General features: G+C 73.4%; 50 protein-coding genes and 1 pseudogene (1 of these 51 cut by a window edge). 21 read left to right on the plus strand and 30 right to left on the minus strand.

The genetic code is table 11. From position 1 onward, the window contains the following. Positions 1–736, plus strand: a pseudogene (locus ACFWIS_RS27195) (MFS transporter); the annotation flags it as partial. Positions 737–755: 19 nt separating this feature from the next. On the opposite strand, the gene ACFWIS_RS27200 reads toward ACFWIS_RS27195, so the two are convergent. The 13 genes from ACFWIS_RS27200 to ACFWIS_RS27260 all read right to left on the minus strand — a co-directional run bounded on the left by ACFWIS_RS27200 (position 756) and on the right by ACFWIS_RS27260 (position 15,920). After that, on the minus strand, positions 756–1,895 hold the full coding sequence (locus ACFWIS_RS27200) for an iron-containing alcohol dehydrogenase (RefSeq protein ID WP_380462422.1): 1,140 nt from the start codon (positions 1,893–1,895) through the stop codon (positions 756–758). Further along, positions 1,879–3,054: a phosphoglycerate kinase gene (gene pgk, locus ACFWIS_RS27205; RefSeq protein ID WP_380462423.1), complete on the minus strand. Its 1,176-nt coding sequence runs from the start codon at positions 3,052–3,054 to the stop codon at positions 1,879–1,881. Before pgk ends, ACFWIS_RS27200 begins: the two co-directional genes overlap by 17 nt. Beyond that, positions 3,051–4,130 carry an N-acetyl-gamma-glutamyl-phosphate reductase gene (argC, locus tag ACFWIS_RS27210; RefSeq protein ID WP_380462424.1) on the minus strand — a complete coding sequence of 360 codons (1,080 nt, stop codon included), beginning with the start codon at positions 4,128–4,130 and terminating at the stop codon, positions 3,051–3,053. The genes pgk and argC overlap by 4 nt, the downstream gene beginning before the upstream one ends. After that, positions 4,127–5,191 carry a zinc-binding dehydrogenase gene (locus ACFWIS_RS27215; protein ID WP_380462425.1) on the minus strand — a complete coding sequence of 355 codons (1,065 nt, stop codon included), beginning with the start codon at positions 5,189–5,191 and terminating at the stop codon, positions 4,127–4,129. The genes argC and ACFWIS_RS27215 overlap by 4 nt, the downstream gene beginning before the upstream one ends. Next, entirely contained in the window at positions 5,188–7,683 is a 2,496-nt protein-coding gene (locus ACFWIS_RS27220) for an amino acid adenylation domain-containing protein (protein ID WP_380462426.1), read from the minus strand. The genes ACFWIS_RS27215 and ACFWIS_RS27220 overlap by 4 nt, the downstream gene beginning before the upstream one ends. Next, on the minus strand, positions 7,670–8,581 hold the full coding sequence (locus tag ACFWIS_RS27225) for a phytanoyl-CoA dioxygenase family protein (RefSeq protein ID WP_380462427.1): 912 nt from the start codon (positions 8,579–8,581) through the stop codon (positions 7,670–7,672). Before ACFWIS_RS27225 ends, ACFWIS_RS27220 begins: the two co-directional genes overlap by 14 nt. 37 nt (positions 8,582–8,618) lie before the next feature. Then, entirely contained in the window at positions 8,619–9,911 is a 1,293-nt protein-coding gene (locus ACFWIS_RS27230; RefSeq protein WP_380462428.1) for a condensation domain-containing protein, read from the minus strand. Continuing rightward, on the minus strand, positions 9,904–11,634 hold the full coding sequence (locus ACFWIS_RS27235) for a thiamine pyrophosphate-binding protein (protein WP_380462429.1): 1,731 nt from the start codon (positions 11,632–11,634) through the stop codon (positions 9,904–9,906). Before ACFWIS_RS27235 ends, ACFWIS_RS27230 begins: the two co-directional genes overlap by 8 nt. After that, a complete protein-coding gene (locus ACFWIS_RS27240; RefSeq protein ID WP_380462430.1) occupies positions 11,631–12,554 on the minus strand; it encodes a transketolase family protein in 924 nt (307 codons plus the stop codon). The genes ACFWIS_RS27235 and ACFWIS_RS27240 overlap by 4 nt, the downstream gene beginning before the upstream one ends. Then, positions 12,547–13,368, minus strand: a complete 822-nt coding sequence (locus ACFWIS_RS27245) for a transketolase (RefSeq protein ID WP_380462431.1) — start codon at positions 13,366–13,368, stop codon at positions 12,547–12,549. Before ACFWIS_RS27245 ends, ACFWIS_RS27240 begins: the two co-directional genes overlap by 8 nt. Before the next feature lie 60 nt (positions 13,369–13,428). Further along, positions 13,429–14,289 (minus strand): isocitrate lyase/phosphoenolpyruvate mutase family protein, encoded by an 861-nt coding sequence (locus ACFWIS_RS27250; protein ID WP_380462432.1) that lies wholly within the window; start codon positions 14,287–14,289, stop codon positions 13,429–13,431. Positions 14,290–14,355: 66 nt separating this feature from the next. Then, positions 14,356–15,600 (minus strand): MFS transporter, encoded by a 1,245-nt coding sequence (locus ACFWIS_RS27255; protein WP_380462433.1) that lies wholly within the window; start codon positions 15,598–15,600, stop codon positions 14,356–14,358. Positions 15,601–15,677: 77 nt separating this feature from the next. Next, complete coding sequence (locus ACFWIS_RS27260; protein WP_380462434.1) at positions 15,678–15,920, minus strand: phosphopantetheine-binding protein; 243 nt, start codon at positions 15,918–15,920, stop codon at positions 15,678–15,680. 528 nt (positions 15,921–16,448) lie between these two features. On the opposite strand from ACFWIS_RS27260, the gene ACFWIS_RS27265 reads away from it, so the two are divergent. The 4 genes from ACFWIS_RS27265 to ACFWIS_RS27280 all read left to right on the plus strand — a co-directional run bounded on the left by ACFWIS_RS27265 (position 16,449) and on the right by ACFWIS_RS27280 (position 20,647). Continuing rightward, positions 16,449–17,825 carry an ABC transporter family substrate-binding protein gene (locus tag ACFWIS_RS27265; RefSeq protein ID WP_380462435.1) on the plus strand — a complete coding sequence of 459 codons (1,377 nt, stop codon included), beginning with the start codon at positions 16,449–16,451 and terminating at the stop codon, positions 17,823–17,825. 118 nt (positions 17,826–17,943) lie between these two features. Continuing rightward, positions 17,944–18,309 (plus strand): DUF485 domain-containing protein, encoded by a 366-nt coding sequence (locus ACFWIS_RS27270; protein ID WP_380462436.1) that lies wholly within the window; start codon positions 17,944–17,946, stop codon positions 18,307–18,309. Beyond that, positions 18,306–20,057, plus strand: coding sequence for a cation acetate symporter (locus ACFWIS_RS27275; RefSeq protein WP_380462437.1), 1,752 nt, complete (start codon positions 18,306–18,308; stop codon positions 20,055–20,057). Before ACFWIS_RS27270 ends, ACFWIS_RS27275 begins: the two co-directional genes overlap by 4 nt. A 2-nt stretch (positions 20,058–20,059) precedes the next feature. Next, positions 20,060–20,647, plus strand: coding sequence for a cysteine dioxygenase (locus tag ACFWIS_RS27280; RefSeq protein ID WP_380462438.1), 588 nt, complete (start codon positions 20,060–20,062; stop codon positions 20,645–20,647). Positions 20,648–20,768: 121 nt separating this feature from the next. On the opposite strand, the gene ACFWIS_RS27285 is transcribed toward ACFWIS_RS27280, so the two are convergent. Then, complete coding sequence (locus ACFWIS_RS27285; protein WP_380460870.1) at positions 20,769–21,581, minus strand: class I SAM-dependent methyltransferase; 813 nt, start codon at positions 21,579–21,581, stop codon at positions 20,769–20,771. Between the two features lie 254 nt (positions 21,582–21,835). On the opposite strand from ACFWIS_RS27285, the gene ACFWIS_RS27290 reads away from it, so the two are divergent. Further along, on the plus strand, positions 21,836–22,342 hold the full coding sequence (locus ACFWIS_RS27290) for a DinB family protein (RefSeq protein ID WP_380460868.1): 507 nt from the start codon (positions 21,836–21,838) through the stop codon (positions 22,340–22,342). A 24-nt stretch (positions 22,343–22,366) separates the two neighbouring features. Here ACFWIS_RS27290 and ACFWIS_RS27295 read toward each other — a convergent pair whose 3' ends face one another. Next, the gene (locus tag ACFWIS_RS27295; protein ID WP_380460866.1) at positions 22,367–22,870 is read right to left on the minus strand and encodes a hypothetical protein; all 504 of its coding nucleotides are present in this window, start codon (positions 22,868–22,870) and stop codon (positions 22,367–22,369) included. Between the two features lie 209 nt (positions 22,871–23,079). Further along, on the minus strand, positions 23,080–24,804 hold the full coding sequence (locus ACFWIS_RS27300) for a CehA/McbA family metallohydrolase (RefSeq protein ID WP_380460864.1): 1,725 nt from the start codon (positions 24,802–24,804) through the stop codon (positions 23,080–23,082). 459 nt (positions 24,805–25,263) lie between these two features. On the opposite strand from ACFWIS_RS27300, the gene ACFWIS_RS27305 reads away from it, so the two are divergent. After that, positions 25,264–25,929, plus strand: a complete 666-nt coding sequence (locus ACFWIS_RS27305) for a polysaccharide deacetylase family protein (protein ID WP_380460862.1) — start codon at positions 25,264–25,266, stop codon at positions 25,927–25,929. Between the two features lie 116 nt (positions 25,930–26,045). Here the strand turns inward: ACFWIS_RS27305 and ACFWIS_RS27310 are convergent, their stop codons facing one another. The 3 genes from ACFWIS_RS27310 to ACFWIS_RS27320 form a co-directional block, all read right to left on the minus strand. Next, positions 26,046–26,429 carry a barstar family protein gene (locus tag ACFWIS_RS27310; RefSeq protein WP_380460860.1) on the minus strand — a complete coding sequence of 128 codons (384 nt, stop codon included), beginning with the start codon at positions 26,427–26,429 and terminating at the stop codon, positions 26,046–26,048. A 135-nt stretch (positions 26,430–26,564) separates the two neighbouring features. Next, a complete protein-coding gene (locus ACFWIS_RS27315) occupies positions 26,565–27,218 on the minus strand; it encodes a 4'-phosphopantetheinyl transferase (protein ID WP_380460858.1) in 654 nt (217 codons plus the stop codon). Positions 27,219–27,330: 112 nt separating this feature from the next. Next, positions 27,331–27,555 (minus strand): hypothetical protein, encoded by a 225-nt coding sequence (locus tag ACFWIS_RS27320; RefSeq protein ID WP_380460856.1) that lies wholly within the window; start codon positions 27,553–27,555, stop codon positions 27,331–27,333. Between the two features lie 283 nt (positions 27,556–27,838). Between ACFWIS_RS27320 and ACFWIS_RS27325 the strand changes: the two genes are divergently transcribed. From ACFWIS_RS27325 to ACFWIS_RS27335, 3 genes are all read left to right on the plus strand, one after another. Beyond that, on the plus strand, positions 27,839–28,324 hold the full coding sequence (locus ACFWIS_RS27325) for a cysteine/serine endopeptidase inhibitor (protein WP_380460854.1): 486 nt from the start codon (positions 27,839–27,841) through the stop codon (positions 28,322–28,324). A 214-nt stretch (positions 28,325–28,538) separates the two neighbouring features. Then, the gene (locus tag ACFWIS_RS27330; protein ID WP_380460852.1) at positions 28,539–30,092 is read left to right on the plus strand and encodes a hypothetical protein; all 1,554 of its coding nucleotides are present in this window, start codon (positions 28,539–28,541) and stop codon (positions 30,090–30,092) included. Positions 30,093–30,157: 65 nt separating this feature from the next. Continuing rightward, the gene (locus ACFWIS_RS27335) at positions 30,158–30,517 is read left to right on the plus strand and encodes a hypothetical protein (protein WP_380460850.1); all 360 of its coding nucleotides are present in this window, start codon (positions 30,158–30,160) and stop codon (positions 30,515–30,517) included. A gap of 91 nt (positions 30,518–30,608) precedes the next feature. Here ACFWIS_RS27335 and ACFWIS_RS27340 read toward each other — a convergent pair whose 3' ends face one another. After that, positions 30,609–30,995, minus strand: coding sequence for a hypothetical protein (locus tag ACFWIS_RS27340; RefSeq protein WP_380460848.1), 387 nt, complete (start codon positions 30,993–30,995; stop codon positions 30,609–30,611). On the opposite strand from ACFWIS_RS27340, the gene ACFWIS_RS27345 reads away from it, so the two are divergent. The 6 genes from ACFWIS_RS27345 (at position 30,994) to ACFWIS_RS27370 (ending at position 34,849) form a co-directional block, all read left to right on the plus strand. Next, on the plus strand, positions 30,994–31,317 hold the full coding sequence (locus ACFWIS_RS27345; RefSeq protein ID WP_380460846.1) for an ATP-binding protein: 324 nt from the start codon (positions 30,994–30,996) through the stop codon (positions 31,315–31,317). The genes ACFWIS_RS27340 and ACFWIS_RS27345 overlap by 2 nt on opposite strands. Before the next feature lie 21 nt (positions 31,318–31,338). After that, the gene (locus ACFWIS_RS27350) at positions 31,339–31,821 is read left to right on the plus strand and encodes a flavoprotein (protein WP_380460844.1); all 483 of its coding nucleotides are present in this window, start codon (positions 31,339–31,341) and stop codon (positions 31,819–31,821) included. 142 nt (positions 31,822–31,963) lie between these two features. Further along, positions 31,964–32,917, plus strand: a complete 954-nt coding sequence (locus ACFWIS_RS27355; RefSeq protein ID WP_380460872.1) for a DUF6528 family protein — start codon at positions 31,964–31,966, stop codon at positions 32,915–32,917. 266 nt (positions 32,918–33,183) lie between these two features. Further along, positions 33,184–33,495 (plus strand): hypothetical protein, encoded by a 312-nt coding sequence (locus tag ACFWIS_RS27360; RefSeq protein WP_380460842.1) that lies wholly within the window; start codon positions 33,184–33,186, stop codon positions 33,493–33,495. Next, on the plus strand, positions 33,492–34,097 hold the full coding sequence (locus ACFWIS_RS27365; protein ID WP_380460841.1) for an acyl-CoA thioesterase: 606 nt from the start codon (positions 33,492–33,494) through the stop codon (positions 34,095–34,097). Before ACFWIS_RS27360 ends, ACFWIS_RS27365 begins: the two co-directional genes overlap by 4 nt. A 356-nt stretch (positions 34,098–34,453) precedes the next feature. Beyond that, positions 34,454–34,849 (plus strand): DUF2267 domain-containing protein, encoded by a 396-nt coding sequence (locus ACFWIS_RS27370; RefSeq protein WP_380460839.1) that lies wholly within the window; start codon positions 34,454–34,456, stop codon positions 34,847–34,849. Positions 34,850–34,881: 32 nt separating this feature from the next. Here the strand turns inward: ACFWIS_RS27370 and manA are convergent, their stop codons facing one another. From manA to ACFWIS_RS27405, 7 genes are all read right to left on the minus strand, one after another. Then, complete coding sequence (gene manA / locus ACFWIS_RS27375) at positions 34,882–36,081, minus strand: mannose-6-phosphate isomerase, class I (RefSeq protein WP_380460837.1); 1,200 nt, start codon at positions 36,079–36,081, stop codon at positions 34,882–34,884. A 23-nt stretch (positions 36,082–36,104) separates the two neighbouring features. Next, on the minus strand, positions 36,105–37,031 hold the full coding sequence (locus ACFWIS_RS27380) for an ROK family protein (protein WP_380460835.1): 927 nt from the start codon (positions 37,029–37,031) through the stop codon (positions 36,105–36,107). A gap of 75 nt (positions 37,032–37,106) precedes the next feature. Further along, positions 37,107–40,214: an alpha-mannosidase gene (locus ACFWIS_RS27385; protein ID WP_380460833.1), complete on the minus strand. Its 3,108-nt coding sequence runs from the start codon at positions 40,212–40,214 to the stop codon at positions 37,107–37,109. Between the two features lie 60 nt (positions 40,215–40,274). Then, entirely contained in the window at positions 40,275–41,552 is a 1,278-nt protein-coding gene (locus tag ACFWIS_RS27390; RefSeq protein ID WP_380460831.1) for a glycosyl hydrolase, read from the minus strand. A 54-nt stretch (positions 41,553–41,606) separates the two neighbouring features. Next, positions 41,607–42,470, minus strand: a complete 864-nt coding sequence (locus tag ACFWIS_RS27395) for a carbohydrate ABC transporter permease (protein WP_380460829.1) — start codon at positions 42,468–42,470, stop codon at positions 41,607–41,609. Positions 42,471–42,474: 4 nt separating this feature from the next. Then, positions 42,475–43,347, minus strand: a complete 873-nt coding sequence (locus ACFWIS_RS27400) for a carbohydrate ABC transporter permease (protein WP_380460827.1) — start codon at positions 43,345–43,347, stop codon at positions 42,475–42,477. A 220-nt stretch (positions 43,348–43,567) separates the two neighbouring features. Continuing rightward, on the minus strand, positions 43,568–44,857 hold the full coding sequence (locus tag ACFWIS_RS27405) for an ABC transporter substrate-binding protein (RefSeq protein WP_380460825.1): 1,290 nt from the start codon (positions 44,855–44,857) through the stop codon (positions 43,568–43,570). Between the two features lie 233 nt (positions 44,858–45,090). Here ACFWIS_RS27405 and ACFWIS_RS27410 point away from each other — a divergent pair, with 233 nt between their 5' ends. The 5 genes from ACFWIS_RS27410 to ACFWIS_RS27430 all read left to right on the plus strand — a co-directional run bounded on the left by ACFWIS_RS27410 (position 45,091) and on the right by ACFWIS_RS27430 (position 55,003). Further along, a complete protein-coding gene (locus ACFWIS_RS27410; RefSeq protein ID WP_380460823.1) occupies positions 45,091–46,125 on the plus strand; it encodes a LacI family DNA-binding transcriptional regulator in 1,035 nt (344 codons plus the stop codon). Between the two features lie 240 nt (positions 46,126–46,365). Then, on the plus strand, positions 46,366–48,852 hold the full coding sequence (locus ACFWIS_RS27415; protein ID WP_380460821.1) for a discoidin domain-containing protein: 2,487 nt from the start codon (positions 46,366–46,368) through the stop codon (positions 48,850–48,852). A gap of 24 nt (positions 48,853–48,876) precedes the next feature. Continuing rightward, the gene (locus tag ACFWIS_RS27420; RefSeq protein ID WP_380460819.1) at positions 48,877–53,124 is read left to right on the plus strand and encodes an NEW3 domain-containing protein; all 4,248 of its coding nucleotides are present in this window, start codon (positions 48,877–48,879) and stop codon (positions 53,122–53,124) included. Further along, positions 53,121–53,816, plus strand: coding sequence for a hypothetical protein (locus ACFWIS_RS27425; RefSeq protein ID WP_380460817.1), 696 nt, complete (start codon positions 53,121–53,123; stop codon positions 53,814–53,816). The genes ACFWIS_RS27420 and ACFWIS_RS27425 overlap by 4 nt, the downstream gene beginning before the upstream one ends. Positions 53,817–54,019: 203 nt before the next feature. After that, the gene (locus ACFWIS_RS27430) at positions 54,020–55,003 is read left to right on the plus strand and encodes a threonine/serine dehydratase (protein WP_380460815.1); all 984 of its coding nucleotides are present in this window, start codon (positions 54,020–54,022) and stop codon (positions 55,001–55,003) included. On the opposite strand, the gene ACFWIS_RS27435 is transcribed toward ACFWIS_RS27430, so the two are convergent. From ACFWIS_RS27435 to ACFWIS_RS27445, 3 genes are all read right to left on the minus strand, one after another. Continuing rightward, a complete protein-coding gene (locus tag ACFWIS_RS27435) occupies positions 54,995–55,228 on the minus strand; it encodes a hypothetical protein (protein ID WP_380460813.1) in 234 nt (77 codons plus the stop codon). The two genes, ACFWIS_RS27430 and ACFWIS_RS27435, sit on opposite strands and share 9 nt — an antisense overlap. Positions 55,229–55,462: 234 nt before the next feature. Then, the gene (locus ACFWIS_RS27440) at positions 55,463–56,542 is read right to left on the minus strand and encodes a MerR family transcriptional regulator (RefSeq protein WP_380460811.1); all 1,080 of its coding nucleotides are present in this window, start codon (positions 56,540–56,542) and stop codon (positions 55,463–55,465) included. Then, positions 56,536–56,977, minus strand: the 3' portion of a protein-coding gene (locus ACFWIS_RS27445) for a HEAT repeat domain-containing protein (RefSeq protein ID WP_380460809.1). 308 nt of this gene lie beyond the right edge of the window; only the last 442 of its 750 coding nucleotides appear in the window; the start codon falls outside the window, past its right edge — the gene reads right to left on this strand; the stop codon is at positions 56,536–56,538. Before ACFWIS_RS27445 ends, ACFWIS_RS27440 begins: the two co-directional genes overlap by 7 nt.

Consider the following 56,977-nt stretch of genomic DNA (forward strand, 5'->3'; position numbering starts at 1 on the left):
ACTGTCGCACCGGTACGGCGGCGGGGGGGGCCCCCCGGGGGGGGCCGGGGGCCGGGGGCCGGGGGCGCCCCCGGGCCGCCCCGCCCGGCGGGGGGGCCCCCCGCCGAGCCCCTGGCGGGACCGCGGCTACCTGCTGTTCGTCCTGCTGGACCTGCCGATGTGCCTGGACGACTCCGTCCTCAACGTCGGCCTCCCGCTCTGGCTGATCCACCACACCGCCGCGCCGCACGCCGTCGTCCCGGCCTTCCTCACCCTCAACACCGTGCTGGTGGTGCTGCTCCAACTCCGGGTCTCCAACTGGGCCGAGCGCCCGGGCGGCGCGATCAGGGCGGTCGGCTGGTACGGCGTCGCCCTGCTCGCGAGCTGCCTGCTGATCGCGCTCTCCACCGGCGGCGGACCGCTGACCGCCTCGCTCGCCCTGCTGGCCGCCGCGGCGCTGGTCACCCTTGCCGAACTGATGCGCTCGGTCAGCTCCTGGGAGCTGGCGGTCAGCCTCGCCCCGCCGCGCGCCCGGGCCTCCTACCTGGGGGTCGCCGGAATGTCCCAGTCCGTGCAGAAGTCCGTCGGCCCGATGCTGCTCACCGGCGTGGTGATGGCCGCCGGCCCGGCCGGCTGGCTCACCCTCGGCGCGGCCGGCACCGGTCTCGCCGCCCTTCAGCGCCGGGCCAGCCGGCGGCGGCTGGCGTCCCTGGCGGCGCCCTCGGCGGTGCCGGTGGAGCCGGTCGCGGTCGCCTGACGGAGGTGGCCGACCGGGCTCACGGCCGGCGGAAGGAGTCCGCGTAGAGGTGCCGGATGAGGTCGGTGTCGATGCCCGGGGTGGGGTCGTTGTCGAGGTTCCCGCTGATGCCGTCGACGAAGGCGTCGATGTCGCGCACGGTGAACCCCCAGTCCTCCAGGCCGGTCGCCAGCCCCGCGGTGTCCAGCACGGCGGCGACGGCCCGGTGGATGTCCCGGTGGCCCAGGGACTCGGCGACCTCGGCGAGTCCCGCTTCGGCGTGCGGCCGGACGACGCGCAGCCAGGCCGGGTAGAGCAGGGCCAGGCCCCGGCCGTGCGGTACGTCCACCCGCCGGACCGCGCCCATCGCCTGCTGGAGGCGGTGCGGCAGGCAGGTGCTGGCGCAGGCGACGTTGACGCCGCCGAGCAGGGCGGCGCGGGCCATCGCCTCCCGGGTGCGCGGGCCGGTGCGCCCGGCGGCGACCAGCGGCAGGTGCTCGGCGATCAGCGCGATCGCCTGCCGCGCGTGGGACCGGCTCTCCTCGGTCGCGCGGACCGCCACCTGGCCCTCGATCGCGTGGGCGAGCGCGTCGAAGGCGGTCTCGACGGCGACCGCGACCGGGAGCGGCGCGGTGAGGTCCGGGTCCACGACGGCGACCTTGGGGAAGACGTCCTCGCCCCGGATGCCGGACTTGAAGCCCCGGACCACGTCGGTGACGATGGCGCCCTTGGTGACCTCCGACCCGCTGCCGGCCGTGGTCGGCACGGCGATGACCGGCAGGGCCGACGGCGAGGGGGCGAGCGTCTCGCCGATGATGTCGCGCACCGTGCCGTACGGGCCGGCCACCGCCACCGCCACGGCCTTGGCCGCGTCGATGGCGCTGCCGCCGCCGAGGCCGATCACGACGTCGCAGGAGCGCGACCCGGCCAGCGCGAGGGCCTCGTCGATCTCGTCGGACCGGGGGTTGGCGCCGACCTTGTCGAAGACCGTCACGGACAGGCCCGCCCGGCGCAGCGAATCCACCGCCCGGTCCAGGAAGCCGTGGCGGCGCATCGCGGTGCGCCCGCACACGATCAGCGCGTGCCCGCCCCAGCGGGCCGTGAGCGTGCCGACCTGGTCCAGGGCGCCGCTGCCGAAGACCACGTGGGTGGGGACGGGCAGTTCAAGCCGCACGGTCACCGATTCCCTTCTTCCGGTTCTCTTCCAAGGCCTCCAGGACGGCGCAGCTGCCGTCGGCGAGGTAGTGCAGGGCGGAGCCGCCGCCGGTGGAGCGGGGGCCGGTCCAGGGCAGCTCGGCGACGGTGTCGCCACCGAGCAGCAGGGTGTGCGGGTCGCCGGGTGCCCGGGCGCCGAGCACCGCCGCCGCGGCCCGGTGGTTCCCCTCGGCGTACCGGCCGGGGGTGCCGGCCACCAGGACCCGGCCGGCCCGCCGCACCGCGTCCACCGCCCACGGTGCGAGGTCGAAGTCGACGATGGCCCAGCCGTCCGGGACGCCCGCCTCGACCGCCACCGTCCGGGTGGCGCCCCGCGGGCCGGCGATCAGGACCGTCCGGGGCAGGTGGATGCGGGCCCGGTGGCGGCGGCCGAGCACGGTGCGGGCCACGGCGGCGCAGCGCTCGGCGTCGGTGCCCAGCTCGGAGCAGCCGACGGCGTGACCGGCGGCCGCCAGCAGGGCGTTGAGCACCACGCCGCCGGGGATCACCACGTCGTACGCGCGGGTCAGGCTCTCCAGCCCCACCACCGTCTTCTCCGGCTTGACTCCGCCCAGCACGGCCACCGAGCCCGCCGCCCCGCCGGCGCCCGCCCACGGCTCCAGCAGCGCGGTCTCGTCGAGGAGGCTGGTGGCCGCGTACCCGGGGAGGAAGTCGAGGATGCCGACGTTGGAGGCGTGCCGGCGGTGCGCCTTGGAGAAGCCGCCGACCGCAACCCGGTCGCCCAACCGGGCCAGCGCGGCGGCCAGTTCGCGGTCACCGCGTTCCTCGCCCGGCTCCAGCCGGACGTTGCCGAACAGGGCGATCTCCCCGTCGCGCAGGTCCGCCGCCCAGCGCCGGGCCCGCGGTGACGAGCACTCCGGCAGGTAGCGGACCTCCCGGCCCAGGCGCCGGCCGAGGTAGTCGGCCAGGTGGTCCAGGTGCCGGGCGGTGCCGTCCTCGGCCCTGCCCTGGTGGCTGAGCAGCGCGACCCGGGCGCCCGCCGCGGCCAGGGCGCGCAGGTCACCCAGCTCGGTGTCGATCCGGCCGGTGTCGGTCAGCGCGGGGCCGACGTTGAACCCGGCGGAGTAGACCCAGCGTTCGCCGGGCGTGACGGTGTGGTCGCGCAGCCGCCGCAGTGTGCTCACAGCCCGTACTGGCACAGGCCGGTCCGCTCGTCGAGACCGGACATCACGTTCATGTTCTGGATCGCGGACCCGGCCGCGCCCTTGACCAGGTTGTCGGTCACCGCGACCACCCGGACGAAGCCCCGGGCGGCGTCGTAGTCCACGCCGAGGTGGCAGAAGTTGGAGCCGGTGACGTCCGTGAGCCGCGGATAGAGGCCGTACTCCTTGGCGTTGAGCCCGGCCTTCCTCGGGGCGCTGTTGACCCGGACGAAGAACTCGTCGGCGTAGAAGCGCTCGTAGAGGTCCAGCAGGGCGGCCCGGTCGAGGCGGGTGCGTTCCTGCCGGCGGACGGCCAGGCTCGCCTGGATGTGGATGCCCCGGGCGAAGTTGCCGTGCGCCGTGGTCATGTCGACGCACAACTCCCTTTCGGCCAGGGGCGCGAGGTGCTCCTCCAGCTCCGGGGCGTGGCGGTGCCCGTCGAGGCTGTACGGGAGCATGGTGCCGAACGCCTCGGCGTGCATGATCTCGGTGCGCGGCTTGTTCCCGGCGCCGGTGGTGCCGTTGACGGCGGCGAGGTGGACGGGCAGGTCGAGGTCGGCGAGGCCGCTGCGCAGCAGCGGGGCCAGGCCGAGCACGGTGGTGACGGCGTAGCAGCCGGGGTTGGCCACCAGTCGGGCTCCGGCGATCTGTTCGCGGTGGAGTTCGGTCACCCCGTAGACGGCTTCGTCGAGCAGTTGGGGGGCGGCGTGCGGGGCGCCGTAGACCTCGGCGTAGCGCCGCGGGTCGCGGAAGCGGAAGTCGGCGCTGACGTCGATGACCTTCACCCCGTGGCCGAGGAAGAAGGCGGCCGAGCGCATCGCCTCGCCCGACGGGGTGCAGAAGAACACCACGTCGAGGTCGTCGGCGCGGCGCCGGAGTTCGTCCACCTCGACGAAGTCCAGCCCGCAGCCGAGCAGATTGGGGTGGACCCGGTCGAACTCCTCGCCGCCCCGGGCGGTGGGCGTGATCGAGCCGACGCCGGGGTGGTTGAGCAGCAGCCGGGCGAGTTCGCCGCCGGCGTGGCCGGTGCCTCCCACGATGCCGATGTGGAGCGTCATGTGTCACCTCGGGGAGTAAGGATGATCTTGCCGGTGGTGGCCCTGCCCTCGGCCATCAGACGCATCGCCTCGGCGGCGTCGGCCAGCGCGAAGCGGTGCGTGACCATCGGGCGGGGGTCGATCTCCCCGGCGGCCAGCCAGGAGATCACGGTGCGGAAGTCCGCGGCCGTCGACAGGGAGGAGCCGATGACGGTCACCTCCCGGCCGACCAGGGCGTTGGCCGCCAGCGGCACCGGGCCGTCGAAGAAGCTGACCACGATCACGGTGCCGCCGGCCCGTACGGCCTCCATCGCCTCGTCGAGCGCGCCGGGGTGGCCGGCGGCTACCACGACGACGTCCGCCTCGGCCGTCTGGTCGGTCTGGTCGGTCTGGTCGGTCTGGTCGGTCGGGGCGGTCTGGTCGGTCGGGTCGGTCGGGGCGGTCGGGGCGAGCACGTCGGCGTACGCGTCCGCGCCGAGGGCCAGGGCGCGTTCACCCTTCTCCCCGCCGAGGTCGGTGCAGGTGATCCGGGCGTAGCCGAGCCGGCGGGCCGCGATCAGGCAGGCCAGACCGATGTTGCCGGAGCCGATGACCCGCAGCGTGCGCCCCGCCGCCGGGCCGGCCAGCCGGACGGCGTGCAGGCCGATGGAGAGCGGTTCGACGAGCGCGCCGAGCTCCGGATCGAGGCCCGGGGGCAGCGCGAAGGTCATGCTCGGCCGGAGCGTCACGTACTCCGCGAAGGACCCCTGCCACCCCAGGTGGCACAGGTTCCGCTTGCCCCGGCAGAGGTTGGTGAGCCCCCGGTCGCACCGGTCGCAGCTCCCGCAGTGAGCGTAGGCCGCCGCGCAGACCAGGTCGCCGACGGCGAAGCCGCCCGCCGCCCGCTCCACGACGCCGCACAGCTCGTGACCGAGCACGACCGGTGCGGTCTTGTAGGGGTGCGCGCCCCGGTAGGTGGCGAGGTCCGACCCGCACACCCCGGTGGCGAGCACCCGGACCAGCAGGTCCGCCGCCCCGGCGGCGGGCAGCGGACCGCTGCGGTACTCGATCCGCCCGTACTCCGTGAGCACGGCACTGTTCATCGGCACGAGGTGGCCACCCGGCGTCCGGCCAGCACCTCGTGCAGCGAGTCGAGCAGGATCCGGCCGATGCGTTCCTGGGAGTCCGCCGACATCGCGCCGATGTGCGGCGTGATCACGACGTTGTCCAACTCGGCGAGCCGGCCCGGGGCGCCCTCCTCGGCCACCACGTCGAGTGCGGCGCCCGCGATCGCGCCGTCGGTGAGTGCCCGGTAGAGCGCCTCCTCGTCGACCACCGGCCCGCGCGAGACGTTGACCAGCAGCGCCGAGCGCTTCATGGCCCGCAGCGCGCGGTCGTCGATCAGGTGGTGGGTACGGTCGGTGAGCGGGACGGCCAGGCACACCACGTCGGCGGTGGCCAGCAGGTCGTCCAGGCCCGCGGTCTCGATGCCCCGTTCGCGCAGCTGCGCCCGGCGTTCGGGGGTGTCCCGGTCGACGGTGGCGACCACCCGCATCCCGATGCCCTGCGCCAGCCGGGCCAGCCGCGAGCCGATCCGGCCCAGGCCCACCAGTCCGAGGGTCCGCCCGCCGAGTTCGATGCCCGCGAGGGCGGCCTTGTTCCAGACCCCGGCCCGCACCTGGCGGTCGGCCAGGACGAGGTGCCGGGCGGTCGACAGCATCAGCCCCAGCGCCAGTTCGGCGACGGCCGGCGCGGAGACACCGGGCACGTTGAACACGGCCACCCCGGCGGCACCGGCGGCGTCGAGGTCGATGTTGTCGACCCCGGAGCCGGCCCGGGCCACCACCCTCAGCCGGGGCGCCGCCCGGATGACGTCCGCGTCGATGCGGACCCCGCTGCGCACCACGATGACCTCGGCGTCCTCGACCAGTTGCCGCAGGCGCTCCGGATCGGGCCGGAGTTCGACGTGGACGTCGTGGTCGCGGCGCAGTTCCGCCAGGGCGCTCTCGTGGATCGGGTCCACCACCAGCACCCGGGTGCGCGCGGTGGCGGGCGCGGGCGGCGGGGCGCCGCCGGCTTCGGCCAGTTCCTGGACGGCGCGCCGGTCCAGCTTTCCGGACGGGGTCAGCGGCAGCGTGTCCACCCGCAGGTAGCGGTTGGGCACCAGGTAGGCGGGCACAGTGGCGCGGGCGTGGCGGCGCAGTGCGGCGACGCTGAATGCGCCGCCGCCGACCGGGACCACCAGGGTCACCAGCGCGGCGGTGCCGTCGGCGTCGTACGTCACGGTGGCGGCCGCGTCGTGGACGGCCGGGTCGGCCCGCAGGGCCTCCTCCACCTCGGCCAGCTCCACCCGGTGCCCGCGGATCTTGACCTGCTGGTCGTTGCGGCCCAGGTACTCCAGGGTGCCGTCCGGCAGTTGGCGGGCGAGGTCGCCGGTGCGGTACCAGCGGGCCCCGTCGAAGGAACGGAAGCGGTCGGCGGTGAGTTCGGCCCGGTGCAGGTAGCCCGCCGTCACCCCGGTGCCGGCCACCCACATCTCGCCGGGTTCGCCGGCCGGCACCGGGGCGAGGCCGCCGTCGAGGAGCCGGACCGTCAGGTGGGGGAGCGGGACCCCGATGGGGGAGCGCACGGCGCCGGCGAGGTCCTCGGGGGTGAGTGCCCGGGCGGTGGTGAACACCGTCGTCTCGGTGACGCCGTACATGTTGACGAACTCCGGCGCCCGCGCCCCGGCGGCCTCGGTGTACGCCCGGACCACGTCCAGGTCGACGTTCTCGCCGCCGAAGACCACGTAGCGCAGGGCGAGTTCGGGCGCGCCGGAGTCGGCGTACTCCCGGGCCAGGAAGCGGAAGACCGACGGCACCTGGTTGAGCACCGTGACGCCCTCGTCGGCCAGCAGCCGCAGGAAGTCCTCGGTCGCGCGGGCCGCCGCGGCGGGCACCACCACGGCGGTGCCGCCGGTGGTAAGCGCCCCCCACAGCTCCCAGACGGAGAAGTCGAAGCTGAAGGAGTGGAAGAGCGTCCAGCGGTCCTGCGGACCGAGGTCGAACAGCGGCAGGGTGGCCTCCAGCAGCGCCAGCACGTTGGCGTGGGTGACCACGCAGCCCTTGGGCTGCCCGGTGGAGCCGGAGGTGTAGATCACGTAGGCCGGGTCCTGCGGCCCGGGCGTGACGGCGGGCGGGGCGCCGGGCGCGGGCCGGCGGGGGTCGATGACCTCGACGCCGTCCAGCCCGCAGGCGGCGGCCTGCCCCGGGTCACCGACCAGGGTCTTCAACTGGGCGTCGGCGGCCATGTAGTGCAGTCGTTCGCGGGGGTACGTCGGGTCGAGCGGGACGTAGGCCGCGCCCGCCTTGAGCACACCGAGGATCCAGCCGGGCACCCGGTGGGAGCGCTCCAGGAGCACGCCCACCAGGTCGCCCGGGCCCACCCCGGCGTCGGCGAGCAGTGCGGCGACGGCGTCCGAGGCCTCGTCGAGCTCCGCGTAGCTGGTCTCCCGGCCGCTCTCGCGCAGGGCGGCGGCCCCGCCCCGCAGCCTGACCGACCCGGCGAACAGGTCGGTCAGGCTGCGGGCGCCGACCAGGGGGTCAGCGCTGCCCATAGCTGCCTCCGGTGGCCATCACGTCGCCCTGGTCGACCGGCTTGTAGAAGTCGGTGGGGTGCGCGGCGTCGCCGAAGTCGCCGAACATCCGGCGGAGTCGGGGCGACATGCGCTCCAGGACCTCGCGGGGCTGGTTGAAGTAGTCGTGCGGGCGGTGCCACAGCTGGCCGTAGCGGAGGATGAACGTCTTCCGCTCCTGCCGGGTGTTGGGCGCCACCGCGTGCCACAGCGAGTACGGGAAGAGCAGCACGTCGCCCGGCGCGGCCCGGACGTCGACGGCCTCGTCCGGCAGCACGCCGCGGCGCAGCGGCTCGTCCAACTCCTCCATGTAGCAGAGCGCGTTGGTGGTGGTGGGCACCTTGCGGTGGCTGCCGGGGATCAGCAGGAAGTTGCCGCTGTCGGGCTCGGTGACGTCGGTGAGGAAGACCTGCGCCTTGACCTGGAGGCCGGGGCTGCCCGGGGTCAGCTGGATCCGCTGGAGGTACTCGCCGCCGTCGGTGTGCCAGTACTCCAGGGCCTCCTGCTGGAGGGAGCGGACGAAGATCTCCGTTCCCAGGATCTGGACGCTGCCGTTCAGCACGGACATCAGCGGCCCGACCAGCTTGGGGTGGTCGAGGAAGTAGTCCATCCCCGCGGTGCGGCTGACCGCGTCACGGACCCGGACGGTGTGGCTGCGGTCGGTGAAGCTCGCGTGGTTCTCGATCGTCGGGGCGCCCTCGGCGACCACCTGGTCGATGATCTCCAGGCCGCGGGCCACCTCGTCGGCGTCGAAGACGCCCTTGAGGTGGATGTAGCCGTCCCGCTCGTAGCTCTCGAACTGTTCCTCGGTGAGCGGTGTCCAGTCGCGCTCGCGCTGCGTCACCAGGGTGGAGTCGCGCATGGTCGAGACGTGCATCATGGTGGATCCTCTCTGCGGTGGGGGGTGTCTTCGGGTTTCAGGCGGACCAGGTGCGCAGCAGGGTGTCGACGCCGTCCCAGAGGGCCTCGACGTCCGCCCGCGCGTACCAGTCGGTCTTGAAGTTGACGGTGGCCGTCACGCCGTCCTCGTCCTCGACCCAGAAGGTGGCGATCGAGGCGTCGTGCCAGCCCACCGCGATCGGCAGCGGCCGGGCCTCCACCCCGGGCATTCCGACGGTGCCCACCGTCCTGCGCATGCCGAGCGGGCGGGCGTTGAAGGTGACGTACGGGACGCGGGACTGCCGGCCCACGGCGTCCGGGTCCATCCGGTGGATCAGGGCGGGCCAGGGCAGGTGGGCGTGGTCCAGGGTGTCGAGCATCCGGCGGCGGAAGTGCCGCAGGTAGTCCGCCGGGTCGGGCCGGCTCCCCGGCTCGCTGATCAGGACGGCCTTGCTCGCCAACCAGCCGGTGGTCTGGTGCAGTTCGGGTAGCTCCCGGTTGGCGGTGGAGAGCGTGGTGGCCACCGACGCGCTGCCGGAGAGGTCGAACAGCGCGCGGTGCAGCGCGGCGTGCATCAGGTTCAGCGCGGTCATCCGCAGCGGCCTGGCCACCGTGTCCAGGCGCCGGCAGACGTCGATCGGCAGTCGGCGGCTGAAACCGTCCTTCTCCTCGTAGCGGACGGCGGACGCTCCGCTGAAGCCGGAGATCGGCATCGCCGGGATCGCCCCGACCCCGCTCAGCCCGGCCGCCAGCCGGTCCAGGGCCTGCCGGCCCTCGGGGGAGTCCGTCAGCCGGTTCTGCCGCCGGACGAAGTCGGGGTGGCTCAGCAGCACGGGCGGCAGTTCGAGGCCCGATCCGTCGCGCTCGACGGCGTAGAGCGCCGACAGGTCGCGCATCAGGACGTTGAGCGACCAGCCGTCGCTGACCAGGTGCTCGATGACGAGGGCGAGGTGGGTCTCCTGGTCGGGGCGGCGCACCACCAGCAGCCGGGCCATCGGGCCCCGCTCCAGGTCGAAGGGGGCCGCGCAGGCCGCCCGCAGTGCCGCCAGGTCGGCGTCCGCGCTCCCGGCGGTGGGCAGCCGCTCGATGTCCACCGGATCGGCCAGGCCGATGTGCCACACCAGGGCGTCCAGGTCGAAGCCGCTCAGCAGCACCGGGTGGCGCCGCTGCAGGGCGTGCCAGGCCCGGTTGAGGGCGGACAGGTCCAGCGGGCCGGTGAACGCCAGGGGGAGGGTGGCGTGGTGGGGGTTGAAGACCCCGCGCCCGGCGTCCTCCAGGGTCTGGCCCAGGCGGTGCCGCTGGTTCCAGGAGACCGGCATCGACTCACGCATGGTTGAGCTCCCCCACCGGTCGCAGCGAGGCGCCGTCGTGGGCCCGGGCGCCGCCGTCGGCCCGCAGCGGGCGCAGCAGCAGCTGCTCCGGGTCGCACATCACCTCGACGAGTTCGGGGCCCGGGTGCGCCAGCAGCCCGGCGAGGTCGGCGTCGAGCGAGGCGGCGCGCTCCAGCCTGCGGTACGGCAGGCCGAAGGCTGTCGCCACGTCGCGGAAGTTCAGCGTCTCCGGCTCCGCCAGCGCGGGGCCCTCGCACAGCGCCTCCTGGGACTCCCGGATCGAGGCGTAGCCGCCGTTGTTCAGCACGAACACCTTGACGTCCAGGCCGTACTGGCGGATGGTCGCCAGCTCCTGGATGTTCAGCTCGATGGCGCCGTCGCCCACCAGGACCAGCACCTGGCAGTCGGGCCGGCTGAACGCCGCGCCGACCGCCATCGGCACCGCGGCGCCCATGTTGAGGAAGGCCGCGGAGGTGATCTCGCGCTGCGAGGCGGCGAACTCCAGCGTCTGGCCGGTCACGTAGTAGGCGCTGCCGGTGTCGACCACGAAGACGTGGCCGGGGCCGGTGTGGGCGTCCAGCCGCTCGACGAAGCGGTACGAGTCGAGGGGGTCGCGCGGCTCGCCGCCGGTGATCGTGGGGTGCGCCGCCTTCAGCTCGGCGCAGGTGGCCAGCCAGCGTTCGCCGCCGACCGGCCCGGTCGACTCCGCGGACTCGATGAGCAGCGCGTCCAGCAGGTCGCGCACGTCCACGCACACCGGGAAGTCGACGCGCACGCCCTTCTTCTTCAGCTGGGACGGGTCGATGTCGACCGCGACGACCGTCGCGTCCGGGTCGAAGCCGTCCGCGTCCTCGCCGACGAACGCGGTCGACAGGCTGGATCCCAGGGAGAGGACCAGATCCGCCTGGGCCATGATCAGGTTCGGGTAGAGCCGCCCCCGGATGCCGCCCTGGCCGAACCAGAGCGGGGAGTCGTACGGCAGCAGGTCGTTGCCCAGTCGGGAGGCGACCACCGGCAGCCGCAGGCGCTCGATCAGCGTCCGGAACTGCTCCTCGGCCGCGCCCTGGCGGATGCCCTGGCCCGCGACGACCAGCGGCCGTTCGGCGCTGCGCAGCATCGCCATGATCTGCCGGGCGGCCTGCCGGGCGCCCGCGCCCCTCGGCTCGCCCTCGGCGGACGGCGCCCCGCCCAGGGTCGCCGGGTCGATCTCGGCGGCCTGCACGTCGAGCGGGATGTCCAGCCAGACCGGGCCGGGCCGACCGGAGAGCGCCTCCCGGACCGCCCGGTCCAGGTGCGCCCGGATGTCGGACGGGTGCTCCACCACCGCGGCGTACTTGGTCAGGCTGCGGGCGCTCTTCACCACCGCGAAGCCCTGGACGCCGAACGACCGGGCGTCCTCGTCGATGTGCCGGGTCTCGACCTGGCCGGAGACGACCAGGACGGGCACGCCGTCGGCGTAGGCGTCGACCAGCCCGGCGAGCGCGTTCACCGCGCCGGGGCCGCTGGTGACCAGGGCGACCCCGAGGTTGCCGGTGAGCTTGGCGGCGCCGGTGGCCATCAGCGCGGCGGCGGTCTCGTGCCGGGCGCAGACGGAGAGCAGCCCGGGCTGCCGGGCGAAGGCGTCGTCGAGGTGGATGGAGCCGGTGCCGGACAGGCTGTAGCAGGTCCGGACGCCCAGCGAACTCAGGTAGGAGGCCACGTAGTCGGCCACGCGCACGGTCATGCCAACCACTCCCGAACCCGCCGGGCCAGCTGCGGCGCCGTCAGCCCGAACCGCTCGTAGAGGAACTCGGCGGGGCCGATGGGGGCGAACACCTGCGGCACGCCGATCTGCAGCACGGGCACCGGGGTGGTGCGCACGACGACCTCGGCGACCGCCCCGCCGAGCCCGCCGTTGACCACGTGGTCCTCGGCGACCACCAGCCGGCCCGTCTCGCGGGCCGCCCTGGCGACGGCCTCGGCGTCGATCGGCTCGACGGAGCCCAGGTGCAGCACCCGGGCGTCCACGCCGTCCTCGGCGAGGAGGCGGGCGGCTTCCGCGAGCCGGGTGGTGAGCAGACCGGTGCCGATCAGGGTGACGTCGGCGCCGTCGCGCAGCTGGGCCGATCCGCTGCGGCCGAAGACGTGGTCGGCCGGGAACAGTTCGGGGGTGTCCAGCTTGCTGACGATCCGGAGGTAGACCGGGCCGTCGTGGGCGAGGGCCTCGTGGAGTGCGGCGACGGTGTCGCGCGGCGTCGCCGGTGCGAGCACCTTCAGCCGCGGGATGGCGCGCATCCAGGCCAGGTCCTCGACGGCGTGGTGGGTGCCGCCGAGCGCGCCGTAGGCGAGACCGCTGACGAAGCCGCAGAAGACCACGTTCGAGCCGGTGTAGGCGGCGTTCTTGATCTGCTCCAGGGCCCGGGAGGCCATGAAGCAGGAGGCGGAGTAGACGAACGGGCGCAGGCCGCTGTTGGCCAGGCCGATCGAGACGCCCACCAGGTTCTGCTCGGCGATGCCGACGTCGACGAAGCGGTCGGGGAACTCGGCCTGGAAGCCGAGCGCGGAGTGGGTCTCGGCGGAGTCGTTGTTGACGATGCAGATCCGCTCGTCCGTACGCGCCAGTTCGAGCAGGGCGGCGGAGAACGCGGTGGCGCAGTCAGGCACGGGAGGCCTCCTCAAGCTCCTTCAGCGCCCGCTGGAGGAGGTCCGGGGTGATCTGGCGGCTGTGCCACTCCAGGTTGCGTTCCATGAAGGACACGCCCTTGCCCTTGACGGTGGCGGCGATGACGCAGGTCGGCCTGCCGGGTACGAGCGGCGCCGAGCGGAACACGTCGAGCAGCGCGTCGACGTCGTGGCCGTCGACGGTGACCACCTCCCAGCCGAAGGAGCGCCATTTCTCGTCCAGCGGCTCCAGGGCGTTGATGTCCTCGGTGCTGGCGCCCTTCTGGGCGAGGTTGCGGTCGACCACCGCGACCAGGCTGTCCAGCCCGCGGGAGGCCGCGAGCATGGCGGCCTCCCAGTTGCTGCCCTCCTGGAGCTCACCGTCGCCGGTCAGGACGAACGTCCGCCGGGCGGAGCCCTGGACGCGGGCGCCGAGCGCGGCGCCGACGCCGAGGGACAGACCGTGGCCGAGCGAGCCGGTGTTGAACTCGATGCCCGGCACCCGGGTCGAAACCACGGTGCTCAGACGGGAGTTCGGGCCGCCGAAGGTCGCCAGCTCCGCCTCCGGGAGCAGCCCCTTGAGCGCCAGCACGCTGTACATGGCCGCGGACGCGTGCGCCTTGCTGAGGATGAACCGGTCCCGGTCCGCCTCCTCGGGGCCGCCGCGCAGCACGCCGAAGTGGAGCGCGCAGAGGATGTCCATGGCGGAGAGGTCCGCGCCGATGTGGCCGGTCCCGGCGGTGCTGACCGTGGTCAGCGCCAGCGCCCGGGCGCGCGCCGCCTGGCGGCGCACCGTGGCCGCGTCTTGCAACAACACTGTGGCCCTTTCTGGTTCGGAGTCTGACGGAGCGTCAGATGAAGGACGAGTGGGTGACGGTCAGACGCCCAACTGCTGCCACTCGTCGAGCCGCTGGAGGGCGAAGACGTCCTGGACCCCGGAGATGCCGTCCTCCAGGTGGGCGGTGTGGCCGGTCTCGTAGATCGACTCGAAGGTGGTGCGCAGCGAGGTGATGGTGGCGCGCAGCCCCTGGTTCGCGTAGATGACGGCCGAGACGCCGGCGGCCCGGGCGTCGTCGGCGTGCCAGTCGGGGTAGGTGGTGGGCACCACGACGACGGGCAGCCGGTCGTCCCACTGGCCGAGGAACTCCAGGACCTGGTCCTTGGTCTTCTGCTTCGAGTGGACGAGCACCGCGTCCGCGCCGGCGTCGGCGTAGGCGTGGCAGCGCTTGAGGGCCTCGTCGACACCGAGCCCGCTGATCATGGCCTCGGTGCGGGCGATGACGAAGAAGTCGTCGGTCCGCTGGGCGTTCTTCGCCGTCTCGATCTTGTGGGCGAAGGCGTTCGCGTCCAGCAGGGTGTGATCGGCGGCCGCGAAGCTGTTCATCTTCGGGAAGACCTTGTCCTCGATGCTCACGGCGGTGATGCCGGCGCTCTCGTACTCGGCCACCATGTAGGCGACGTTCATGCTGTTGCCGAACCCGGTGTCGCAGTCGGCGACCACCGGTACGGAGAGCGCCTTCTGGATGTTGGCGGCCGCCTCCAGGTAGTCGGTCATGCTCAGCAGGCTGGCGTCGGGCAGGCAGCGTGCCGCGGAGATCTCGAAGCTCGACGCCCACACGGCCTGGAAGCCGCTCTGCTCGGCGATGCGGCCGCCCAGGGAGGAGTGCGCACCGGCGATCTTGGTGAGGGGGTTGTCGGCCAGTACTTGCCGGAACGACGGGTAGCTGTTGCGGATCACGGGGTGGCTCCTCCGGTGTGTCGGGTGACTCGGGTCGTTCAGGTGTCTTGGGATGGTTCAGGGACTTCAGGTGTCTCGGGTGTGTCGGGCGTCCTGGGTGTCTCGGACGAAGGCCCGCCCGGCGACGAGACCGGTGACCAGGAACAGCGCGCCCAGGACCAGCCAGCCGGCGCCGCCGAGGCCCGTCGTGAGCACGGTGACCAGGGCCGGGCCGAGGAACTGCTGGAGGCCCCGCGCGAGGGCGAACACGCCCTGGTACTCGCCCATCCGGCCGGGCGGCGGCAGGGCGAAGGCCAGTCCCCAGCTGCCCGAGGCCTGGGCCAGCTCGCCCAGGGTGAGCGCGATCAGTGCGGGCACCAGGAACACCGTGGCCCGCACGGCTCCGCCGCCCCCGGACAGCGCGAACAGCCCACAGGCCGCCGCCAGCAGCACGCCCGCCCGCACGAGCAGGCGACCGGAGCCGTGCACCGTCTCCGAGCCCTTGCTCGCGGCGCGCTGGAAGAGCACCACCAGGACCGCGTTCAGGGCGACCAGAACGGCCGTCAGGGCCTCGGGGGCACCGGTCCGGTGGGCTATCCACAACGGCATGCCCACGGTCAGGATCGGCAGGTAGAACTCCAGCACACCGCTGAGCCCGGTCGCCAGCAGGAAGCGCCCGTCCCTGATCGCGACCCAGGACCGTCGTGCGGGCGCCGCCGGTACGGGTTCGGCCGGTACGGGTTCGGTTGGTACGGGTTCGGTTGGTACGGACTTCGCCGGTACGGGCTCCGCCCCGGCCGGCGGCCGCAGCCGGAAGGCGATGACGGCGCAGCCCAGTTGCAGCACCGCGTTCGCCGTGGTGACCGCGGCGAACGCGCTCCGGCTGCCGTCGGCCAGGGCCAGGCCCGCCAGGGCCGCCCCGCCGGTGAAGCCGAGGTTGAAGAGGCTGCGCAGCTGGGCGCGTACCCCGGTGGCCTTGGCCCGGCCGAACAGGGCGTGGATCAGGGCCCCGCGCAGCGGGCCGCCGGCCCCCGTCTCACAGACCCCGATCAGGGCCGCGACGACGGTGAACCCGGCCACGTCGTCGACGAAGGGGTAGACGAAGAACAGCGGACCGAGCAGCGCGTAGCTGACGGCCAGTGGAACGCGTGCCCCGAACCGGTCGGCGATCCGCCCGGCCGGCATCGAGCAGAGGAAGCCGCAGACGCCCGCGACCGACAGGGCGAACGCCAGTTGGTCGGTGGAGAATCCCGCGGTCCGGGTGAAGAAGATCGCGCTGGAGGTGAGGAAGAGCCCGGTGCCCAGCGACTGCGCGAGCGTCAGGGCGGCCATCGGGCGGGCCGCGCCGGGCTCGGGGACGAGGTCGCGCAGCAGGTCGAGTGGACGGGTGAGGGTGCTGGACAGCGGACTCAGTCCTGTTCGAAGAGTTCCGGCCGCTCCACCGCCGCCGCGAGCTGCCGGATGGTGCTCCGGCGGAGCACCCCGGAGCGCGGCATGGGCAGGCCGGCGTCGATCGCGCGGGTCGCGATCGTCAGCGCCATCAGCGAGTCGCCGCCGAGGTCGAAGAAATCGGCGTCGATGTCGGTGACGGGCTCGCCGAGGGCTTCCTCCCAGAGGCGGGAGAGCGTCGTGACGGTGCTCTCGTTCAACATGTCGATCCTTTCGAACCCGACGCCGGGGCAGGAGCCTGCTCGGGTCGGTGGGGTGCGTGCGTTCGGCTGGGCCCGTGGTGTCGCACCATCGTGTCGGCGGGTGCGGCGGGCAGGCATCAGTCACGTGACTGTCGTCGGAGAGGTGGGTCGTGTACCCGGTCCGTCGATCGGCTGTTCCACGGTCCGTCATCGCGCTGTCATGCGGCCGGTCGGCGGCCGCGCCCGCCCGGCCTGCCGGGCCACCGCGCCCGGCGGCCCCGGAGACCGCTCCGGCCTGCGAATTCGACGGGAATGTGACGCGAGCACAACCTGTGCTGCGGGGGTGTTTCGTCTTCGTGGCCAGATGCCTCGATCCCTGGCGCCACGGGTCCGCTCGCACACAGACTGGCTGCCGCACGGTCGTGCACCCACCCCGCGGGCACCTTCGACGAACAGGGCAACCCCTTCAACGTCAACGGCACCCTGAACGCCCTGCGGATCTGGTCCTGGTACAACGCCGACGCCATCACCTACTCGCCCACCGGCGAGGTGCAGTACAACCCGGACTACTACAGCGACGTGAAGGTCTCCGTCGAGGGCGGTGACCAGAAGGTCGTCATCACCCTCAACCCCAAGGCCGTCTTCAACGACGGGACCCCCATCGACTGGCGGGTTATCGAGGCCACCTGGAAGGCCAACAACGGTTCGAACAAGGACTACGCGGCCAACTCCACCGACGGCTACGACCGCATCACCTCCGTCACCCGGGGCACGGACGACAGGCAGGCGGTCATCACCTTCAAGGGCGTCAACGCCTCCTGGTCTGCGCTGTTCACCACCTTCCTGCACCCCGAGGCCGCCACCGTCGACAACTTCCACAAGGCGTACGTGAAGACGGCCCACCCCGAGTGGGGCACCGGCCCGTACACCGTGGGCACCTGGGACGCCCACTCGGGCAACATCACCTTCGTGCGCAACCCCAACTGGTGGGGCAGGAAGGGCAAGCTCGACAAGCGCGTCTACGTCAACCTGGAGAGCGCCGCCTCGATCAACGCCTTCAAGAACGGCGAGCTGGACTACACCTCCGCCGTGGACGCGGAGAACCTCAAGCAGGTGAAGGCGGTCAAGGACACCGAGATCCGCAGCGGCGGCAGCCCCTTCGAGTACTCGCTGTACCTCAACGCCAAGTCCCCGCTCCTCGGTGACATACAGGTCCGCAAGGCGGTGCAGGAGAGCATCGACCGCGCGCAGATAGCGAAGATCCGGTTCCAGGGCCTCGACCACACCGAGCCGCTGCCCGGCTCCGCGGTGCTCTACAGCTTCCAGCAGGGCTACCAGGACAACGTCGCGGCCGTTCTGAAGGACGACCCCCAGGAGGCCCGGAAGACCCTGGACGCGGCCGGCTGGAAGCCCGGGGCCGACGGCATCCGCGCCAAGGACGGCAAGCAGCTCGAACTCGGCTACACCCTTCTCGGCGACGACCCCATCGAGAAGGCCACCGCCGGGGCTTTCACCGCGATGCTCAAGGCCGTCGGCGTGAAGCTGGGCGTCAACAAGGTCTCCGAGAACGACTTCTCCAAGGTGCTCAGCGAGCGCCGCTTCGACCTGTTCATCTCCGGCAACCGCTCGACGGACCCCTTCGGCGCGCGCTACCTGTGCGACTTCTACTGCTCGGACCGCGACTCCAACATCACCGGAGCCGGCACCCCCGAACTCGACCAGGAGATCCGCGCCACCGGCCAGACCGCCGACCTCGGCCAGCAGACCGCGGCCGTCAACAAGGTCGAGCAGCAGGCCCTCCAGCAGTACGCCTTCCTGCCGCTCTACAGCGGCCCCTCCACCTACGGCATCCGGAAGGGCCTCGCCAACGTCGGCGCCACCATCTTCTACAGCCCGCTGCCCGAGACCATCGGCTGGCAGAAGTAGCCATCCGTGCGCCGTCGCCGGGGGCCGGGGCGCTGGTGATCGCGCGTTGATCACTTGTCTACCGGGCACTTCTACGGTCGGGCCATCGGCAAGTTCCGCACCGTTCCGAAGGACCCACATGACTGACCCGGCCGCGTCGTCGCGCGGTGACACACCCTGGATCGGCGACGATCCGAGATTCACCGAACTACGCTCCACCTACCGCAGGTTCGTCTTCCCCGTGACGGCGGCGTTCCTGCTCTGGTTCCTGGCGTACGTCCTCTGCTCCGCCTACGCCCGTGGGTTCATGGCGACCAAGATCGCCGGGCACGTCAACGTGGCCCTGGTCTTCGGACTGCTGCAGTTCGTCTCGACCTTCGCCATCGCCCTGGCCTACGGCCGGTTCGCCGCCCGGCGGCTGGACCCGCTGGCGGCGGCGCTGCGGAAGGCGGCGGCCTCCGGTCGCCGCGACGGTGACCAGGAGCCGACGGAGATCAAGGCATGACACAGCACCTTTCCCACGCCGCCGCGACGGCACAGGCGGCACAGGTGGCGTCGACGTCGACGTCGAACAAGGGCCTGACCATCGGCCTGTTCGTGGCCCTGGTGGCGGTGACCCTGGTCATCACCCTGTGGGCCCGGCGCAGCACCCGGGGCACCGGCGGCTTCTACACGGGCGGCGGCGAGTTCTCCGCGCTGCAGAACGGGATCGCGATCTCGGGCGACTACCTGTCCGCGGCCTCCTTCCTCGGCATCGCCGGGATCATCGCGCTGGCCGGGTACGACGGCTTCCTGTACTCGATCGGCTTCCTGGTGGCCTGGCTGGTCGCGCTGCTGCTGGTGGCCGAACTGCTGCGCAACACCGGGCGGTTCACCATGGCCGACGTGCTCGCCGCGCGGCTGCGCAGCGGGCCGATGCGGACCGCCGCGGGCGTGTCGACCATCGTGGTGTCGATCTTCTACCTGATCGCGCAGATGGTCGGTGCGGCCACGATCGTGGGGCAGCTGCTCGACGTCAAGGGCAGCGCCGCGCAGGTGTGGACCATCGTCGGGGTCGGTGCCCTGATGATCGTCTACGTCGTGGTCGGCGGGATGAAGGGCACCACCTGGGTGCAGATCGTCAAGGCGGTGCTGCTGATCGCCGGCGCGGCCACCATGACGGTGTGGGTGCTGGCGAAGTACGGGTTCAACATCAGCCACCTGCTCGGGGACGCCGCGGCGGCCTCCAAGAAGGGCGACGCCTTCCTCCAGCCCGGCCTGAAGTACGGGGCGACCGACGGCTGGTCGAAGCTCGACCTGGTCAGCCTGGGCACCGCGCTGGTGCTGGGTACCGCGGCGCTGCCGCACGTGCTGGTCCGCTTCTACACCGTTCCGACCGGCCGGGACGCCCGCAAGTCGGTCAACTGGTCGATCGGCATCATCGGGGTCTTCTACCTGATGACCCTGGTGCTGGGCTTCGGCGCGGCCGCGCTGGTCGGCACGGCGACGATCAAGGAGAAGGACCCGTCCGGCAACACCGCCGCGACCCTGCTGGCCGAGCACCTGGGCGGCGGCGCCGGCAGCACCGGCGGCTCGCTGATGCTGGCCTTCATCGCGGCGGTCGCCTTCGCCACCATCCTGGCGGTGGTCGCCGGGCTCACCCTGACCTCCTCGTCCTCGTTCGCCCACGACCTGTACGCCAGCGTGATCCGCAAGGGCCGGGCCACCGAGCGGCAGGAGCTGATCACCGCGAAGATCGCCGCCGTGGTCATCGGCGCCGTCGCGGTCGCCCTGTCGATCTTCGCCCGGGACCTCAACGTGGCGTTCCTGGTGGCGCTGGCCTTCGCCATCGCGGCCTCGGCCAACCTGCCCGCCATCCTGCTGACCCTGTTCTGGCGGCGCTTCACCACCTTCGGCGCCAAGTGCGGCATCTACGCCGGCCTGGTCAGCGCGATCGGCCTGGTGCTGCTCTCCCCGATCTGCTGGGGCGGCGCCAGCGCCACCGTCCCCGCCGTGAAGCTGACGGCCGCCCAGGCGAAGGACTGCGGGGTGCCGACGGCCAGCAAGGAGGTCGGCAACGCCACGGCGCTGATCTCCTGCACCACCACCGCGCCGGTCCCGCTGCAGAACCCCGGGGTCATCTCGATCCCGATCGGCTTCGCCGCCGCCATCCTCGGCTCGCTCGCCGGCGGCCGTCGCCGCCGGGACGAGGACGCGGACGGACGATCCTTCGCGCAGCTGGAGGTCCGCGCGCTCACCGGGGCGGGGCGGTAGCCATGACGACGGGTTCCAACCTCGACGAGTTCCTCTCCGACCTCGATCGCTACGCCGCCGCCGACGTCCTGACCGCCCAGCTCACCGCGGACACCCTGCGCAAGTACCTGCGCGCCGGGCTGATCGTCCCCGCGGACCTGTGCGCCGGTGACACCGCCGGCTACGCCCAGCGGCTGCTGCACGCCGGGCGGACCCACTCCGTGGTGGCCCTGACCTGGCTGCCCGGGCAGGCCACCCCGATCCACGACCACGTCGCCTGGTGCGTCTCCGGCGTGCTGGAGGGCGTGGAGGTGGACGAGGCGTACCGGCTGTGGCGGATGCCCCGCTCCGGCCGCCGGGTGCTGGTGCCGTCCGGCCGGACCACCTGCTCCGCGGGCCGGGTGCAGCTGCTCGCGCCGCCGGACGAGGACATCCACCGGGTGTCCAACGGCGGCACCGGGCGGGCGGTCTCGCTGCACGTCTACGGGGCCGACATCTCGCTGAACGGCGGCACCTCGATCAACCGGGTCTTCGGGCAGGACGTCCTGGACGCCCCGCCGGACGGGGCCCGCCTGGTGAGCTGGCGGCATCCGGACGGCCTGGCACCCTGAGCGACGACTCACCAGGGCCTGACCGGTCCACCGCGACCTGACGGGCCGCCCGGAGGTGGGCGGCCCGTCAGGTCGCGGTCGTCGCGCGCCGGGGCTCGGGCCTGTCAGACGGGTGGCCGGGTCAGGCGCGGGTGGCGGTGACGAGGTGGTAGTCGAGGAGGCCGTCGCGCCAGGCGGGGAGGAAGTTGCGGCTCCAGTGGGTGGGCGGGACGGTGTCGGTGAGGTAGCGGTCGAGGCCGGGCCAGACGTCGGCGCCGATGGAGCGGGCGGTGACGTCGGTGAAGCCGGCGCCGGTGAGGTCGGTGGTGAAGGCGTCGAGGGGGTGGGCGACGTCGAGGCCGTCGGCGAAGCTGGCGAGCAGGATCTTGAGGCGTTCGGCGATCTCGGGCCCGGGGGCGGCGAAGAAGGTGGTGACGGCGAGGCGGCCGCCGGGACGCAGGACCCGGGCGGACTCGCGGGCGAAGGTGGTGAGTTCGCGGAAGTGCTGGGCGGCTTCGACGGAGTAGAGGCCGTCCAGGTGGCCGCCGGCGAAGGGGAGTCGGTCGGCCGAGCCGAGGGTGTAGGCGAGCCGGTCGGGGTAGGTGGCCAGGGCCCGGGCGTTGACGGCGCGGGCGCGTTCGATCTGGTCGGGGTGGATGTCGACGCCGGTGACGGAGGCGAAGCGGAACTCCCGTAGCGCGAGGGCCGCGCCGAGCCCGCGGCCGCAGCCGACCTCGGCCAGGCGCAGCTGCTCGCGCGGCTCGGGGAAGGTGTTCAGCACCCGGCGGTAGAGCTGCTCCTGGCTGTGCACCCGGTCCTCGGGGGACGGGGCGGTGAGGTCGATCCCGTGCCAGTCACCGAAGTTGATGAATCCGCCGGCGAAGCTGGCAGCCTTGGCGAGGTCATCGGCGCCGTACGTCCGGCGGACCGTCGGGGGGATGTGGTTGTGGTCCATGGGTGGTCGGGTCTCCTGCTCGGTGGGCGCCCGGCGGTCGGGCGCGCCGAGGTACGTACCCAAACCGGTGGCGGTCCGAACACGGTACGTGACCGCCCGGGTTCGGGGTTGACGTGACGTGGCGGCGGGCGGTGGCAGCCGGGGGCGGCCGGCGGTGGCGCCGGAAAACGCGGTGTCCGGCGGGGCGCCGGTTCGCTACAGTCCGCCGGGAACCCGAACCAACCGGGAACCCGAACCAGAGGAGTGACCGACCGATGAGCACCGACGACCGTCCCGTACCGTCACTGACCGGCGGCGAGCGCGACATGCTGCGTCAGTTCCTGGACTACCACCGGGCGACCCTCGCCATGAAGTGCGAGGGCCTCACCGACGAACAGCTGCGCCTGCGCTCCAGCCCGCCGTCCACGCTGAGCCTGCTCGGGCTGGTGCGCCACATGGCCGAGGTGGAGCGCACCTGGTTCCGCCGGGTGATCGACGGCGAGGACGTCCCGCTGGTCTGGTCCGAGGACGACTACCAGGTGGCCTACGACACCACCGGCGCCACCCGCGCCGAGGCCTTCGCCGCCTGGCAGAGCGAGGTCGAGCACTCCCGCCGCATCGAGCTGGCCGCCCCGTCGCTCGACGTGACCGGTTACCAGCCCCGCTGGCAGGCCGAGGTCTCGCTGCGCCTGGTGATGCTCCACCTGATCCACGAGTACGCCCGGCACAACGGCCACGCGGACTTCCTCCGCGAGGCCGTCGACGGCGTGGTGGGCGTCTGACGCCACTCGCAGCCGCAGCGGCCGCTACCAGCCGAGGAGGTGGGTGCGGGTGGTGAGGGCGGCGAGGAGGGACTCGGCGGTGGTTTCGGGGGTGAGGGGGGTGGTGTCGAGCTCGTGCGGGGTGGTGGGGGGTGTGGTGGTGAGGACGACGTGGTGGAGGGCGGCGCCGGTGGCGCGGCTCTCGCGGCGGAAGGTGTCGAGGGTGGCCGGGGGCTCGGTGCACTCGACGACGACCTGGTAGCCGCCGGTGGCGTAGGCGAAGGCGGCCTGGGCGGTGGCCGCGAGGGCGGTGGCGTGCTGGCGGGCCGTCTCGGGGAGCCCGTCCGGCAGCCGGCCGTTGCGGATGACCTGGAGGAAGTCGTCCGTCCGGAGGTGGACGCTGGGGCGCAGCTCCTGGGCGAGCAGCGCCGCGACCCGGCTGCCGCCCCCTCGTTCGCCGGCGGCCCCGGTGGGGTCGACGAGGACGAGGACGCCCCCGGCCCCCCGGCCGCCCCCGAGCTCCGGCCCACCTACGGTCGTACGGTTCACAGCTGCTGATCCCTTCGCGGGCCGGGGACGGGACGGGTACGGACGGGCAGCCGGGGCGAGGCGGTGGGAGTGCGAAGGAGCCGGTCGGCCCGGATGCGGACAGCCGACCGCCTCGTCCCCACGACTGATGCGTTTCGGGGATCAACCTAGTCCAAACGGGTGCCCCGAGTCGTCCCCCTCCAGGCCCGTGGGTGGGTCGGCGGGCGTGCTCAGTGCTCGTCGGTACGCAGCACGATCGGGTTGGTGAGGGCCGCCATCGGGCCCCAGGGGAGGTCCGCGCCCATCGTGTTGCCCTTGCCGGACGTGCCGTCGGCCCTGGGGTGGCGCACCTCGGCGCGGACGTAGCCGGCGAGCGAGGCGGTGGTGCGCCAGACGACCGTGCCGGAGCCGTCGGCGGACAGCGACTCCTGGTGCATCTGGCCCTCGTCGGTGATCAGGCGGACGGTGCCGCCGGGCACGCCGGAGACGGTGAGCCGGACGTCCACCGGGGCGTCGGCGGGGACGGTCAGCTCCTCGCCGATGCCCGCCTGGCGGCCGTGGCCGGTAGCGGTGAGGTCGAGCCGGACGGCGGCGGACTCGGCCAGCCAGCAGCGCCCGGCGCGCAGGCCGTCCAGGACGGCGTCCCGGGTGAGGTCCTCGGCGAGGACCACGTTGTGCGGCAGGCCGATGACCTGGGGCGCGCTGTGGGCGTCGCTGTTGCCCATCGCGGGCCGCCAGGAGCGGTCGCCGGATCCGCCGCCCGATCCTCGGCCGGATCCGCCGCCGCCGCGGCCGCCGCCTCGCAGGGCCGCGGCGAGCTGGGAGTCCCAGGTGTCGACGGCCGATTCGTCGTCGTACGTCCAGGGCCCGTTCCACACCTCGACGGCGTCGGCCTGGTCGTAGCCGAACTTCCACTGGCAGGCCACGTACGGGCAGTACGGGTGCGCGGGTACCACCAGACCGCCGGAGCGGTGGACCTGGCGGACGAAGCGCGGGAACTCCTCGTCGCGGGATCGGTAGCGCCAGTCGACGAACTGGCCCGCCTCCAGGCCGAGGGCCAGCCAGTGGCCGTTGCGGGTGGTGACCTCCTCGCCGGGGACGATCAGCAGGTCGGGGCCGGCCAGCGGACCCCAGACGGCGTGCGAGGAGCTGGTGTTGTGGTCGGTGGAGACGATGAAGTCCAGGCCGGCCGCGCGGGCCCCGGCGGCCACCTCCTCGGGCAGGCGGCGCCCGTCGGAGTGCACGGTGTGCAGGTGGCAGTCGCCGCGGTACCAGGCCCGGCCGCGACCGCGGGCCCGCTCCGGCGGGTAGTGCGGGGTGAACTCCGGCCCGGGCTCGCCGAACCGGAGGGTGACCTGGACGCGGTACTCCAGGCCCTGCGGGGCGACCTGGTACGGGCCCAGGACGACGTGCCAGGTGCCGGGGTTGATCGGGCCGGGGAGGTAGCCGGGGGTGGCGGAGTCGCGGGCGAGCGCGAACTCGGTGCGGAAGCCGCCGGACCAGCCGCGGAAGCCGTCCCCGCCGAGGTCGGTGCCGCGCTCGTCGAAGATGCCGATGTCGCAGGAGTTGCCGGGGGTGCCGGCCGGGACCTGCGGCTTGTCGTAGCCGTAGGAGACGGCGATCTCGCGGACGCCCTCGGGGACCTCGACCGGGAGGTGGACGAAGTCGGGGGCGCCGGTGGGGAGGTGTCCGGTGAGGATGAGGGTGCGGTCGTCGCGGTCCGGGCCCTGGCCCTGGCTGGGGCCTCGGCTCGGGGCGGCCGAGGCGGAGCCGGCGGTGGCGGCGCTCGCGGCCAGGCCGAGGCCGAGGGCGGTGGCGGCGCCGGTGGCGAGGCCGGTGCGGAGCAGGTCGCGACGGCCGGGGTTCGGTGCCTCGGTGGGGTTCGGCGGCTCGGTGGGGTTCGGTGGCTCGGCGGGGCGCTCGGGCTGGACGGGCGGGGTGGGGTCGGCGGGCATCGGGGCCTCCGGGCTGGGGTGGGCGGATCCGTCGGCACGCCTACCCCGGGGGGTGAACCCCGGGTGAGGCGGGGCCCACCGGGGTGGGGCGGGCCGGTGAAAGGGGACCGGGGCACGGGCGGGGCAAGTTGCGCTGAGTGACGATCGGTCGGTTCATAGTCATGTGCCGGTTGGCATGACAGGTGGCGACGGGTCGGTCTGGAGGCTGATGTGGCACTGAGTCGGCGGGTTCTGCTGACGGCGGTGGTGGCCGGGGGCGCGCTGGCGGGGTGCCGGGCGGGACGGGAGGTGGCGGGGGGCGGGGCGGCCCCGGCGGCCGGGTCGGCCTCGCCGTCGGCCACTCCTTCGGCTACTCCTTCGGGCACACCGTCAGTCGCGTCGTCGGCCGCGCCCTCCGCCGCCGGGTCCGCCGCCCCTCGGGAGCCCGGCCGGGCGGAGCTGGTCCGGCGCTACGGGGCCGTGGCGCCGACCGCGTGGGGTCTGGACCTCCCCGGGGTGGTCACCGGGCTGCCGGAGGGCGAGCAGGCCATGGCGCTCACCTTCGACGCCTGCGGGGGGCCCGGTGGGAGCCGCTACGACGCCGACCTGATCGACTTCCTGCGCGCGAACTCCGTCCCGGCCACCCTGTTCCTGAACGCCCGCTGGATCGACGCCAATCCGCAGATCTTCGAACAGCTCGCCGCCGACCGGCTGTTCGAGATCGGCAACCACGGCACCGTGCACCGTCCGCTCTCGGTGACCGGCCGCTCGGCGGAGGGGATCGCCGGTACGAGCGGGGTCGGCGAGGTGTACGACGAGGTGGCGGGCAACGCCGGCAAGCTGACCGAGTTGCTCGGGCGCCCGCCGCGGTTCTTCCGCTCCGGCACCGCGTACTACGACGACGTCGCCGTCCGGGTGGTCGCCGACCTGGGCGAACGCATCGCCGGGTTCACCGTGAACGGGGACGGCGGCGCGACGATGCCGGCCGCCGAGGTGCGGCGGGAGGTGGCGTCGGCGCCGCCGGGGGCGATCGTCATCGGGCACATGAACCAGCCGGGCCGGGGCACCGCCGCCGGGTTCACCGCGGCACTGCCGGGGCTGCTCGCGGCGGGGCGGCGGTTCGTCCGGCTGTCCGACGTGCTGTAGCTCCCGGGAGCCCGCGGGAGTTCCCGGCGCGTCACGCCGGGCGGGGCCACCACGCGGGGGCCGCCACATGGGGGCCGCCACACGGGGTCACGCCCCGCCCGGTCAGACCACGCGGGTCAGAGCAGGCGGAGGCCGCCCGGGTGCCGCTCCTCGATGATGTCGACCAGCCAGTCGTAGACCGTCGGCCCCTTGCCCGCCTTGGCCGCGGCCAGCTCGGCGGCGACGTACGCGCGGCTCTCGGGGTGGGCGCCGGCGAGCCGGCGCTCCAGCTGGCGGACCGTCTCCGGGTAGCCGAGGCTGCGGCGGGAGGCCTCGTGGTGGCGCCACTCGATGACGTAGTCGTCGTCATCGGGCGTGCCGAACCCGCCGCTCAGGCAGTCGGCGAAGGCGTCGAGGTTGCGGCCGAAGTAGCCGTCGACGCCGATCTCCCGCCCGACCACGTCCCAGAAGTCCTCCAGGCTGCCGATCTCGTTGCCGTCGATCACATAGGTCACCGTCACGCGGTCGAGGATATGCCCGGGCGGCGAACCGCCGGGTGACGAACGGTTGCGACGGGATGATCAACGGCTACGGTTCGACGGCTTCGGCTTCGGCTTCGGCTTCGGCTCCGCAGCTACGGCTCGACGGCTCGACGCTCACGGCTCGACGGCGATCGCGGTGGCGAGCAGTCCGTCGCGCACCGCCCAGCGGCCGTCGAAGCCGTCCAGCCGGCGGCCGCCGACCACCGGGCCGGGGACCAGCAGCCGGGCGGTGAAGGTGCCGTCGGGGGAGAGGTCGAGTTCGGCCTCGTGGAAGTCCAGCCAGAGTTCGGTCAGCGGGAACCAGGCCTTGTAGACGGACTCCTTGGCGCTGAACAGGATCCGGTCCCACGGCGTGGCCGGCTGTGCGGCGGTGAGCGCGGTCAGCCGCTGCTGCTCGACGGGCAGGGCGACGGATCCGAGGACGCCCTCCGGGAGCGGCAGCGCGGGTTCGGCGTCGATGCCGAGCGAGGCCAGGGCGCCGGCCCGGGTGACGGCGGCCGCGCGGAACCCGTCGCAGTGGGTGAGACTGCCGACCACGCCCTCCGGCCAGCTCGGTGCGCCGCGCAGGCCGGGGACGAGCGGGCGGTACGGGACGCCGAGGCGGGTCAGGGCGGTGCGGGCGCAGTGGCGGACGGTGGTGAACTCGCGGCGGCGCTTGTCCACGGCCCGGGCGACGGCCGCCTCCTCGGCGGGCTCCAGCCGTGCCTCGGGCGGGTCGTCGTAGGCCACTTCGGTCACCACGACGTCCGGCAGCAGGTCCCCGATCACGCGTTCCCCCCCTAGGTCGGCAGCGCGGGCGGCGGGCCGCGCGGGTCGAGCCTAACCCGGGCGGGCGGTCCCGGTCGGTGATCTTCGCCAACCGGACCGGGACCGGGGAGGGTTACTGGCCGAGCAGGTGGGCGAAGTCCAGTCCGAGGCTGCCGAGGACGGGCAGCGCGCCGAGGTCGGTGACGCCGCCGACCGGGATGCTGTAGCCCTGGTTCACCTCGCGCTGGTTCACCTCACGTCGGGTCGCCTCGCGCTGGGTCGCGGCGGCCGGCGCCGCAGCGGCCAGGGCCGGGGTCAGGACGGCGCCGAGGAGCAGGGCGGCGAGTGCGGTGCGCATGGGGCGGGCCTCCGGAGCGGGCGGGGGTGACGGTCTGTCAACACCCTCCGTGGCGGGTTGGTCACGCATCTTCGCCCCTTCGGCCGCTTTGGTAAAGGTTCTTGACTTGTGTTCATGGCAACAGTGGGGAGGTCTGGACCAGGCCGAGGTGGAACGCATACGTTCCCTTCACCGGGTGGGCGTCGGGTCGGATCGGACCGCCGAACTGCACTGCGGCTTCGGCGACTTCTGCCTGTCATGCCCATGACCATTCCCGGGACCGACGAACCGGAGGGAACGAACCATGCGCGCCATCGGCAAGAACCTCAGGATCCTCGCGGGCGCCCCGCTCGCCGCCGCCGCCCTCATCGCCCTCACGGCCGGCTCCGCCAGCGCCGCGATACCGCTCAACAAGCCGATCACCGGCAAGGCCACCTACTACAACGACGCCGGCTACGGCGCCTGCGGCACCCGGATCAACGCCGCCGACCAGCTGCTGGTCGCCGTCCCGCACTCCTGGTGGACCTCGGCCAACCCCAACAACGACCCGCTGTGCAAGGGCATTTCGGTCAAGGTGAGCTACCAGGGCAAGACCATCACCGTGCCGGTGAAGGATCAGTGTCCGTCCTGCGACTCCACCCACATCGACCTCAGCCAGCCCGCCTTCGCCAAGCTCGCCCCGCTCGACAAGGGCGTGATCAACGGCCTCACCTGGCAGTTCGTCAAGACCGGGGCGAACGGCAAGACCGTCGAGCTGTCCGAGCCGGTCACCGGCTCGACCATCGGCTGACGCCCCGGACGCCTGCCCGCCCCGCCCGCCCCCGGTCTCCAGGTGCGGGGCGGGCGCGGCGCGTTCGGGCCGGGGTGGGGCAGTCGATCCGGCGATTCCTCGTGCGGGGTGCGGTCGTCCCTGACTAGACTCCCGCACCGTCGTTCGGCCGTACCGTAGGTAGCGTCGCGTCGTGCGGTCGTCCCGTACCGAATTCCAGCCCCACGGAGGAGTCTTGGCCTCGATCACCCTCGACGCCGAGCGCCGCGTCCGGGCCGACGCCGGACGTGTCCGGGTCGCCGCCGTGGAGGCGCTGCGCTCGCTCGGCTTCCAGGTCACCGCGGAGCTGGCCACCGTGGTGGAGGCCCGGCGCGGCTCGGCCGTCCGCTCGGCGATGCTGCTGCCCGACGAAGTCCCGCTGGCGGCGCGGCTGCAGTTCGCCGCGGACCTCGACCACGGCACCACGGTGTCGCTGCACCTGACCGACCGCGCCGTCTCGGTGGTCGCCCTGGGCGTGCAGGCCCCGTACGTGACGGCCTACCAGAGCGCGCTGCTGGCCCTGGACCAGGCGCTGACCGGTCTCGATCCCGACGCGGCGGCCGGCTTCCCGCAACCCCGCTGGTGGGCCCGGGCGCCCCAGGCGGACGCGCTGGCCCGGCACCACCAGACCGGTCAGCGGGTGGTCGGCGGCGTCACCGCCCTCGTCAACGACCGACTCTCCGGCGCGCCCCGGGCCACCGGACCGTCCCTGTGGGGCGGGGTCCAGGGCGTCGTCTTCCACTCCCGGGAGGGCGCCGTCGCCCTGGACCGGGGTGCCCTCATGGGCCTGTTGGCGATCCCGGTGCTGATGAGTCGCCGACCGGACGGGGTGCCGGAGCAACTCGGCGCCGAGGTAGCGCAGTTGGCCGCAGCGGTCGAGGGAAGCGTCGCGGCGGTCGGCTGCGGCGTGGTGAACGTGCGGGTCGGCGGCGAACAACGCCCGGCCTTCGAGTTCCTGTACCGGCAGTTCGCGATCCGCTCCCGACTGCCCGTGCGGACCCTGTGCACCTGCCGGGACTGCCGGCAGACCAAGGTCGTCAACCTGGACCTCCAGCGGATGCGGGAACGGCGACGCCGACTGAAGATGATCACCTCCGTCGTGCACGCGACGCACGGCAAGGACGGTGAGGTCAGCCCCTTCCAGCTCTTCGGGGCGTTCCTCCAACACCGCAAGGTCGAACCCGACTTCATCTGCTCGCGCTGCGAGAGCACCGAGGCCGACGAGCACCCGGTGACGTTCTGCCCGGGCTGCGGGGAGATGCGGACGGAGGGGGCCCTGATCACCTGCGGGGAGTGCGGGTACGACTTCGAGGCGCTGGTGGCGGGGCTGGCGGTGTGGGGCGCGGCGCCTCCTCCGATGCCGCCGGTGCCGTCCGCGCCGCCGGTGCCGTCCGCGCCGCCGGTTCCGCCAGCGCCGCCGGTTCTGCCAGCGCCTCCGGTTCCGCCCGCGCCTCCGGGGCCACCGGGGCCGCCCGCGCCTCCGGCCATCCCGCCGATGCCGGCCGTTCCGCCGATGCCCACCCTCGCCCCGATGCCCGCGCCACCCGCCGTACCGCCGGGCTTCGGCCCGGCACCCGAGGGCTTCACCCCGCCACCGCCGCCGACCTGCGGGATCTGCGGCGGCAGCTACCCGGTGCTGTGGTCCGTCCAGGTCCTCGACGGCCCCAACCCCCGGCCGCTGACCGTCTGCCGCACCTCCCCGCGCTGCTCGCCGTCCTCCGTGGTCACCCCGGCACGGATACCGACCTGAGACGGACGAGATCGCCGGTTGCCGTAATCTCCGGTGGGAGCAGCGGGAGCAGCGGGAGGGCGAGGATGCAGGGGATCAGCTTCAAGGCGTGGCGGGGGCCGCACTACGTGACCGTGGCCGAACTGCTGCCCCTGCTGGGGGACTCGGCGCGGGGGCTGCGCTGGCGGGTCGAGTGTGAGGAACGGTGGGACCTCGCGGCGGAGCTGGAGCGCCGCTCGGCGGGCGAGGGCATGGACACCCCGACGCTGCTCGCCCTGGTGGGACCGGCGGTTCAGCTGGTCGATGCCGAGGCCACCGGGTACGCCGACGGGGAACCGGTCGTGGTGCTGACGGAGTTCGACAGCACGCTGTGGGAGATCCGGGTCGCCGACGAGCGCCTCCTGGACAGGTTCAGCGACCGCTACCCGGATGCCGCGCCGCTCTGAGCCGGATCCGCCCGCGCCTGCGGTCCCGCAGGCGCGGGTGGTCCGGCGCGGTCAGAGGTGGTCCGGCGCGGTCAGAGGTGGTCCGGCGCGGTCAGAGGTGGTGCTCGACGGCCTCGAAGATGTCGGCGTCGGTCTCCTGCTGCCACTTGGGCAGGTCGTCCCAGTCGGCGGTGTAGGCGGGCTTGGGGTCGGGGATGTGCTTGTGGATCTGGGCGATCCAGCAGAGCGCGACGAAGCGGCCCTTCTGCTCGCGGGAAAGCTTGGCGGTGGTGCCGCCGTGCCGCGCTCCTCGGCGAGGCGGGTGCCGTCGAACCGCAACCAGCCCCCGTTCCGCATCGGGCCTGTGAGACCGCCCACCAGCTGCGATGGCCGAGGGGTTGTTGATGACGAGTGGACTTCTGATCGCCGAGCGGGTGCCGACGCCGGCGACTGTGATGTTGCCGTATCGGCCGGAGTCGGCGGGGAAAGCCCGGCGCATGGTGCGGGAGAAGCCGGAGGAGTGGGGGCTGCCGGGGCTGGTCGATCCGGCGGAGCTGACCGTCGGCGAACTCGTCACCAATGCGGTGAGGACGGGGTGTCTGGCGCGGATGACCGTCACCGTTCGCCGGGTCGGCGAACGGACGGTGCGGGTGGCGGTGCGGGACGGGTCTCGGGTGCTGCCGGTGCTGATGGTGGCGGGGGAGGATGAGGAGGGGCATCGGGGGCTTGCGCTGGTTCACGCGTTGACGGGCCGGCGTTGGGGGGTCTCCGTCGGGGCGTTCGGGAAGACTGTGCACGCGGATCTGGTGGTGGGCCGCTGAGTGGAGAGGGGAGTGCGGGCGATGCCGATGCTGTACGTGGTGGTGTGTGCGGCGGGAGTGGCCGGTGGGGTGGGGGAGTTGGTGGCCGCTGCGCAGCGGCGGGGGTGGGAGGTGGGGGTGGTGGCGACTCCGCTCGCGATGGGGTTCATCGATGTGGATGCGGTCGAGGAGCAGACGGGCTTCCCGATCCGCTCCGCCTGGCGGAAGCCGGGGGATCCTCGACCGTTGCCGGATCCGGATGCCCTCGTCGTCTCGCCCGCCACCTTCAACACGATCAACAAGTGGAGCGCCGGGATCTCGGACACGCTCGCGCTGGGGATCCTGTGCGAGTCGTACGGGTGGGGGATCCCGGTCGCCGTTCAGCCGTGCCTGAGTGCGGCCCAGGCGGCGCATCCGGCGTACGAGGAGAGCCTGACCAGGCTGCGGCGGATGGGCGTGCGGATCGCGGAGTTCACACCGGGGTCGTATGACTGGATGCGGGCGCTGGACCTGTTGGAGGTCTGACCGGGCGGCTGGTCGGTTGCTCGGATCCCGGCAGGGCGCGTCCCGGCAGGGCGCGGGCACTGCCGACCGTGCGGGGTGCGGCGCCGTTCGGCCGAGTCGTGGTGCGGGGCGGTGCGGGAGCGGCCACCGTGGGGGCGTGCCGATGCGAATGCTGTCCGCCCTGTGCCTGGCCCTGCTGTGCTGCGTGCCCGCCGGCCGGGCGGAGGCGGGGCGGCCGGGCTGGCAGGTGGTGGTCGCCGACCAGGGCTCCCGGCGGGTGTTCGTGCTGCAGAGCGCCGAGGAGCTGATGGCCTACCAGGGCCCGGACCGGCTGCCGGTGGTGTGGTCCTGGAGCGCGGACCGGGCGCCGGACCTCGCCGATCTCGCCGTGGACCGCAGCTGGTCGCTGGTGGACGAGGCGAAGAGCCGGATCCGGCAGGGCCGCCGCTACCTGCTGACCACCGCCAGTGGCGGGCTCGCCGCGGTGGTGGAGACCGCCACCGGCCGGACGTACTGGGCCGCGGACCTGGGCCCCGGGGTCAACCCGCACAGCATCGAGCTGCTGCCGGACGGCGATGTCGCGGTGGTGGCCGCGGCCGGCTGGGTGCGGCTGTACGCGGCCTCGCAGGGGCCGCGGGCCACGGCGTACGCGGAGTTCGGGCTGCCCGGCGCGCACGGGGTGCTCTGGGACGGCCGGTCCGGGCTGCTCTGGGTGCTCGGTGACGAGGCGCTGGTCGGGCTGCGGGTGGGCGGTTCGCCGGCCGCGCCGACGCTGACCGCGGTCCGCACCGCCCCGCTGCCGGGCCGGGGCGGCCACGACCTCGCGCCGGTGCTGGCGGAGCCGGGCCGGTTCTGGCTGAGCACCCTGCGGGGCCTGTGGCGCTACGACCCGGCCGCCGACCGCTTCACGGCCGTACGGCTGGCCGATCCCGCCGCCGAGCGGGACGTCAAGAGCATCGGCGACGAGCCCGGGACGGGACGGCTGCTCACGGTGGCACCCGATCACTCCGCGGCCTGCGACTGGTGCACCTCGGTGATCCGGCTGCACCGGCCGGAGGGTGCGCGGACGCTGCGCGGCACCCACCTGTACAAGGCGCGCTGGTGGGGCGGCTGGTAGCAGATTCGTGACGGACCGTAGTCGATCTTGCTCGGCGGGTCGGCGATACCACCCGTTCTGCTTACCGCGTTCGGCTGATGGGGCATATTGTGTACCCCGGCAAACTACTCCAATGGAAGTCAGTTTCCCGTCGTGGTCCGAAAACCATCTGCGGACCCGCGCCGACTGGGATAGCGTCGAAGCAGTCGGGGGGCCGACACCGATCAGGGTGTATTCGAACGTCAGTTACCGGGCCGTAATGGCCCTAATTGGTCCTGGAGAAAAGCATGCGGAATTCCCCGGAGGAAAGCCGGTCGGACGCCATCGACGATCTGCAGCTCGCGGTCGACTCGCTGGCGGCCTTTCCGGCCCGGAGCGCGGCCGGTGCGGCGGACGTCACCGAACGGCTCGCCGCGGTCGCCGAACTCTGCCGGTCGGTCGACATGATGCTCGACAGCCTGGTCGTCCAGGCGGCCGCCGAGGCCGCCGAGGAGGGTTGGACGGCGGCCCGGATGGCGGCCGAACAGTCCGGCTATTACGCCAGGTTGCAGCGGGCGTTGCTCCCCACCGGCGCCGGCGCCGGGCTGACGCAGCAGTGAGCGCGCTGCACCCGGGCGTGCACGTGCTGTCCTGTCCCACCCGGTGGAGCGACGTCGACGAGAACGGGCACATCAACAACGCCCGGCTGGTCGGCTACATCCAGGAGGGGATTCACGACCTGCTCCGGCACCACGCGACCGCCGTCCGGCAATCGCTGTTTCCGTCCGGATTCATTATCGCCCGACACGAAATCGATTACCTGGAGCAGTTGCACCACCGCCCCGAGCCATTGTCGGTGCGGCTCACCGTGAAACACCTCGGACGGAGTTCCGCGCACGTCGAGGTGAATGTCTGCCGTGATCCGCTGACATTTATGAGGGCGCGGACCGTGGTGGTCGCGCGGGACCAGGAATCCGGGCGTTCGCGCAAACTCAGCCAGAACGAGCGGCGTTTTCTGTCGGCGTTTATGTCGGTCTCGGAGGCCGGTGCGGCCCCGGACACGGGGCGTGGCGACGGCCGGGCCGTCGGCAGCGCCGCTGCCGCCGCTGCCGGCGCGAGGCCGACGGCACCGGGGTCGGTGCCGCGCATGCCGGCCGGGGTCGGCGGCGGGGTGGGCTCCCCGCGGGGCCCGCGCCGCCGGTGTCGCACCTCGGCGGGCTGACCCCCGCCCACCCGTGGGCTCCCGTGCCGGTGACGGCGCGGGCCGGCGGCGTGATCGACAACGGCGTCGATCCGTCGGTCCGGCCTCCGGCCCCGCCCCGGCACCCCCTCCCGCGACGCCCCCGTCCCGTGGCACCTCCCTCCCGTGCCGGCCCCTCGCGTCTCCCGGCGCCCGTCGTCAAGGTTGCGTTCGGGACCGGGCCCCCGGCCGGATCGGCGGGTATCGCCGAGGCCGGACCGCAGTACCCTGAGCAGCACGGGAGCCGGTACGTCCCCCGGCGGTCACGGGCTGCGATGAGGCGGCCCCTCCGGACCCATCGCCGCCGGCCCGGCCCCGCAGGCCGGAAGGAGGACGCGATGACCATCTCCTCGGAGGACTTCCTCGCCCGCGTCGTGGAACGCGGCGAGTACCGGGGCGCGGCGGAGGCGGACCACGCCTCCCGGGTCGTGCTCGGGCTGCTCGGTGAGCACCTGGTGGGCGCGGAGCGGATGGAGATCGCCGACGCGCTGCCCGGGACGTACGCCTCGCTGCTCCGGGCCGCCGGACCCGCCGCGGAACCGCTGACCGCCGAGCGCTTCGTGGAGGCCGTGGTGGGCTGGATCGACGGCGCTACCACGGCCACGGCGCAGTGGGACATCGGGGCGGTGCTGAGCACCGTGGCCGACCTCGTCCCGGGGGACGTGGTCGACCGGGTCGTCGAGCAGCTGCCGGAAGGTTACGACCTGCTGTTCGGCCACCCGCTGCCCGCCTGAGGACACTCCTCGCCTGAAGCTCGGACCGGGACTCAGCCGCCCGTGGTGGCGCGGAACAGCTCCGCGCCCGGGCCGGTCAGTTCGACCGGTCCGGCTCCCGGGGGCAGGTAGGCGGAGGCACCCCGGGGCAGGTCCAGGGCGGGGAAGCCGGGGGAGTGCAGCCGGGCGTGGCCCGCGACGCACAGCAGGATCTGCGGGGTGGGCAGTTCGACACGGTACGGGGCGGCCGGCGGCCGGAGCCGGAAGAGGTGGAACTCCCCTGCGGGGGAGCGGAATTCGGCCTCCACGTCGTTCAGCGGGCGGGCGGTGCGGCGGACCGGCCCGGCCGCGCGGAAGGACGTGACGGCCAGTAGTCCGTCCACGTCTAGGTGCTTGTTGGTGAGCCCGCAGCGCAGCACGTTGTCCGAATTGGCCATCAACTCCACACCGGTGCCCCGGAGATAGGCGTGTGGCACCCCGGCGTCCAGGTACAGCGCCTGCCCGGCGCGGAGCCGGACGTGGTTGAGCAGCAGCGCGGCGAGCAGCCCCGGGTCGCCGGGGTGCTCGTCGGCCAGCCGGGCGTAAGCGGCGCAGGTCTTGGCGTAGCGGCCGCCGGCGGCCGCCGTGCGGTGCAGCGCCGCGGTGACGGCGGCGAGTCGGGAGCCGTCGGCGGCCGGCCGGGAGCCGTCGGCCCCCAGCGCCTGCCGGAGCAGGACGGGCAGCGCCTCGGCGGCGGGCCCCTCGCGCAGGGCGGCGGACCAGGGGGCCAGCACGCCGAGGGCGTCCAGCAGCCGGGCGGTGCCGGCCGCCGGGCGGAAGCCGCAGAGGGCCTCGAAGTCGCCCAGCGCGCACAGCAGTTCGGGCTTGGCGGAGCGGTCCTTGAACACCCGCTCCGGGGCGTCCACGGGAATGCCCCGGGCCTGCTCGTCGGCGTAGCCGGCCTCGGCCTGGGCGCGGCTCGGGTGGACTTGGAGGGAGAGTGCCCGGTCGGCGGCCAGCACCTTGAACAGGAACGGCAGCGCCGGGCCGAACCGCCGTACGGTGCCGGGCCCGAGCAGGCCGTCCGGGTCGGCGGCGATCAGCGCGTCGAGCGGCCTCCCGTCCACCCGGGACGGCGCGGAGGGGTGGGCGCCCATCCACAGTTCGGCCTGCGGGGTGCCGTCGGGTGCGGTGCCGGTGAGGGCGGGGACGGCGGTGCGGGAGCCCCAGTCGTAGCGGCGGACCGGGTTGTCGAGCAGGGCGTAGGGCGGCATGCCGGGGTCTCCGGGGGCAGGTGTCAGCGGCAGAGCGCGGCGGCGCCGATCAGCCCGGCGTCGGTGCCGAGTTCGGCGCGGCGCACGTCCAGGCCGCGGAGGTAGGACAGGGCGGCGGCGCGGTCCAGGTGGCGGGCGAGCGGGTCGAACAGCACCGCTCCGGCGGTGGCCACGCCGCCGCCGACGACCACCCGCTGGAGGTCGACCAGGGCGGCGGTGGCGGCGATCCCGGCGGCCAGCGCCTGGGCGGCCCGGTCGAAGGAGGCCAGGGCGACCGGGTCGCCGGCGGCGGCGGAGACGGCCACGGCGCGGGCGGTGCGGTCGGCGCCGGGCGGGCGCCAGCCGTCGGCGAGGGCCCGGCGGGCGATCGCGGTGCCGCTGGCCAGGCCCTCCAGGCAGCCGCGGGAGCCGCACGGGCAGGGCTCGCCGTCCAGTTCGACGGTGATGTGGCCGAGGTGTCCGGCGTTGCCGCTGGGGCCGGGCCGGACGGCGCCGTCCAGCACCAGCCCGGCGCCGACGCCGGTGGACACCACCAGGCAGAGCGCGTTGTCGGCGCCCCGGGCCGCGCCCTGCCAGTGCTCGGCGGCGGCCATCGCGACGCCGTCCCCCGCCAGGCGGACCGGACGGCCGGCCACCGCCGGGTGCCCGGCCACCTCGGCGACCAGCGGGAAGCCGCGCCAGCCGGGGATGTTGACCGGGCTGACGGTGCCGCCGGCGAGGTCGACCGGGCCGGCGCTGCCGATGCCGACGGCCGTCACGGCGGCCCAGTCGGGGGTGCCGGCGAGCTGCTCCAGCACCTTGTGGACGACGGCGAGCACGGCCGTGCCCGGCTCCCGCGCGGGGGTGGGCAGCTGGAGCCGGTGCCGTAGCCGCCCGGCGCCGTCGACCAGCGCCCCGGCGATCTTGGTGCCGCCGATGTCGACGGCGGCGAACAGCGGGGTGAACGGCATGGCGGGCTCCACGGGGATCGGCGGCGCCCCGGCCGGGCGGGGCCGGGGCGCTCTCACGGTACGCGGGACGGTCGGTCAGCGGGCCGCGCTGAGCCGCAGGGTGACCAGCTCGAACGGCCGCAGTGCCAGCCGGACCGCGCCGTCCGCCACCGTCACCTCGCCGCGGGTGCCGTCCCAGGGCCGCTCCAGCAGGTCGCAGGGGACGGCGCCGGCCAGCGGGAAGGAGGTGCTCAGCCGGCCGCGGACCCGGCCGCCGCCCGCCTCGTAGACCCGGACGATCAGGTCTCCGCTGCGGTCGTCGGCGAGCTTGACGGCGCTGACCACCAGGGCGTCGTCGTCCACCTCGACCAGGGGTGCCACCCGCTCGGCGCTGCCGGTGACCCGCCGCTCGGGCAGGCCGATCCGGTAGCCCTCGCGGACGGCGTCGCCGATCGCCGCGCCCGGGACGAGCGCGTGCCGGAAGCGGTGCAGGCCCTGGTCGGTCTTCGGGTCGGGGAAGCGCGGGGCGCGCAGCAGCGAGAAGCGGACGGTCGTGGTGGTGCCGCCGTCGGCCGGGCGCACGGTGCGGGTGACGTCGTGGCCGTAGGTGGAGGCGGTCACCAGGGCGACGCCCCAGCCGGGCTCGTCCAGGTGGACGAAGCGGTGGTTGCAGGCCTCGAACTTGGCGGCGTCCCAGCTGGTGTTGGTGTGGGTGGGCCGGTAGAGGTGGCCGAACTGGGTCTCGGCGGCGTAGCGCTCGGTGTGGACGTCCAGCGGGAAGGCGGCCTTGAGGAACTTCTCGGTCTCGTGCCAGTCGACCTCGGTGTCGATGTCGAGCCGCTGCTCGCCCGCGCGCAGGGTGAGGGTCTGGACGACGGTGGAGGAGCCGAAGGAGCGGGCGATCCGGACCTCGGCCCGGTCGTCGTCGGCCGAGGCGGTGAGGGAGTCCACGCCGGTGAGGTCGGTGACAGTGTTGCGGTAGAACTGGTCGACGTCCCAGGCGTCCCACATGTTGGGGAAGTCGGGGTGCAGCTGCAGCAGGTTTGCCCGGCTGCCGGGGGCGACGGTCTCCCGGCCGCTCGCCGTCTCCACCACCGAGCCGATCAGGCCGTCGGGGTCGACCACCACCTCCAGCAGGCCGTTGCGCAGGGTGAAGCCGCCGCCGTCGAGCGGGGTCGCCGTGCAGGCCGGACCGGCCGTGACGGCGACGGCCGCGCCGCCCGCCGGGACGGCCGAGCGCGGGTGCGGCGCGGCGTTGAACACCAGCTCGCGCCCGCCCTCCGCCGGACCGGCCAGCGCCTGCTGGGCCGCGCCGATCAGCGCCTCCAGCTCCCGGGCCAGCGCCGCGTAGGTGGCCTCGGCCTCGCGGTGCACCCAGGCGATCGAGGAGCCGGGCAGGATGTCGTGGAACTGGTGCAGCAGCACCGTCTTCCAGATTCGGTCCAGCTGCTCGTACGGGTACTCGTACGCCTCCTCGCTGCCGGTGCCGCTGCCGGTGCCGGTGCCGCTGCCGCTGCCGCTGCCGCTGCCGCTGCCGCTGCGCAACGCGGCGGTGGCGCACCAGAGTTCGGCCTCGCGCAGCAGGTTCTCGCTGCGCCGGTTGCCCTGCTTGGTCCTGGCCTGGCTGGTCAGGGTGGCCCGGTGCAGCTCCAGGTAGAGCTCACCGACCCAGACCGGCGGGTTCGGGTACTCGGCCTCGGCCTTGGCGAAGAACTCGGCGGGGTTCTCCCAGCGGACGGTGGCCGAGCCCTCCAAGTCCCGCAGCCGGGCCGCCTTGGCGACCATCTCGCGGGTCGTGCCGCCGCCGCCGTCGCCCCAGCCGGTCGGGGCGATCGAGTGCCGGGCCACCCCCTTGTCCTTGAAGTTCCTTGCCGCGTGGGCGATTTCGCTGCCCTTCATGGAGCAGTTGTAGGTGTCCACGGGCGGGAAGTGGGTGAAGATGCGGGTCCCGTCGATGCCCTCCCAGAGGAAGGTGTGGTGCGGGAACTTGTTGACCTGGCTCCAGGAGATCTTCTGGGTCAGCAGCCACTTGGAGCCGGCGTTGCGGATGATCTGCGGCAGGCCGCCGGTGAAGCCGAAGGTGTCCGGCAGCCAGGCCTCGTGGTTCTCGACCCCGAACTCCTCCAGGAAGAACCGCTTGCCGTGAACGAACTGCCGGGCCATCGCCTCCGAGCTGGGCATGTTGGTGTCGGACTCGACCCACATGCCGCCGGCCGGGATGAACCGGCCCTCGGCCACCGCCTTGCGCACCCGGGCGTACACCTCGGGCCGGTGCTCCTTGATCCAGGCGTACTGCTGCGCCTGGGACATGGTGTAGCGGAACTCCGGCTCGTCCTCCAGCAACGCGGTCATGTTGGCGGTGGTGCGGGCCACCTTGCGCACCGTCTCGCGCAGCGGCCACAGCCAGGCGGAGTCGATGTGGGCGTGGCCGATCGCACTGATCCGGTGCGCGGACGGCGCGGCGGGCACGGCCAGCACCGCCGTGAGCTCCGAACGGGCCTGCGCGGCCGTTCCGTTGACGTCCTGGAGGTCGATCGCGTCCAGGCAGCGCTCGACCGCGCGCAGCACCTCCCAGCGGCGGGAGCCGTCCACCGGCAGCTCGGCCATCAGCTCGCCGAGCACCTCCAGGTCCAGGGCCAGCTGCCAGACGATGTCGTCGAAGACCGCGAGGTCCAGCCGGGCCAGCTTGTACTGGGGCTGGTCGCCGGCCGTCTCCTTGTCGCCCAACTCGGTGGGCAGGAAGGGGTGGTAGTCGAGGATGACCGGGTTGGCGGCGGCCTCGACGTGCAGCAGCACCTGCTCGCCGCCGGCCGCCGGGGCGGCGATCCGCACCCACTGGTTGCGCGGGTTGAGGCCCTTCACCGGGCTGCCGTCCGGGCGGTAGACCAGGCCCTCGCACTGGAAGCCGGGCATGTTGGCGTCGAAGCCGAGGTCGATCAGCGCCTCGACCGTCCGGCCGGCCCAGGCCTCGGGCACGGTGCCGGACACGGTCAGCCAACTGGTGCCCCAGGGCGCACCCCAGGCGTCGCCGGCCGCGATCGGGGTGCGCGGCGCGGCCAGCCCCTCGGCCACCGGGACGGGCTCGCCGGGGGCGGTCCAGATGCCGGCCTCCAGCGGGACGGACTCGGGGTAGACGGCGGGGAGGATGCGCTCCTCCAGGACGCGCTTGAGGCGGGACTCGACGAGGGTGCGGTCATCGTGCATGTCGGCAGGCTCCGTTGCGTGCTGGGGTACTGACGGCTGAGGTACTGACGGCTGAGATACTTACCGGGGACGTACGTCGGAGGGGTGGACCACCTCGGTGATGCCGCGCGCGGCCAGGTGCGCCGAGTCCTCAGCGCGTTCGGCGAGCACGGTGGTCGGCCGGGCGCCGGCCTCGGCGAGGTGCATGAAGGCCTCGTACACCGGTCCGCCCGGGCCGCAGTCCGCGCGGCGGGGGGAGGTGACCTCGTCGCCGGTGGCGACCACTACGGCGGTGCCGCGCGGCTCGGGCGGCCGCCAGCTCCGGCGGGCCTCGGCGGCGGCCTCGGCGAGCCGGGCACCGGCCGGCTTGACCCTCCGGTCGGTGGTCAACAGACCGAGGCTGTACTCCAGTTCGGGGAAGTCGGCGAGCGAGCGGTCCACGTCGTGGGAGCACCACCAGGTGACGCCCCAGACGTCCGGGCAGTCCAGTACGGCCTCGACGGTGGCGCCGGTGAACCGGGCCGCGTCCGCGGCGGTGATGTGCGGGGCGGGCGCGCCGACCTCCTGCAGCCAGACCGGGCGGGCCGGGTCGTCGGCCCAGGCCTTGGACAGCTCGACCAGGTAGGCGGCGTGCTGGGCGGTGGCGGTGGAGTGGGCGCCGTAGCGCTGGGCGGTGCCGTTGAACACCCAGGAGTGCACGGCGGTGGCGGCACCGAGGCGGGCCGAGTGCCAAGGCGTGAACGGGTGTTCGTCCAGGTACCACGCGGCGTCGTAGGAGGCGTGCAGGTGCAGCCGGCCGGGCGCGCCCTGCTCGCAGGCGGCGAGCATCCGGCGCAGCCAGGCCTCCGCCTCGGCGGGGGTGCAGCGGTCCGGATCGGGGTGCGGGGCGCCGGAGAACTGGTTGATCTCGTTGCCGAGCGTCATCCCGAGGAAGTTCGGCCGCTCGCTCAGCGCCCCGGCGAGGGTGCGCAGGTAGTCCGCCTGGCCGTCCAGCACCTCGGGGTCGGTGAAGAGGTTGCGGCGGTGCCAGGTCCGGGTCCAGGACGGCAGGAAGTCGAAGCTCGACAGGTGGCCCTGGAGGCCGTCCACCGCGACGTCCAGGCCGCGTTCGCCGGCCGCGTCCACCAGGGTGGTCAGCTGCTCGACGGCGCGCGGGCGGATCAGGGTGCGATTGGGCTGGAAGAGCGGCCACAGCGGGAAGACCCGGACGTGGTCCAGGCCGAGGGCGGCGACGGAGTCGAAGTCGGCGCGCACGGCGTCCAGGTCGAAGTCGAGCCAGTGGTGGAACCAGCCGGAGCTGGGGGTGTAGTTGACGCCGAAGCGCGGGGCCTGCGGGGTGGCGGTCACGGGGGTGGTCACGGGGGCTACCTCAACTGGTTCGGGGCGTACGGACGGGGTCTCGTCCTCGGGGGCTCAGCCCTTGACGGCTCCCTCCTCGACGCCCTTGAAGAAGAAGCGCTGGCAGACGGCGAACACCACGACGATCGGCAGGAAGGCGATCATGGTGCCGGCCGCGATCAGCCGGGGGTTGGCGGAGAAGGTGCCGTTGAGGTACTGGAGCCCGACGGTCAGGGTGTACTTCTGCGGGTCGTTGAGCACGATCAGCGGCCAGAGGAAGTCGTCCCAGGCGCCGATGAAGGTGAAGATGACGATCACGCTGAGCATGCCGCGCACGTTCGGCAGACCGATGTACCACAGCCGCTGCCAGACGTTGGCGCCGTCCACCAGCGCGGCCTGGTCCAGTTCCAGCGGCACGGCGGCGAAGGCGGTGCGCATCAGCAGCACGTTGAGCATGGCGATCGCCCCGGGCAGGGCCACGCCGGCCAGGCTGTCGGCCAGGCCGAGGCCGCGCACCAGCACGTACTGGGAGACGATGGTGACCTCGCCGGGCAGCACCAGGGTGGCCAGGAAGAGGCCGAGCACCAGCCTGGCGCCGCGGAAGCGCAGCCGGGCCAGGGCGTAGCCGGCCAGGGTGCAGCCGACCACGTTGCCGGTGATGCAGACGGCGGCGACGGTCAGCGAGTTGAGGGCGTACGTCCACACCGGGATGGTGTCGGCGACCTTGCCGAAGTTGCCGAGGGTCGGCTGCTCGGGCAGGAAGGCCGGGGTGCGGGTGTAGACGTCCTCGGTGGGGCCCTTGAGGGCGGTGGACAACTGCCACAGGAAGGGGCCGATGACCAGCAGCAGGACGAGCAGGAGCAGCAGGTAGCGGGCGGCGGTCTGGGCGGGGGACGGCGTGTTGAAGCCGCGGGCCGTCTTCGGGCGGAGGGTGGTCACGGGGTCAGGCCGCCTTCCGGTTCAGCCGCATCAGGAACAGCATCGGGCCGAGGGTGATGACGAACAGCAGCAGGCTCAGCGCGGAGGCGTAGCCCAGGTGGCCGTTGAAGCCGCGGCTGTACATCTGGATCAGCATCACCACCGACATGTCGCGGCCGCCGGGGCCGCCCTGTCCGTTGGAGAGTACGTACAGCTCGGAGAAGACGCGCAGCGAACTCACCGAGATCAGCGCGGAGATCAGCACCATGGTCGGCCGCACCCCGGGCAGGGTGACGTGCCAGAAGCGGCGCAGCGAGCTCGCGCCGTCCACGGCCGCCGCCTCGTGCAGCTCGCGCGGGACGTTGGCGAGGGCGGACAGGTAGATGACCATGTAGTAGCCCAGGCCCTTCCAGACGGTCAGGGCGATCGCGCTGAACAGCAGCAGCCAGCGGTCGGTGAGGAAGGAGACCGGGGAGTCGGCCAGGCCGGTCTGCTGGAGCAGGCCGTTGACCAGACCCCGGTCGTCCAGCACCCAGCCCCAGATCAGCGCCACCACGACCGCGGAGGCGATCACCGGGGTGTAGAAGGCGGTGCGGAAGAAGGTGATGCCGGGGATCCGGCGCTGGACGAGCAGGGCGAGCAGCAGCGGCAGGACGGTCAGCAGCGGGAGGCAGACCAGCATGAAGACGATGCTGTTCAGCAGGGCGTCGGCGAGCTGGGCGTCGTCCAGCAGGCGGCCGTAGTTCTCCAGGCCGGTGAAGTGCCCGCCGCCGATGGGCTTGGCGTTGGTGAAGGACAGGATCACCGTGTTGACGGCAGGCCAGAGGTTGAAGACGGCCAGCCAGAGTATCGCGGGGCCGGCGAGCAGCCAGGGGGTGAACCAACGCCGGTGGGTCATGCGGGGGCCTTCCTGGGGCTGGGCCCTGGGCCTTCCGGGGGCCGGGGCGGTACGGGTCATTCCCGGGGCGGCGGGTGTGGGGGAGGCCCGCCGCTGCGCCGGTACGGGAGTCACCGGGGGTGTGGGATGGCGTGGGGTGGGGTGGTACGCAGTGGGGTGGTGTGGGGTGGGGTGGTACGCAGTGGGGTGGTGCGGGGTGGGGTGGTGCGGGATGGGTGGGTCAGCCCTTGAGCAGCTTGTCGCACTGCTCGACGGCCGTGTCCAGCGCCTGCTTGGAGCTGGTCTGGCCGCCGATGGCGAGGGCGAACTGCTGCTTGACGATGGTGCCCATCGCGTCGTCCACCTCGACCGGCTGGATCAGCTGGGCCTTGGCGAGCGAGTTGAAGGCGATCACCTTGGCGTCGCCCGCGTTGGTGCCGTCGCTCCTGCTGAAGAAGGGGTCGTTCGCGGAGGCCTTGGTGGACGGGAAGACGCTGGTCAGGTGGGCGAAGGCGGCCTGGTTCTCCGGGCTGGTGACCCAGCGGGCGAGCGCCACCGCGGCGGCCGGGTTCTTGGTGTTCTTGGGGATGGACAGGCCCTGGACGTACAGCGGCGGGGTGCCCATCGCGGGGGAGGGGACGACCTTAGGGGCGAGCGAGGGGTTGTCGGTGGCGAGGCTGGTGATGAAGTTGCCGCCGCCGGTGGTCCAGGCCGCGGTGCCGGCGCTGAACAGCTTGGAGTTGCCGGCGTAGGTGTCGGTGAGCACCCCGTTCGGCATCAGGCCGTCCTTGAAGGCGTCCCGGTACTTGTCGAGCAGGGCGGCGGCCTCGGGGGTGTTGAAGGTGAAGGACTTGCCGTCGTCGGCCATGATCTTCACGCCGATGTTGTAGAGGTCGCCGAGGCCTGGTTTGCGGCTCATCAGGTAGGTCTGGCCGCCGGACTTCTCCTTCATCACCCGGGCCTGGGCGATGAGTTCGTCCAGGTCGGCCGGGGGCTTCTTCGGGTCCAGGCCGTTCTTGTCCAGGAGGTCCGAACTCCAGTAGTTCACATCGGTGTTGAGGTACCAGGGGTAGCCGAAGGTGCCCTGGTAGCCGTGGTAGCGGTAGGCGTTCACGCCGCCGGCCACGTACTCGTCGGCGAGCTTGGGGTCGGCCTTGGCGACGTCCAGCAGGACGTCCTTCTTGGCCAGCGGGAAGGCGAAGTCCGGCGGGAGGTTGACCACGTCGGGCAGGGTGCCGGAGGCGGCCTGGCTGAGCACCTTGTCGGCGTACCCCTCGCCGGGCTGGTCCAGCCAGTCGACCTCGACGCCGGGGTACTTCTTCTTGAAGCCGTCGATCACGCCCTGCATGTAGTCGGTGAACTTCGGCTTGAGCGACCAGGTCTGGATCGAGACCTTGCCCTTGACCTCACCGGTGGCGGCCGCACTCGCCACGTTGTCGCTGCTCTTGGTGTCTCCGGAGCCGAGTCCGCAGCCGGTGAGGGCCGCCGCGGTGAGGGCCGTCGTGGTCAGTGCCGCCCAGATTCTTCGCATGAGGGTCTCCCGGTCCTGGGGGTGGGTGGGGGATCGCGGCGAGCTCGGGTGGGTGTCCGGGGTGGGTGTCCGGGGTGTTGCGTCCGGGGTGGGCGCACGTGGACGGTGAGCTCGCGGGTTTGCGCGTTCTTGGGTTGTGTCGAGTTCCAGAAACTGACTAACTAAACCGGTCTAGCTCTGGCAGGGACTATGCTCCCGCCTAAACTTGGCTGTCAAGAGAGGAGTCGGGATCCGTGGGCAGACCGACGATCGCCGACATCGCGCGCCAGGCCGGTGTCTCCAAGGGCGCGGTCTCCTTCGCGCTCAACGGCCGCCCGGGTGTCAGCGAGGCGACCAGGGACCGGATCCTGCGGGTCGCCGAGGAGATGAACTGGCGCCCGCACAGCGCCGCCCGCGCCCTCGGCGGGGCCCGGTCCGACGCCGTCGGCCTGGTGATCGCCCGCCCCGCCCGCACCATCGGCGTCGAGCCGTTCTTCAGCCAACTGCTGTCCGGCCTGCAGGCGGTGCTCTCGGCCAGCTCGATCGCCCTGCACCTGATGGTGGTCGAGGACACCGCCGCCGAGATCGAGGTCTACCGGCGCTGGGCCTCCGAACACCGGGTGGACGGCTTCATCGTGGTGGACCTCCAGGTCAAGGACGCCCGACTGCCCGTCCTGGACGAACTCGGGCTGCCCGCCGTCGTGCTGGGCGGCCCTGGCAAGGGCGGCAACCAGCTGCGGATCTGGGCCGACGACCGGGAGGCGATGCTCTCCATCGTCGACTACCTGGCCGCCATCGGGCACCGCCGGATCGCCCACCTCGCCGGGCTGCCGCACTTCCAGCACACCCAGCGCCGGATCCGCGCGCTGCGCGACGCCTCACGCCGGCTCGGCCTGGAGGAGGCCCTGTCGGTGCCCACCGACTTCAGCGACGCCGAGGGCGCGGCGGCCACCCGCACCCTGCTCTCCCGGCCCCGGAGGCCCACCGCGATCGTCTACGACAGCGACGTGATGGCCGTCGCCGGGCTCGGCGTGGCCGGGGAGATGGGCGTCGCGGTGCCCGGGGAGCTGTCCATCGTCTCCTTCGACGACTCGGTGCTCGCCCGGATCGTCCACCCGCCGCTGACCGCGCTGAGCCGGGACACCTTCGCGCTCGGCGAGCAGGTCGCCCGCAGCCTGCTGGAGGCGCTGGACGGGGCGGGGGCCGGGCGGGACCTGCAGATGCCGACGCCCCGGCTGACGGTGCGGGAGTCGACCTCGCCGCCGGGGGGCGTGTCGTACGGCGGTTAGCTCGGCGCGACGTAGCTCCGTGGAGTGGTTGCTGCGCGGGCCGTTGACAGTCCTTCTGAACCGGTTTAGCCTCGCTGCGCCGAGCGGGCTCCGCCCTGGGTGCGTACCGGTCCCGGCCCCCGGGAGGCCCGCTCGTTGCGACTCCACCGCTCAGTACCGGCACGCCCACATGCAGCCGGGCCCCCGTCCGCGACGGCGGCGGCCCGTCCCCCACCCCCTCCGCTCGATCGGAGCCACCGCATGTCACGACGCCTCCCCCTGCTGCTCAGCGCCGCGCTCGCGACGGCCGCGCTGACGGCCGCCCCCTCGGCCGGGGCCGCACCGAGACCGGCCCCGGCACCCGCCGCCGGGACCGGGCCCGCCGCCGCTCCCGCCGCCACGACGGCGACAGCCGGTTCGGGCAGCCAGCCGTACGCCTCCTACTGGTACCCCAGCTCGATCCTCAACTGGGACCCGGCCACCGACCCGGACGCCCGGTTCAACCGCTCCCGTGTCCCGCTCCAGCCCCGCACCAGCGACCCGGCCCTGGCCGCCAACCCCAACGCCCGGGCGGGCGAGGGGAAGATCGCCTCGCTGGTCTCCTTCGGCCCCACCTCCAACAACCCCTCCCAGGGCTCCGCCGACCCCAACTACTACGCCTTCGGCTACTGGCAGTACGTCGACAAGCTGGTGTTCTGGGGCGGCTCGGCCGGCGAGGGCCTGATCCTCGCGCCGAACCCGACCGTGATCGACGCCGCCCACCGCAACGGCGTCAAGGTCTACGGCACCGTCTTCTTCCCGCCCGCCGCGTACGGCGGCCAGCTCCAGTGGGTGCGCGACTTCGTCCAGAAGTCCGGCGGCCGCTACCCCGTCGCCGACAAGCTCACCCAGGCCGCCCGGTACTACGGCTTCGACGGCTGGTTCATCAACCAGGAGACGGGTGGCGGCGATGCGGGCCTCGCCACCGACCTGCGCGACCTGATGCAGTACACCAAGGCGCAGAGCGGCACCGAGTTCATGTGGTACGACGCGATGACCACATCCGGCGCGGTGGACTGGCAGAACGCCCTCACCTCCGCCAACTCGCCGTTCCTGCAGGACGGTCCGAAGCGCACCTCGGACTCGATGTTCCTCAACTTCGGCTGGACGTCCGACGGTCTGGACTCCTCCCGCACCCTGGCCCGGCAACTCGGCCGCAGCGAGTACGAGTTGTACTCCGGCATCGACACCGAGGCGAACGGCTACAACACCTCCGTCGACTGGAACACCCTCTTCCCGTCCGGGCAGCCGCACACCACCTCGCTCGGTCTCTACCGCCCCGAGTGGACCTGGAAGTCCGCCACCGACCGGGCCGACTTCTACGCCAAGGACGCCCGCTACTGGGTCGGCGCCAAGAACGACCCGTCGAACACCGACCTCTCCGGCAGCTGGCCCGGTCTGGCCGGCTACGTCGCCGAGTCCTCGCCGATCACCGCCAAACCCTTCGTCACCAACTTCGACACCGGCCAGGGCGACTTCTACAACGCGGCCGGAACCCGGGTCGCCACCGGCGGCTGGAACAACCTCTCACTGCAGGACGTCCCGCCGACCTACCGCTGGGTGGTCGACTCCAGCGGCAGCAAGCTGAGCCCGTCGGTCGACTTCACCGACGCCTACCAGGGCGGCTCCTCGCTGCGGCTGACCGGCACCCTGGACGCCACCAACACCGTACGGCTGTACCAGACCAAGCTGCCCGTCGCCGCGAACACCAAGCTCGACCTGGTGGTCAAGACCCCGGCCGCCGGCCCGACCAGGCTCAAGGCCGCGGTTTCCTTCACCGACGCCCCGGGCAGCTTCACCACCGTGGACGTCGGGGACAACTCCGGGACCGGTTGGGAGCGGCACACCCTCGACCTCTCCCGGTACGCGGGCCGCACCATCTCCCAGCTCGCCCTCCAGGCCGCCGGGTCGGATCCCTCGTACGACCTGCGGGTCGGCCAAGTCGCCCTCTACGACGGCTCGGTGGAGACGCCGGCGGCGCCGGGCGGGCTGACCGTCCTCGGCGCGAGCGACGTGACGGCCGGCGCCAGCCAGTCGCTGAGGCTCTCCTGGACGGCGGCGCCCGGCGGCAACGTCCACCACTACGAGGTGTACCGGCGCAACGCGGACGGCACCCGCACCTTCCTGGGGGCCACGCCCAACGACGCGTACTTCGTCGGGAAGCTCGACCGGGCGGGTACGGAGGCCACCACGACACTGGACGTCGAGGCGGTGTCCAGCACCTACGGGCATTCCGACGTCGCCTCCACCACCGTCGGTTGGGACGGCTCGCCGCCCTCGACCTCGACCAACCTGGCGCTGAAGCGCCCCGCCACCGCTTCCGGCCAGTGCAACGCCAACGAGGGCCCGGCCAAGGCCGTCAACGGCAGCGTCAACGGCGGCAACAGCGACAAGTGGTGCACCCTGACCGCGTCCAAGTGGCTCGAGGTGGACCTCGGTTCGGCGAAGAAACTGTCCACGGTCGTGGTCAAGCACGCCCAGGCGGGCGGCGAGAGCGCCTCGTACAACACCCGGGACTTCTCCATCCAGACCCGCTCCAGGGCCACCGACCCGTGGACGACCGTCGCCACCGTGACCGGCAACACCGCGGGCACCACCACCCACCCGGTGGACACCACCGCCCGCTACGTCCGGCTGGTCGTCACCAAGTCCGCCCAGAACAACGACCCGGCCGCCCGCATCTACGAGTTCGAGGCCTGGGGCCAGTAGGCCTCCGTACCGAAAGGACCCCCCGTGCCGGTCACCACCATCACCGCCGTCGAGAGCACCGACCTGTTCACCGGTCCCGAGAAAGCCCCGCGCCAGCTGCTGCGGGTCACGGTCGAGGGACCGGCCGCCCGGATCACCGTCAGCGGGGCGGGCGTTCGCGGCGAGGCGACCGGCACGGGGCTGGTCGAAGTCCCGCTGGAGATCACCGGGGCGGCCGTCGGCTCCCAACTTCCCGTCAAGGTGCGGGCGTCGTCCAGCGAGGCCGCCGGCGTGGTGGAGGTCGCGGAGCCCGGCTGGACGATGTTCCTGGTCTCCCACTTCCACTACGACCCGGTCTGGTGGAACACCCAGGCGGCCTACACCTCCCCGTGGGAGCTGCTCTCCGCCGACGCCACCACCCGGCCGCTGTGGGAGCGCAACGGCTTCGCCCTGGTCGACGCCCACCTGGACCTCGCCCTGCGGGACCCGGTGTACAAGTTCGTGCTCGCCGAAGTCGACTACCTGAAGCCGTACTTCGACCAGCACCCGGAGCGGCGCTCGGTGCTCCGGACGCTGCTGGAGCGCGGGCAGGTCGAACTCGTCGGCGGCACCTACAACGAGCCCAACACCAACCTCACCGGCGCCGAGACCACCATCCGCAACATCGTCTACGGCATCGGCTACCAGCGCGACATCCTCGGCGGCGACCCGCAGACCGCCTGGCAGCTCGACGTGTTCGGGCACGACCCGCAGTTCCCCGGCCACCTCGCCGCGGCCGGGCTCACCGGCAGCGCCTGGGCCCGTGGGCCGTTCCACCAGTGGGGCCCGATCCAGAAGAACTTCCGCCAGGGCAAGGACGACGCCCGGGTGATGCAGTTCCCCAGCGAGTTCGAGTGGATCGCGCCCGGCGGCGAGGGCGTGCTCACCCACTACATGCCCCACCACTACTCGGCCGGCTGGTGGATGGACTCCTCGCCCGACCTCGCCACCGCCGAGCAGGCCGTGTACGAGCTGTACCGGAAGCTCAAGCCGGTCGGGGCGACGAAGAACCTGCTGCTGCCGGTGGGGACGGACTACACCCCGCCGAACAAGTGGGTCACCGCGATCCACCGCTCCTGGGCCGAGAAGTACCTGTGGCCGCGGTTCGTCTGCGCCACCCCGCGCGACTTCCTGGACGCCGTCCGGGCCGACCTCGCCGCCACCGGCCGCCGGCCCAGCCCGCAGACCCGCGACATGAACCCGGTGTACACCGGTAAGGACGTCTCCTACATCGACACCAAGCAGGCCCAACGGGCGGGCGAGGTCGCGGCGGTGGACGCGGAGAAGCTCGCCGCGCTGGCCGTCGTCAACGGGCTGGGCAGCTACCCGGCCGCCGCGCTCGACAAGGTGTGGCGCCAACTCGCCTACGGTGCGCACCACGACGCGATCACGGGCAGCGAGTCGGACCAGGTGTACCTGGACCTGCTCGGCGGCTGGCGGGAGGCGTACGACCTCGCCGCAGCCGTCCGGGATGCGGCGCTGGACGCGCTGACGGCCCGGATCTCCACGGCCCGGATCTCCACGGTGGGGGGCTCCACGGCCGGCCCCGGTTCTGCGGTGGGCCCCGGTTCTGCGGTGGGTGCGGGTTCGGCGGTGGTGGTGACCAACACGCTGTCCTTCGACCGGACGGGCCTGGCTACGGTCGAACTGCCGTCCGGCGTCGGGTCGGTGCGCGTCCTGGACGAGACGGGCGCGCCGGTGCCGAGCGCCGTCGACCGGGGGACGCTGCGGTTCGTGGCGGCGGACGTGCCCGCGCTCGGGTGGCGCACCTGGCGGCTGGTTCCCGGGGAGCCCGAGCCGACCTGGGTCGAGGCCCCCGGTGCGGTGATCACCAACGGCCGGTACCGGGTGACGGCCGACCCGGCGCGGGGCGGCGGGCTGTCATCCGTCCGCGACCTGCTGCACGAACGGGAGTTGATCCAGGACGGCCGGATCGGCAACGAACTTCGGGTGTACCAGGAGTACCCGCAGCACCCCGACTTCGGCGAGGGCCCGTGGCACCTGGTGCCGAGCGGGCCGGTGGCCGGCTCCGGGGCCGCCGCCGGCTCCGTCCGCCGCGAGACCGGCCCGCTCGGCGAGCGGCTGGTGATCGGCGGCACGGTCGACGGCCTCCGCTACGAGCAGACGGTGACGCTCTGGCGCGGCCTGGACCGGGTCGACTGCCGGACCAGGGTCCTCGACTACTCCGGCGCCGACCGGCTGCTGCGGCTGCGCTTCCCGGTGGACGTCCCCGGTGGGCTGCCGGTCAGCGAGGTCGCCGGGGCGGTCGTCGGGCGCGGCTTCGCGATGCCCGACGTCGACTCGGCGGAGGCGCCGTGGACGCTGGACAACCCGGCCAACACCTGGTTCGGCCTCGGTGCCACCGCGCGCGCCGTGCTCACCTCCGCCACCGGCGAGGTCACCGGCGCACGGGCACTCGGCGTGGCCGAGGTGGTCGTCCCCACGCTGGACGATGCCGCCGACGCCCGCCCGCTGGTGGTCGCACTCGCCCGGATCGGCGTCACCGCCACCACCTCGGGGGCGGACTGGGCGCGGTACGGCTGGCTGGACGTCGACTCCAACCTGCCGGACTTCCGGATCGTCGTCGGCGGCCCGGAAGTCAACGACGCGGCACGGGAGGTGATCGAGCAGGCGGGAGAGGAGTACGCGGCCGCGCTGAAGGCGCACGGCGCGGTGTGGGTGCCCGCGCTCGCCCCGCTTGCCGAGGTATGGCGGCCGGACGCCGACCTGCGCGACCTGCGCGCCCTGCCGGCCCTGGTGGTCGCCGATGTGCCGGCCCTGGTGGACGACCTCGCGGACGCCCGGATCACCGCCGTCTGCCCGGCGCTCGTGACCGATCAACTCGCTGACCACACCGTGGCGTTGCTCAGCTTCGGCCTGCCCGGCTTCGCCGTGGACACCACCGGCGCGCTGCACCTGTCGCTGATGCGCTCCTGCACCGGTTGGCCGTCCGGCGTCTGGATCGACCCGCCCCGACGCACCCTGCCGGACGGCGCCTCCTTCCAACTCCAGCACTGGACCCATGAGTTCAGCTATGCACTGGTTGGTGGCGACGGTGACTGGCGGGCCCAGGCGTTGCCCGCGCAGGGGCAGGAGTTCAACCACCCGCTGTACGCGCGGCTCGTCGCCGCGGCGCAGGACGGGCCGCTGCCCGGGACCCTCTCCTGGCTGCGGGTCGAGCCGCAGCGCGAGGTGCTGCTCGGCGCGCTCAAGCCGGTGGGGAACCCGATCGCCCACGGCTCGGCGTCCTCCGGGGGCGACGACCTCACCGTCCGGCTGGTCGAGTCGACCGGCCTCGGCCGGACGGCACGGCTCGGCGGCGCGCTCGGCCTGACCGACCTGCGCTCCGCCGACCTGCTGGAACGCCCCCAGGGACCGGCCGACTTGGCCCTGGCCGGGTCGCAGATCGTCACCCTGCTCGGGGTTCCCGAGGTGTCGACCCGCGCCGACGGCCCCGAGCTCGGCCCGGTGGCCGAACCCGCCCAGCCCGTCCACGCCCGCTACTGGCTGCACAACCGGGGCCCGGCACCGCTCGGCTACCTGCCGGTGTCGGTCGGTGCCGCGCCCGGACTGCTGCGGACGGCGGGGGAGACGGTGACCTTCTCGGTGGCGCTCTCCTCGCAACTGCGGGACGCCGCCGTCGAGGGCACGGCGGTGGTGCTGCCGCCGGAGGGCTGGGCGAGCAGCGTCGGCACCCGCCCGTACCGGCTGACGGCCGGTGGTCACCTGCGGTTCCCGGTGACCCTGACACCGCCGTCGGACGTGGAACCCGGGCTGCACTTCGCGGCCGTCCGGATCGAGCACGACGGGCAGCGGATCGAGGACGTGGTGTCGATCGCCGTCGGCGAGCTGCCCGGGCTGCTGCCCGTCGCCGGGGACGCCCCCGAGGACTGGTCGGCCGCCCAGGGCACCAAGGCGACGACCGGCCGGGACACCGGACTGTCCGTGGACGTCTCCGACGAACTCCTGCGGATCGCCCCCGGCGGGCGGGCCGTTCTCGGCCTCACCCTCACCAACCGCACGCGCGGGGAGATCCGCGGTGAGCTGCAACTCGTCTCCCCGTGGGGCACCTGGGGAGCGATCGCCGACCCGGTGCGCGGCTTCTCCGTGCCGGCCGGTTCCGCCGTCACCGTCGACTTCGCGGTCGCCGCTCCCGAGTCCCTCGACCCCGGTGCGTACTGGGCCCTGGCCAAGGTGATGTGGTTCGGCCGCTGCCAGTACGCCCCGACCGTCGCCCTGGTGGTGGAGGCATGACCCTCGGCCTGCTCGACGGGCACCCGATCCCGCGCACCGCCCTCGACGCGCGCCTCGCCGCCCTGCGGGCCGGCCCGCGCTCCACCGCCCTGCCGCAGCCCGGCAGTTCGGAGGACCGGCAACTGGTCCGGTGGGTCGCGCAGGTGCTGCTGACCGAGGCCCTCTGCGAGACGGTCGCCGCCGAGCGGGGGCTGCCGGTCGCGTCTTCCGGCCCCGCCCGCCTCGACCAACAGGCCGCCGTCGAACTCGGCTCCATCACGGCGGCGGCCTACGAGGGCAGCGCAGCCGTCCGTGCCGTCTACGCGTCCGTGACCGCCCGCGTCGAGCCCCCGCCCGAGGACATCGCCCACTACCGGGGCATGACCGCCCGCCCACCGGCCACCCGCTGGCACCTCGCCCTTCCCGACGGCGGCTTCGAAGCCGACCCCGACACCCTCCCGGAGGCCCTCGCCGAAGCCCTCCGCGAGGCCCCGCCGGGCGAGTGGGTCACCGTCGGCCCCTGGACGGCGATGCTCCTCGCCACCCTCACCATCCCGCAGGACCCCGACCCCACCCCGACTCTCCGAGAGGCCGCCCGCCGAGCCGCCTTCGTCCGCTGGCTCGACCACGAACGCGCCCGACGCCTCACCCTGGTGGCGGGATTGGAACACCCCGGCGACCCGGCCCAGCCCGACAACCACCACCGCCACTGAGCCGCCCGGCACATCGCCCGCCGCGCCCGGCCCCCGGGCGAGGCAGGCAGGGGACTTCGCTAGGCTGCGGCCATGATTCGTGCAGTGGTGTTCGATGTCGCCGAGTGGTGTGCGTGGATGGGCCCGGCGGACCCTTCCCCGGCCCGGCCGGCCCGGGCATGATCGTCGCCTGGTCGTGATCCCCCATCGGCAGGAGCAGCGAAGTGCACCACCTCACGTACGGCGACATCGAGGCCGCGAGCGAGCGGATCGCGGGGCGTGTCCGCCCGGTCGCCCTGACGCCGGTCGATCCGTCTCCCGAGCGGTCCGGTGAGCTGTGGCTGGCGTTGGAGTTCATGCAGCACACCGGATCGTTCAAGGCCCGTGGTGCGCAGAACTTCCTCCAGGCGCACCGCGAGGCCGGAACCCTGCCCGCTGCGGGGGTGACCATCGCCTCCGGCGGGAACGCCGGGCTGGCGTGCGCCTGGGCGGCGCGGCAACAGGGCGTGCGGGCAACGGTGTTCGTGCCGACCACGGCGCCGGCGGTGAAGGTGTCCAAGCTCCGCGGCCTCGGCGCCGACGTGCGGCCGGTGGGCTCGGAGTACGCCGAGGCGCTGGCCGCGTGCGAGGAGTTCGCGGCCGAGGACGGGGCTCTCGCGGCGCACGCGTACGACCATCCGCTGATCGCGGCCGGGGCCGGCACGCTGCTGGAGGAGATCCACCAGCGGATCCCGGACGTGGACACCGTGGTGGTCGCGGTCGGCGGCGGCGGGCTGTTCGCGGGCGTCGCCACCGCCGCCCGGGAGCACGGCGTCCGGACGGTGGCGGTGGAGCCGGAGCACAGCCGCGCGCTGAACGCCGCCCTGGCGGCGGGGCGCCCGGTCGATGTGACGGTGGACTCGGTCGCGGGCGACTCGCTCGGCGCCCGGCGGGTCTCCGCCACGGCCCTGGATGTCGCCCAACTGGGCCGTGTGCATTCGGTGTTGGTGCCGGATGCGGAGATCGTCCGCGCGCGCCGGGCCCTCTGGGACGATCACCGGGTGGTCGTCGAGCACGGCGCCGCCACCGCCCTGGCCGCGCTGAACGGCCCCTCCGGCCAGCCGGGCGGCTACCGGCCCGAGCCCGGGGAGAAGGTCTGCGTGGTGCTCTGCGGCGCCAACACCGACCCGTCCGACCTGGTCGAGGAGCCTCGCGGCCGGTCAGTCTGACGTGGCGTGGGCGACGCCGTCCGCACCGTGTGCCACGAAGGGGTGGGCGGCTTCGACGATCTCACCTTTGGTCAGCTCCGGCGGGATGCCCCAGCCCTCACGCCGGTCCTCGCCGTTGACGGCCCCGTGGACGAGGTCCTGGAGCTCCTCGGGATATCCCAGTTCCATCGCGACACGCCACCAGACCAGATCGGCGCCCGCCAGCGGGTCGAGCTTCCCTTCCACGGTCAGGCGGTCCGACCCGGCGGGATTGCCGGAGGCGCGCTCGATGGCCAGCCAGCGCGAGCTGCTCAGTACGTCCTCGGGTCGGTCTCGGTCATGGCCACCTGCCTTTCACCTGCAACATGCCGCACCCGGAGCCTCCGGCGCGAAGGGATTCCGGGCCGGACAGGTGCCGGCTGGTCACCGTCCGGTCCGGCCCGGCGGGGGCGGCGCCCGGGGGCTCCGAGGTGCGGGACCTCAGGGGCCCTCGCCGTCGCCGTCGCCGTCGTCGTCGCGGCCGTCGGGGGAGTGCTCTTCGGGGACTCCTTCGGGGACTCCTTCGAGGAGTCCGAGGAAGGCCGAGGCGACGAGGGCGACGGCGTGGTCCTCGTCCCGCGCCAGTCGGTGCAGGAGCGCGTGCGCGGCCGGTCCCGGCAGTTCGACCAGGGCCTGGGTGAGGCGGATCCGGGCCACCGGATCCAGGGTGTGGGCGGCGAGCCGGTCGGCCAGCGCGGTGGTGATCCTGTCCTCGGCGTCACCGTCCCCGGCCAGGGCTCCCAGGACCTCCGCCGCGTCGACGTCGTGGGAGCCCTCGACCACCATGGCGACCAGCGTCGGTACGGCCGCAGTCACACCGCGCCGGCCCAGCGCCAGCGCGGCGTGCTCGCGCACCGTCGGGTCCTCGTTCCCGAGGGCGTCCGCGAGGGCCGTGGCCGCGCCCGGGGCCTCGGGCATCCCGGCGAGCGCCCGTACCGCGCGCCGCCGGACGTCGACGTCCTCCGAGCGCAGGCCGGCGGCCAGTTCCGGCACGCCGTCGCCGCCGGCCCGGGCGAGTGCCCAGCGCAGGGCGCCCGCGACGTTGGGGTCGGATTCGGACAGGACCGCCCCGGCCAGCAGCTCGGCCGGAACCGGCACGCCCTCCGGCCGGGCCAGCACGGCCTGCTGCCGGCGCGCGGCGCTGGTGGAGCCGAGCCCCTGGAGCAGCTCGACGATGCGCAGCACGTCCTGCCACCCGGTGGGCGCCGAGGCGTCGACCGCGCGGAGCCGCCCGAGCAGCTCCTGATCCCGCGCCAGGCGGTCCTCCGTCCACCGGATCAGGTCGCCGACCAGCTCGGACGGCGTGAAGGCGGGATCCTCCAGCGCGCGGCCGATCTGCTTGAGCGAGAGCCCGAGGGAGCGCAGGCACTCCACATGGAAGATCCTGCGGACGTCCTCGTCGGAGTACTCGCGGTAGCCGCCGACGGTGCGGCCGGTCGGCCGGACCAGGCCGAGGGCGTCGTAGTGCCGGAGCATCCGGGTGCTCACACCCGAGCGGCGGGCGACATCACCGATCAGCACTCCGGGGCCTCCGGGTCTCCCGCCGCGGCCTCGACGGCAGCCGCCCGTTCCGGGCCCAGTGCGGCGAGCCGCTGCGCCTCGAAGACGGCCGCGTCGAACCCGGTCTCCGGGTCCCGCAGGAGCAGCACGGTGGCGCGGGCGTGTGCCGCCACGGCCGGGTCGGGGTCGGCCGCTGCCTTCTCCAGGGCGCTCTCGGTCACCGGGCCGAGGTCGACGAAGGCCCGGCTCAGGCTCAGCCGTACAGTGCGGTCGCCGCGGCCGAGCTGTCGGACCAGTTCGTCGGCGAGGTCCTCCCTCCGGTCCTCCGGGACGAGGACGACCGCGACGCGCCACGCGGTGCGTGCCACCTCGTCGTCGGCGTCCCGCAGCAGGTCGCGGGTTATCCAGGGCCAGGCGCTCCGGTCGCCGATCTTGGAGAGCGTGTGCAGCGCCTGG

This window comes from Kitasatospora sp. NPDC127060, assembly GCF_042724935.1.
Classification (GTDB): Bacteria; Actinomycetota; Actinomycetes; order Streptomycetales; family Streptomycetaceae; genus Kitasatospora.

Bases quoted from the DNA above. Each gene is read 5' to 3' on its own strand.
- ACFWIS_RS27300 (WP_380460864.1), bottom strand. From the start codon at position 24,804: ATGCCCGCCGACCCCACCCCGCCCGTCCAGCCCGAGCGCCCCGCCGAG.
- ACFWIS_RS27325 (WP_380460854.1), top strand. From the start codon at position 27,839: ATGCGCGCCATCGGCAAGAACCTCAGGATCCTCGCGGGCGCCCCGCTC.
- ACFWIS_RS27380 (WP_380460835.1), bottom strand. From the start codon at position 37,031: ATGCCGTTCACCCCGCTGTTCGCCGCCGTCGACATCGGCGGCACCAAG.
- argC (WP_380462424.1), bottom strand. From the start codon at position 4,130: ATGACGCTCCACATCGGCATCGTGGGAGGCACCGGCCACGCCGGCGGC.
- ACFWIS_RS27260 (WP_380462434.1), bottom strand. From the start codon at position 15,920: ATGTTGAACGAGAGCACCGTCACGACGCTCTCCCGCCTCTGGGAGGAA.
- ACFWIS_RS27215 (WP_380462425.1), bottom strand. From the start codon at position 5,191: ATGAACAGTGCCGTGCTCACGGAGTACGGGCGGATCGAGTACCGCAGC.
- ACFWIS_RS27280 (WP_380462438.1), top strand. From the start codon at position 20,060: ATGACGACGGGTTCCAACCTCGACGAGTTCCTCTCCGACCTCGATCGC.
- ACFWIS_RS27230 (WP_380462428.1), bottom strand. From the start codon at position 9,911: ATGCGTGAGTCGATGCCGGTCTCCTGGAACCAGCGGCACCGCCTGGGC.
- ACFWIS_RS27335 (WP_380460850.1), top strand. From the start codon at position 30,158: ATGCAGGGGATCAGCTTCAAGGCGTGGCGGGGGCCGCACTACGTGACC.
- ACFWIS_RS27340 (WP_380460848.1), bottom strand. From the start codon at position 30,995: ATGCGCCGGGCTTTCCCCGCCGACTCCGGCCGATACGGCAACATCACA.
- ACFWIS_RS27275 (WP_380462437.1), top strand. From the start codon at position 18,306: ATGACACAGCACCTTTCCCACGCCGCCGCGACGGCACAGGCGGCACAG.
- ACFWIS_RS27360 (WP_380460842.1), top strand. From the start codon at position 33,184: ATGCGGAATTCCCCGGAGGAAAGCCGGTCGGACGCCATCGACGATCTG.
- ACFWIS_RS27415 (WP_380460821.1), top strand. From the start codon at position 46,366: ATGTCACGACGCCTCCCCCTGCTGCTCAGCGCCGCGCTCGCGACGGCC.
- ACFWIS_RS27320 (WP_380460856.1), bottom strand. From the start codon at position 27,555: ATGCGCACCGCACTCGCCGCCCTGCTCCTCGGCGCCGTCCTGACCCCG.
- ACFWIS_RS27345 (WP_380460846.1), top strand. From the start codon at position 30,994: ATGGTGCGGGAGAAGCCGGAGGAGTGGGGGCTGCCGGGGCTGGTCGAT.
- manA (WP_380460837.1), bottom strand. From the start codon at position 36,081: ATGCCGCCCTACGCCCTGCTCGACAACCCGGTCCGCCGCTACGACTGG.
- ACFWIS_RS27385 (WP_380460833.1), bottom strand. From the start codon at position 40,214: ATGCACGATGACCGCACCCTCGTCGAGTCCCGCCTCAAGCGCGTCCTG.
- ACFWIS_RS27270 (WP_380462436.1), top strand. From the start codon at position 17,944: ATGACTGACCCGGCCGCGTCGTCGCGCGGTGACACACCCTGGATCGGC.
- ACFWIS_RS27285 (WP_380460870.1), bottom strand. From the start codon at position 21,581: ATGGACCACAACCACATCCCCCCGACGGTCCGCCGGACGTACGGCGCC.
- ACFWIS_RS27370 (WP_380460839.1), top strand. From the start codon at position 34,454: ATGACCATCTCCTCGGAGGACTTCCTCGCCCGCGTCGTGGAACGCGGC.
- ACFWIS_RS27425 (WP_380460817.1), top strand. From the start codon at position 53,121: ATGACCCTCGGCCTGCTCGACGGGCACCCGATCCCGCGCACCGCCCTC.
- ACFWIS_RS27405 (WP_380460825.1), bottom strand. From the start codon at position 44,857: ATGCGAAGAATCTGGGCGGCACTGACCACGACGGCCCTCACCGCGGCG.
- ACFWIS_RS27235 (WP_380462429.1), bottom strand. From the start codon at position 11,634: ATGACCGTGCGCGTGGCCGACTACGTGGCCTCCTACCTGAGTTCGCTG.
- ACFWIS_RS27350 (WP_380460844.1), top strand. From the start codon at position 31,339: ATGCCGATGCTGTACGTGGTGGTGTGTGCGGCGGGAGTGGCCGGTGGG.
- ACFWIS_RS27355 (WP_380460872.1), top strand. From the start codon at position 31,964: ATGCGAATGCTGTCCGCCCTGTGCCTGGCCCTGCTGTGCTGCGTGCCC.
- ACFWIS_RS27290 (WP_380460868.1), top strand. From the start codon at position 21,836: ATGAGCACCGACGACCGTCCCGTACCGTCACTGACCGGCGGCGAGCGC.
- ACFWIS_RS27400 (WP_380460827.1), bottom strand. From the start codon at position 43,347: ATGACCCACCGGCGTTGGTTCACCCCCTGGCTGCTCGCCGGCCCCGCG.
- ACFWIS_RS27220 (WP_380462426.1), bottom strand. From the start codon at position 7,683: ATGGGCAGCGCTGACCCCCTGGTCGGCGCCCGCAGCCTGACCGACCTG.
- ACFWIS_RS27255 (WP_380462433.1), bottom strand. From the start codon at position 15,600: ATGGCCGCCCTGACGCTCGCGCAGTCGCTGGGCACCGGGCTCTTCCTC.
- ACFWIS_RS27225 (WP_380462427.1), bottom strand. From the start codon at position 8,581: ATGATGCACGTCTCGACCATGCGCGACTCCACCCTGGTGACGCAGCGC.